General features: G+C 43.3%; 59 protein-coding genes (2 of these 59 cut by a window edge). 17 read left to right on the forward strand and 42 right to left on the reverse strand.

From position 1 onward, the window contains the following. The 3 genes in view from PHEP_RS20925 to nadD are tightly spaced (at most 9 nt apart) and all read left to right on the forward strand, a layout consistent with a single transcriptional unit that may run on beyond the window. Window positions 1–450, forward strand: partial view of a YicC/YloC family endoribonuclease gene (locus PHEP_RS20925; protein WP_015809994.1) — the 3' portion only. It extends 414 nt beyond the left edge of the window; only the last 450 of its 864 coding nucleotides appear in the window; its start codon lies beyond the left edge, outside the window; the stop codon is at window positions 448–450. Between the two features lie 6 nt (window positions 451–456). Further along, a complete protein-coding gene (gmk, locus tag PHEP_RS20930; protein ID WP_015809995.1) occupies window positions 457–1,026 on the forward strand; it encodes a guanylate kinase in 570 nt (189 codons plus the stop codon). A gap of 9 nt (window positions 1,027–1,035) precedes the next feature. Next, on the forward strand, window positions 1,036–1,608 hold the full coding sequence (nadD, locus tag PHEP_RS20935; RefSeq protein WP_015809996.1) for a nicotinate (nicotinamide) nucleotide adenylyltransferase: 573 nt from the start codon (window positions 1,036–1,038) through the stop codon (window positions 1,606–1,608). On the opposite strand, the gene PHEP_RS20940 is transcribed toward nadD, so the two are convergent. Next, window positions 1,605–2,318 (reverse strand): SAM-dependent methyltransferase, encoded by a 714-nt coding sequence (locus tag PHEP_RS20940; RefSeq protein ID WP_015809997.1) that lies wholly within the window; start codon window positions 2,316–2,318, stop codon window positions 1,605–1,607. The genes nadD and PHEP_RS20940 overlap by 4 nt on opposite strands. 318 nt (window positions 2,319–2,636) lie before the next feature. On the opposite strand from PHEP_RS20940, the gene PHEP_RS20945 reads away from it, so the two are divergent. After that, a complete protein-coding gene (locus PHEP_RS20945) occupies window positions 2,637–3,953 on the forward strand; it encodes a DUF6600 domain-containing protein (protein WP_015809998.1) in 1,317 nt (438 codons plus the stop codon). Window positions 3,954–4,035: 82 nt separating this feature from the next. Next, window positions 4,036–5,616 carry a peptide chain release factor 3 gene (locus tag PHEP_RS20950; protein ID WP_015809999.1) on the forward strand — a complete coding sequence of 527 codons (1,581 nt, stop codon included), beginning with the start codon at window positions 4,036–4,038 and terminating at the stop codon, window positions 5,614–5,616. 2 nt (window positions 5,617–5,618) lie between these two features. On the opposite strand, the gene argH is transcribed toward PHEP_RS20950, so the two are convergent. The 10 genes from argH to PHEP_RS21000 form a co-directional block, all read right to left on the reverse strand. Beyond that, a complete protein-coding gene (argH, locus tag PHEP_RS20955) occupies window positions 5,619–6,950 on the reverse strand; it encodes an argininosuccinate lyase (protein WP_015810000.1) in 1,332 nt (443 codons plus the stop codon). Window positions 6,951–6,971: 21 nt separating this feature from the next. Next, window positions 6,972–8,054, reverse strand: a complete 1,083-nt coding sequence (locus tag PHEP_RS20960) for a M20 family metallo-hydrolase (protein WP_015810001.1) — start codon at window positions 8,052–8,054, stop codon at window positions 6,972–6,974. 16 nt (window positions 8,055–8,070) lie between these two features. After that, window positions 8,071–8,889: a pyrroline-5-carboxylate reductase gene (gene proC / locus PHEP_RS20965; RefSeq protein WP_015810002.1), complete on the reverse strand. Its 819-nt coding sequence runs from the start codon at window positions 8,887–8,889 to the stop codon at window positions 8,071–8,073. Between the two features lie 2 nt (window positions 8,890–8,891). Next, on the reverse strand, window positions 8,892–9,683 hold the full coding sequence (gene argB / locus PHEP_RS20970; protein ID WP_015810003.1) for an acetylglutamate kinase: 792 nt from the start codon (window positions 9,681–9,683) through the stop codon (window positions 8,892–8,894). Window positions 9,684–9,687: 4 nt separating this feature from the next. Beyond that, window positions 9,688–10,650: a Rossmann-fold NAD(P)-binding domain-containing protein gene (locus PHEP_RS20975; RefSeq protein WP_015810004.1), complete on the reverse strand. Its 963-nt coding sequence runs from the start codon at window positions 10,648–10,650 to the stop codon at window positions 9,688–9,690. Continuing rightward, window positions 10,647–11,780, reverse strand: a complete 1,134-nt coding sequence (locus PHEP_RS20980; RefSeq protein WP_015810005.1) for an aspartate aminotransferase family protein — start codon at window positions 11,778–11,780, stop codon at window positions 10,647–10,649. The genes PHEP_RS20975 and PHEP_RS20980 overlap by 4 nt, the downstream gene beginning before the upstream one ends. Before the next feature lie 78 nt (window positions 11,781–11,858). After that, window positions 11,859–12,830 carry an N-acetyl-gamma-glutamyl-phosphate reductase gene (gene argC, locus PHEP_RS20985; protein WP_015810006.1) on the reverse strand — a complete coding sequence of 324 codons (972 nt, stop codon included), beginning with the start codon at window positions 12,828–12,830 and terminating at the stop codon, window positions 11,859–11,861. Next, the gene (gene argG / locus PHEP_RS20990; protein ID WP_015810007.1) at window positions 12,820–14,013 is read right to left on the reverse strand and encodes an argininosuccinate synthase; all 1,194 of its coding nucleotides are present in this window, start codon (window positions 14,011–14,013) and stop codon (window positions 12,820–12,822) included. Before argG ends, argC begins: the two co-directional genes overlap by 11 nt. 13 nt (window positions 14,014–14,026) lie before the next feature. Beyond that, complete coding sequence (locus PHEP_RS20995) at window positions 14,027–14,728, reverse strand: N-acetyltransferase (RefSeq protein ID WP_015810008.1); 702 nt, start codon at window positions 14,726–14,728, stop codon at window positions 14,027–14,029. A 340-nt stretch (window positions 14,729–15,068) separates the two neighbouring features. Beyond that, the gene (locus PHEP_RS21000) at window positions 15,069–16,274 is read right to left on the reverse strand and encodes an NAD(P)/FAD-dependent oxidoreductase (RefSeq protein ID WP_015810009.1); all 1,206 of its coding nucleotides are present in this window, start codon (window positions 16,272–16,274) and stop codon (window positions 15,069–15,071) included. Between the two features lie 150 nt (window positions 16,275–16,424). On the opposite strand from PHEP_RS21000, the gene PHEP_RS21005 reads away from it, so the two are divergent. Continuing rightward, window positions 16,425–16,730: a YbaB/EbfC family nucleoid-associated protein gene (locus tag PHEP_RS21005; protein WP_015810010.1), complete on the forward strand. Its 306-nt coding sequence runs from the start codon at window positions 16,425–16,427 to the stop codon at window positions 16,728–16,730. Window positions 16,731–16,759: 29 nt separating this feature from the next. Further along, window positions 16,760–17,437 carry a metal-dependent hydrolase gene (locus tag PHEP_RS21010; RefSeq protein ID WP_015810011.1) on the forward strand — a complete coding sequence of 226 codons (678 nt, stop codon included), beginning with the start codon at window positions 16,760–16,762 and terminating at the stop codon, window positions 17,435–17,437. On the opposite strand, the gene polA is transcribed toward PHEP_RS21010, so the two are convergent. Further along, complete coding sequence (gene polA / locus PHEP_RS21015; protein WP_015810012.1) at window positions 17,434–20,253, reverse strand: DNA polymerase I; 2,820 nt, start codon at window positions 20,251–20,253, stop codon at window positions 17,434–17,436. The genes PHEP_RS21010 and polA overlap by 4 nt on opposite strands. Before the next feature lie 64 nt (window positions 20,254–20,317). Here polA and PHEP_RS21020 point away from each other — a divergent pair, with 64 nt between their 5' ends. Next, window positions 20,318–21,013, forward strand: coding sequence for a hypothetical protein (locus PHEP_RS21020; RefSeq protein ID WP_015810013.1), 696 nt, complete (start codon window positions 20,318–20,320; stop codon window positions 21,011–21,013). Window position 21,014: 1 nt separating this feature from the next. On the opposite strand, the gene PHEP_RS21025 is transcribed toward PHEP_RS21020, so the two are convergent. From PHEP_RS21025 to trmB, 3 genes are read right to left on the reverse strand one after another with little or no spacing between them, the layout of a single operon-like run. Next, a complete protein-coding gene (locus tag PHEP_RS21025) occupies window positions 21,015–21,575 on the reverse strand; it encodes a DNA-3-methyladenine glycosylase I (RefSeq protein ID WP_015810014.1) in 561 nt (186 codons plus the stop codon). Between the two features lie 10 nt (window positions 21,576–21,585). Continuing rightward, window positions 21,586–21,912: an MGMT family protein gene (locus PHEP_RS21030; RefSeq protein WP_015810015.1), complete on the reverse strand. Its 327-nt coding sequence runs from the start codon at window positions 21,910–21,912 to the stop codon at window positions 21,586–21,588. After that, entirely contained in the window at window positions 21,912–22,562 is a 651-nt protein-coding gene (trmB, locus tag PHEP_RS21035) for a tRNA (guanosine(46)-N7)-methyltransferase TrmB (RefSeq protein ID WP_015810016.1), read from the reverse strand. Before trmB ends, PHEP_RS21030 begins: the two co-directional genes overlap by 1 nt. A 120-nt stretch (window positions 22,563–22,682) precedes the next feature. On the opposite strand from trmB, the gene fcl reads away from it, so the two are divergent. Further along, complete coding sequence (gene fcl / locus PHEP_RS21040) at window positions 22,683–23,612, forward strand: GDP-L-fucose synthase (RefSeq protein ID WP_015810017.1); 930 nt, start codon at window positions 22,683–22,685, stop codon at window positions 23,610–23,612. Between the two features lie 38 nt (window positions 23,613–23,650). Further along, window positions 23,651–24,583: a hydrogen peroxide-inducible genes activator gene (locus tag PHEP_RS21045; RefSeq protein ID WP_015810018.1), complete on the forward strand. Its 933-nt coding sequence runs from the start codon at window positions 23,651–23,653 to the stop codon at window positions 24,581–24,583. Between the two features lie 72 nt (window positions 24,584–24,655). On the opposite strand, the gene PHEP_RS21050 is transcribed toward PHEP_RS21045, so the two are convergent. The 3 genes from PHEP_RS21050 to PHEP_RS21060 all read right to left on the reverse strand — a co-directional run bounded on the left by PHEP_RS21050 (window position 24,656) and on the right by PHEP_RS21060 (window position 26,187). Beyond that, entirely contained in the window at window positions 24,656–25,261 is a 606-nt protein-coding gene (locus PHEP_RS21050; protein WP_015810019.1) for a superoxide dismutase, read from the reverse strand. Between the two features lie 117 nt (window positions 25,262–25,378). Continuing rightward, the gene (locus PHEP_RS21055; RefSeq protein WP_015810020.1) at window positions 25,379–25,852 is read right to left on the reverse strand and encodes a nucleoside deaminase; all 474 of its coding nucleotides are present in this window, start codon (window positions 25,850–25,852) and stop codon (window positions 25,379–25,381) included. Beyond that, on the reverse strand, window positions 25,852–26,187 hold the full coding sequence (locus tag PHEP_RS21060) for a tRNA-binding protein (protein ID WP_015810021.1): 336 nt from the start codon (window positions 26,185–26,187) through the stop codon (window positions 25,852–25,854). The genes PHEP_RS21055 and PHEP_RS21060 overlap by 1 nt, the downstream gene beginning before the upstream one ends. A gap of 100 nt (window positions 26,188–26,287) precedes the next feature. On the opposite strand from PHEP_RS21060, the gene PHEP_RS21065 reads away from it, so the two are divergent. After that, complete coding sequence (locus tag PHEP_RS21065) at window positions 26,288–26,923, forward strand: LysE family translocator (RefSeq protein WP_015810022.1); 636 nt, start codon at window positions 26,288–26,290, stop codon at window positions 26,921–26,923. 136 nt (window positions 26,924–27,059) lie between these two features. Beyond that, the gene (locus tag PHEP_RS21070; RefSeq protein WP_015810023.1) at window positions 27,060–28,244 is read left to right on the forward strand and encodes a class I SAM-dependent rRNA methyltransferase; all 1,185 of its coding nucleotides are present in this window, start codon (window positions 27,060–27,062) and stop codon (window positions 28,242–28,244) included. A gap of 2 nt (window positions 28,245–28,246) precedes the next feature. Here the strand turns inward: PHEP_RS21070 and PHEP_RS21075 are convergent, their stop codons facing one another. The 7 genes from PHEP_RS21075 to PHEP_RS21105 all read right to left on the reverse strand — a co-directional run bounded on the left by PHEP_RS21075 (window position 28,247) and on the right by PHEP_RS21105 (window position 34,380). Then, window positions 28,247–28,495, reverse strand: a complete 249-nt coding sequence (locus PHEP_RS21075; RefSeq protein WP_015810024.1) for a DUF6814 family protein — start codon at window positions 28,493–28,495, stop codon at window positions 28,247–28,249. An 11-nt stretch (window positions 28,496–28,506) separates the two neighbouring features. Continuing rightward, window positions 28,507–30,051: an MFS transporter gene (locus tag PHEP_RS21080; protein WP_015810025.1), complete on the reverse strand. Its 1,545-nt coding sequence runs from the start codon at window positions 30,049–30,051 to the stop codon at window positions 28,507–28,509. Window positions 30,052–30,182: 131 nt separating this feature from the next. After that, window positions 30,183–31,238, reverse strand: coding sequence for a nucleoid-associated protein (locus PHEP_RS21085; protein ID WP_015810026.1), 1,056 nt, complete (start codon window positions 31,236–31,238; stop codon window positions 30,183–30,185). A 3-nt stretch (window positions 31,239–31,241) separates the two neighbouring features. Next, window positions 31,242–32,036 carry a TerC family protein gene (locus PHEP_RS21090; RefSeq protein WP_015810027.1) on the reverse strand — a complete coding sequence of 265 codons (795 nt, stop codon included), beginning with the start codon at window positions 32,034–32,036 and terminating at the stop codon, window positions 31,242–31,244. An 85-nt stretch (window positions 32,037–32,121) separates the two neighbouring features. After that, entirely contained in the window at window positions 32,122–33,282 is a 1,161-nt protein-coding gene (locus PHEP_RS21095; protein WP_143715788.1) for a hypothetical protein, read from the reverse strand. A gap of 26 nt (window positions 33,283–33,308) precedes the next feature. Beyond that, entirely contained in the window at window positions 33,309–33,836 is a 528-nt protein-coding gene (locus PHEP_RS21100; protein ID WP_015810029.1) for a hypothetical protein, read from the reverse strand. Window position 33,837: 1 nt separating this feature from the next. Next, window positions 33,838–34,380, reverse strand: a complete 543-nt coding sequence (locus tag PHEP_RS21105; protein WP_015810030.1) for an RNA polymerase sigma factor — start codon at window positions 34,378–34,380, stop codon at window positions 33,838–33,840. A gap of 147 nt (window positions 34,381–34,527) precedes the next feature. Between PHEP_RS21105 and aspS the strand changes: the two genes are divergently transcribed. After that, window positions 34,528–36,273, forward strand: coding sequence for an aspartate--tRNA ligase (gene aspS / locus PHEP_RS21110; protein ID WP_015810031.1), 1,746 nt, complete (start codon window positions 34,528–34,530; stop codon window positions 36,271–36,273). Between the two features lie 52 nt (window positions 36,274–36,325). On the opposite strand, the gene PHEP_RS21115 is transcribed toward aspS, so the two are convergent. From PHEP_RS21115 to PHEP_RS21145, 7 genes are all read right to left on the reverse strand, one after another. Further along, window positions 36,326–36,778 carry a hypothetical protein gene (locus PHEP_RS21115; protein WP_238326521.1) on the reverse strand — a complete coding sequence of 151 codons (453 nt, stop codon included), beginning with the start codon at window positions 36,776–36,778 and terminating at the stop codon, window positions 36,326–36,328. Continuing rightward, a complete protein-coding gene (locus PHEP_RS21120; protein ID WP_015810033.1) occupies window positions 36,753–37,139 on the reverse strand; it encodes a phage holin family protein in 387 nt (128 codons plus the stop codon). The genes PHEP_RS21115 and PHEP_RS21120 overlap by 26 nt, the downstream gene beginning before the upstream one ends. A 22-nt stretch (window positions 37,140–37,161) precedes the next feature. After that, window positions 37,162–37,431 (reverse strand): YtxH domain-containing protein, encoded by a 270-nt coding sequence (locus tag PHEP_RS21125; protein ID WP_015810034.1) that lies wholly within the window; start codon window positions 37,429–37,431, stop codon window positions 37,162–37,164. A gap of 52 nt (window positions 37,432–37,483) precedes the next feature. Further along, window positions 37,484–38,536, reverse strand: coding sequence for an AI-2E family transporter (locus PHEP_RS21130; RefSeq protein WP_015810035.1), 1,053 nt, complete (start codon window positions 38,534–38,536; stop codon window positions 37,484–37,486). 13 nt (window positions 38,537–38,549) lie between these two features. Beyond that, on the reverse strand, window positions 38,550–39,953 hold the full coding sequence (locus PHEP_RS21135) for a sigma-54-dependent transcriptional regulator (RefSeq protein WP_015810036.1): 1,404 nt from the start codon (window positions 39,951–39,953) through the stop codon (window positions 38,550–38,552). 161 nt (window positions 39,954–40,114) lie between these two features. Next, window positions 40,115–40,897, reverse strand: a complete 783-nt coding sequence (locus PHEP_RS21140) for an enoyl-CoA hydratase/isomerase family protein (RefSeq protein WP_015810037.1) — start codon at window positions 40,895–40,897, stop codon at window positions 40,115–40,117. Between the two features lie 3 nt (window positions 40,898–40,900). After that, window positions 40,901–41,320 carry a cobalamin B12-binding domain-containing protein gene (locus PHEP_RS21145; RefSeq protein WP_015810038.1) on the reverse strand — a complete coding sequence of 140 codons (420 nt, stop codon included), beginning with the start codon at window positions 41,318–41,320 and terminating at the stop codon, window positions 40,901–40,903. Window positions 41,321–41,401: 81 nt separating this feature from the next. Here PHEP_RS21145 and PHEP_RS21150 point away from each other — a divergent pair, with 81 nt between their 5' ends. Beyond that, entirely contained in the window at window positions 41,402–43,063 is a 1,662-nt protein-coding gene (locus PHEP_RS21150; protein WP_036675009.1) for a glutamine--tRNA ligase/YqeY domain fusion protein, read from the forward strand. Between the two features lie 29 nt (window positions 43,064–43,092). Here the strand turns inward: PHEP_RS21150 and PHEP_RS21155 are convergent, their stop codons facing one another. After that, complete coding sequence (locus tag PHEP_RS21155) at window positions 43,093–43,923, reverse strand: N-acetylmuramoyl-L-alanine amidase (protein WP_015810040.1); 831 nt, start codon at window positions 43,921–43,923, stop codon at window positions 43,093–43,095. A gap of 88 nt (window positions 43,924–44,011) precedes the next feature. On the opposite strand from PHEP_RS21155, the gene PHEP_RS21160 reads away from it, so the two are divergent. Beyond that, the gene (locus PHEP_RS21160; RefSeq protein WP_036675341.1) at window positions 44,012–45,691 is read left to right on the forward strand and encodes a dipeptidyl-peptidase 3 family protein; all 1,680 of its coding nucleotides are present in this window, start codon (window positions 44,012–44,014) and stop codon (window positions 45,689–45,691) included. A 1-nt stretch (window position 45,692) separates the two neighbouring features. Here PHEP_RS21160 and PHEP_RS21165 read toward each other — a convergent pair whose 3' ends face one another. The 8 genes from PHEP_RS21165 to gltX form a co-directional block, all read right to left on the reverse strand. Next, complete coding sequence (locus PHEP_RS21165) at window positions 45,693–46,055, reverse strand: response regulator (RefSeq protein WP_015810042.1); 363 nt, start codon at window positions 46,053–46,055, stop codon at window positions 45,693–45,695. A gap of 20 nt (window positions 46,056–46,075) precedes the next feature. Next, the gene (locus tag PHEP_RS21170; protein ID WP_015810043.1) at window positions 46,076–46,657 is read right to left on the reverse strand and encodes a chemotaxis protein CheB; all 582 of its coding nucleotides are present in this window, start codon (window positions 46,655–46,657) and stop codon (window positions 46,076–46,078) included. Further along, on the reverse strand, window positions 46,639–47,463 hold the full coding sequence (locus tag PHEP_RS21175; protein WP_015810044.1) for a CheR family methyltransferase: 825 nt from the start codon (window positions 47,461–47,463) through the stop codon (window positions 46,639–46,641). Before PHEP_RS21175 ends, PHEP_RS21170 begins: the two co-directional genes overlap by 19 nt. An 8-nt stretch (window positions 47,464–47,471) precedes the next feature. Next, window positions 47,472–47,840, reverse strand: a complete 369-nt coding sequence (locus tag PHEP_RS21180; protein ID WP_015810045.1) for a response regulator — start codon at window positions 47,838–47,840, stop codon at window positions 47,472–47,474. 24 nt (window positions 47,841–47,864) lie between these two features. Next, a complete protein-coding gene (locus tag PHEP_RS21185) occupies window positions 47,865–51,455 on the reverse strand; it encodes a response regulator (protein ID WP_015810046.1) in 3,591 nt (1,196 codons plus the stop codon). Window positions 51,456–51,466: 11 nt separating this feature from the next. After that, a complete protein-coding gene (locus tag PHEP_RS21190) occupies window positions 51,467–52,591 on the reverse strand; it encodes a hybrid sensor histidine kinase/response regulator (RefSeq protein ID WP_015810047.1) in 1,125 nt (374 codons plus the stop codon). A gap of 105 nt (window positions 52,592–52,696) precedes the next feature. Further along, window positions 52,697–53,536, reverse strand: a complete 840-nt coding sequence (ypfJ, locus tag PHEP_RS21195; protein ID WP_015810048.1) for a KPN_02809 family neutral zinc metallopeptidase — start codon at window positions 53,534–53,536, stop codon at window positions 52,697–52,699. Window positions 53,537–53,605: 69 nt separating this feature from the next. Further along, window positions 53,606–55,114: a glutamate--tRNA ligase gene (gene gltX / locus PHEP_RS21200; protein WP_015810049.1), complete on the reverse strand. Its 1,509-nt coding sequence runs from the start codon at window positions 55,112–55,114 to the stop codon at window positions 53,606–53,608. A 310-nt stretch (window positions 55,115–55,424) separates the two neighbouring features. Between gltX and PHEP_RS21205 the strand changes: the two genes are divergently transcribed. Together PHEP_RS21205 and PHEP_RS21210 are read left to right on the forward strand one after the other, a co-directional pair. Then, window positions 55,425–56,642 (forward strand): sensor histidine kinase, encoded by a 1,218-nt coding sequence (locus PHEP_RS21205; protein ID WP_015810050.1) that lies wholly within the window; start codon window positions 55,425–55,427, stop codon window positions 56,640–56,642. After that, entirely contained in the window at window positions 56,620–57,123 is a 504-nt protein-coding gene (locus PHEP_RS21210; RefSeq protein ID WP_015810051.1) for a DinB family protein, read from the forward strand. Before PHEP_RS21205 ends, PHEP_RS21210 begins: the two co-directional genes overlap by 23 nt. A gap of 31 nt (window positions 57,124–57,154) precedes the next feature. Here the strand turns inward: PHEP_RS21210 and PHEP_RS21215 are convergent, their stop codons facing one another. After that, window positions 57,155–57,671, reverse strand: the 3' portion of a protein-coding gene (locus tag PHEP_RS21215) for a Crp/Fnr family transcriptional regulator (protein WP_015810052.1). It continues 53 nt past the right edge of the window; 517 of the gene's 570 nt are visible here — the last part of the coding sequence; its start codon lies beyond the right edge, outside the window; its stop codon occupies window positions 57,155–57,157.

A 57,671-nucleotide genomic window follows, 5' to 3' on the forward strand; every position in this document is an offset into this window, starting at 1 on the left:
TTTAACCAGTTCAGGGAAACAGAAGGTAACGTCCTGAAAACAGACCTGGAGCTGCGGATCAAAAATATCCTGGAGTTCTTTGGCCAGATTGAAGTGCTGGAACCACTCAGGATCCCGCAGATCAGGAGCCGCCTGAACCAGTTTTTAGAGGACAATGTAGGTAAGCTGAACGTAGATCAGAACCGTTTAGAGCAGGAGCTGATCTATTATATCGACAAATTAGACATCACTGAAGAAAAGATCAGGTTAAAAAGTCATTGCGATTATTTTATCGAAACCCTGAAAAGCAAAGATGCCAATGGTAAAAAGCTGGGTTTTATCTCTCAGGAGATCGGCCGTGAAATCAATACCATGGGCGCTAAAGCCAACGATGCACAGATCCAACAGCTGGTTGTTGGCATGAAAGAAGAACTGGAAAAAATTAAAGAACAATTATTAAACGTTTTGTAAGCCCTGATGAAACAAGGTAAACTGATTATATTTTCTGCTCCCTCGGGTGCAGGCAAAACCACCATCGTTAAACATTTGCTTACGAAATTCCCTTCATTGAGCTTTTCTATATCAGCAACTACCCGGGAGTTGCGCGGGGATGAGAAAAATGAAAAAGACTATTATTTTATTACCAAAGAAGATTTTCTGCACAAAGTTGCGCGCCAGGAATTTGTAGAGTTTGAAGAAGTTTACAGCGGAACTTTTTACGGCACCCTGAGGTCTGAAATCCAGCGCATCTGGGATGAAGACAAACATGTCATTTTTGATATTGATGTAGAAGGTGGCTTGCGCTTAAAACGTAAATATGAAAATGATGCGCTAGCTATATTTGTACAACCCCCATCCTTAGCCGTACTTAAAGAACGTTTAAGGGGCAGGGGTACCGATAGCCCCGAAAAGCTGCAGGAGCGCTTTGTTAAAGCAGAGAAAGAACTGGCTTATGCCGATAAATTTGACGTTATCCTTAACAACTTTGACCTGCATACAGCCTGTCTGGAAGCAGAAAAACTGGTAGGGGATTTTATAAAAAAATAATACTTGCTGATGAAAACCGGTCTTTTTTTTGGCTCCTTTAACCCCATTCATACCGGCCACCTGGTTATCGCCGGGTATATGGCCGGCTTTACGGAACTTAAAGAAATTTGGCTGGTCGTTTCTCCGCACAACCCATTAAAAAATAAAAATGGCCTGTCTAACATGTACGACAGGCTTGAAATGGCAAAACTGGCTACTGAAAATGCAGACCATATAAAAGTAAGCGATATAGAGTTCAACTTGCCACAACCTTCTTATACCATTGATACCCTTACGCATTTGCAGGAAAAGTATCCTGGAAAAGAATTTGCCTTAATTATGGGTGCAGACAACCTTTCCTCTTTCAAAAAATGGAAGAATTATGAGGTCATTTTGCAGCATTATGAAATCTATGTGTACCCGCGGCCGGGTGCTGACATCAGTGAGTGGGCAGAACATCCGGCTATTAAAATTACCGATACCCCGCAAATGGATATCTCCTCTACCTTTATCCGCAAGGGAATTGCTGCGGGTAAAAACCTCCAGTACTTTGTTCCGGATAAGGTACTGTCCTTTATAGACAGCAAAAATATGTACCGTTAGCTGGCTTTATACAACAGAAATATAGTTGGTTTTTTATGCAGGTCTATACGTTCTTTACGCCACAGCCCTACCGGCAAAGTCTTCACAAACTCATCTTCAGCGGTTAAGTTACAGGCTACACACAATTGTGTTTGTCCGGAAGCATTCTTCAGGATATCTTCAAACAAGTGATTGTTACGAAAGGGTGTTTCAATAAAAAGTTGTGTTTGCCTGTTCTTTTGCGACAATTGCTCCAGTTCTTTGATCTTTTTTGCCCTTTCAGCCTTATCAATTGGCAAATAGCCATGAAAGGTAAAGCTTTGCCCGTTAAAACCTGAAGCCATCAGGGCCAATAGAATTGAACTTGGCCCAACCAGGGGCACTACCTTAATTCCCCTTTTGTGTGCTTCAGCTACTACATCTGCACCCGGATCGGCAATCCCCGGACATCCGGCCTCGCTCATCAGACCGACATCCATACCGGTCATCAGCTCTTTAAAATAAGGCACCATAGAATTTCCACGCTTGTGTTTGCCATAATCGTGAATAACCAGCTCACTCTGCTGTATTTTTAATCCCGCCTCTTTTAAAAATTTACGCGCCGTTTTCTCATTCTCAACAATATAAGTCGAAATGGCATTTATGGTATCTCCAAGATATGGGGTAAAAGTTTTCTGGGCAGCATTTTCCGCCAGGGGAACTGGGATAAGAAATAAGGTTCCTTTTGTCATTCGTTATTCTGATTTTACCTGCAAAAGAAGAAAAATATTACCGTAAAGCCCAGCTTTCCCGTCACAATACTGTAGTCTGCAGGTAATCTTAGGTTATAAATCAGCGTTATCAGGAAGAAAAAACGTAAATTGTTTTATGCCTAATTATAAATTAAAATCTGCCACATCTGGTATCAGACCAATATAATTAGGCATAAAACAAACATGACAATGTAATATTTTAATAGATAGATTAAACTTATGGGAATCTTTGGAACTCAAATTGATATAATAAAAAACGTTAGGTAAATTAAACACACACAAATTAAACACACACAAATGAAAAACATGATCAAATTACCGGCAATTGTACTTGGGCTGCTGCTCATGTTCACCGGTGCAGCACAAAAGGTTATGGCGCAGGGAGATGATGTTTCGCTCCAATCGTTTTATGATGAACTGTCGCCTTATGGTACCTGGATACAGGATCCGCAATACGGGTACGTTTGGAGACCTGATGTAGAACAAGGCGATTTCAGGCCTTATTATACCAATGGCCGCTGGGCAATGACCGAGTACGGTAACACCTGGGTTTCCAATTACGACTGGGGCTGGGCGCCTTTTCACTATGGAAGATGGGTTTACAACCGTTACGGTCAATGGATATGGATTCCTGATACCACATGGGGACCTGCATGGGTAAGCTGGAGAAGTGGTGGTGGCTATTATGGCTGGGCGCCGATGGGCCCTGGAATGAACATCAATATCAACCTTAACATCCCCGATCTGTGGTGGGTATTTATCCCCCAAAGGAATATCTATTACGATAGCTTTCCACGATATTATTCCCGCAGAAATGTGACCATCATCCATAACACGACCATCATTAACAATACTTACGTAAATAACCGCCGTACTTATTACACTGGCCCAAGGGCCGATGACATCAGACGTGCAACCGGAAGAGATGTAAGAGTATATAATGTAAATACCACAGGCAGGCCAAGCCGCAGTAACATAAATGGCAACAGTGTTGACATCTATACGCCAAGGCCAAGCAGGGGTAGTTCCAATGTAAATGCCAAACCACGGGAAGCCATCAGAGGAGAAGGGTATACCACACCAAGAGGAGACCGCGGAACGGCAAGCAACGGATCATCGTCCGGGCGCCCTTCCAGAATTGACAACCAGGGTAACAGACCTGATAACCGTGAAAACGGCGTAACTACACCTCAAAACAGGGGCGAAAGACCTATTTATGAAAATAATGGCAGGCCATCAAGAACAGGAAGCCCGGAAAACAACGGCTCAACAAGACCACAGCGAATAGAAAGACAAAATCCTTCAGGAGAAACTCCTGCACAAAGGCCACAGGAAGTTCAGCCTGCCCCACAACAACGTCAGGAGCGTCAGGAGCGTCCTCAACCACAGGCACGACCTCAGCGTCAGGAAAACAGGCCGGAAGCCCCGCGTCAGCAGGAAAGACAGCAACAACCACAACGTCAGGAAAGCAGACCGCAGCAGCCACAGGCCCAGCCTCAGTACCAAAGACCGGAACGGACCCAACAAAGTGCACCTCCGGCCAGAAGTTCTGAAAGCCGCGGCGAACAAGGTGGCAGAGGAGCTGAACGACCAAGCCGCGGAGGCAGGAGTTAACCGAACCAATTCATTACTGAAAAACCGGCTATTACAATAGCCGGTTTTTCTTTTATATATTATAGTTATCTTTGCCGCCGCTATGATTCACCCTGAAATAGAAAAAAGAAAAACATTCGCCATCATCAGTCACCCCGATGCCGGTAAAACAACCTTAACAGAGAAATTCCTGCTTTTTGGCGGGGCCATTAATACCGCCGGTGCTGTAAAACGCAACAAGGCCAACCAAAGCAATACTTCCGATTTTATGGAAATTGAGAAACAGCGTGGCATTTCTGTAGCTACTTCTGTAATGGGGTTTGAATACGCGAATAAGCGCATCAATATTTTAGATACACCCGGGCACAAGGATTTTGCGGAAGATACTTACCGCACCCTTTCTGCCGTAGATAGTGTAATCCTGGTGGTCGACTGTGTGAAGGGTGTAGAGGAACAAACAGAAAAACTGATGTCGGTATGCCGGATGCGCAATACACCGGTCATCATTTTTATCAATAAAATGGACCGTGAAGGTAAAGATGCTTTTGACCTGCTGGACGAAATAGAGCACAAATTAAACATCAGCCTTTGCCCTTTATCCTGGCCAATTGGTCAGGGCCACACGTTTAAGGGGGTATACAGCATTTACAACAAACATTTAAACCTCTTTGAACCCGATAAAACAAAGATCAGTGAACCCGTAATAGAGGTAAACGACCTGAACGATGATAACCTGACCAAATTTTTAAAGCCAAAAGAACTCGAAGGCCTTAAAGGAGACCTGGAACTGGTACACGGGGTTTATGGCGACCTGGATAAGAGCATGTACATTGAGGGTTTGCTGGCCCCGGTATTTTTTGGCAGTGCCATTAACAATTTCGGGATAAAAGAGCTGCTGGATACCTTCATCAACATCGCCCCAAGTCCAAAAGGCCGTGAGGCCGAGCAACGTGAAGTAGCCGCAGAAGAAAAGAACTTCTCTGGTTTCGTATTTAAGATCCATGCCAACCTGGATCCAAAACACCGCGACCGCATTGCTTTTTTAAGGATCTGCTCCGGAAAATTTGAACGCAATAAATTCTATTACCATACCCGTCAGGACAAAAAGCTGAAGTTTTCTAACCCAATGGATTTCATGGCCAATGAAAAAAGTATTGTAGAAGAAGCCTGGCCAGGTGATGTGGTGGGTTTATACGATAGTGGAAACTTCAAAATCGGGGACACGCTTACAGAAGGGGAAAAACTTCAATTTAAAGGCATTCCCAGCTTCTCTCCCGAGATATTTAAGGAACTGGAGAACAGAGACCCCCTAAAAACAAAACAGCTGGAAAAAGGCATACAACAGCTCACGGAAGAAGGTGTTGCCCAATTGTTTACCATGCAGCCCGGAAACCGTAAAGTAGTGGGTGCGGTAGGGGAACTTCAGTTTGAGGTTATCGCTTTCCGCCTGGAACATGAATATGGCGCCAAAGCCGCTTTCAGGATGTTGAGCTATACCCGTTCCAACTGGGTAACCTCAAAAGACAAAACCAAGCTGGCCGAGTTTCTGAAAAGAAAACAGCAGCATATTGGCGAAGATAAAGATGGCAACCCGGTTTACCTGGCCGACAATGAGTTCATGATCAACATGACCATGCGGGATTACCCGGATATTGAGTTCCATAAGACATCTGAGTTTAAATAAAATCAAGCCAGCAATTTCTCTATCGCCTGATGTGTTTGTTCAAACTTAAACTGCGACAATACCTCATCCATCATCGCGGTGATCTCTGCATTGCATAAATTGCCAATGCTGCCTTCATGGGTATGGTTAATCTGTGTTTCAGGCTTAAACGAGCCATTTTCAATGCTCTCACCAACAATTTTATATGCCTCCCTAAAAGGCACACCTTTTAAAGCCAGTTCATTCACCACCTCAACGCTAAACAGGTAAGCATACTTTTTATCATCCAGTATCCCATCTTTAACCCTAATGTTTTGCAACATATAAGTAGTCATCTGCAGGCATTCGTTTAAAGAAACCATAGCCGGGAAAAGATTTTCCTTTAGCAATTGCAGATCGCGGTGATAGCCGGAAGGCAGGTTAGTGATCATCATTGCAATTTCGTTAGGCAAGGCCTGGATCTTGTTACAACGTGAGCGGATCAGCTCAAACACATCCGGGTTCTTTTTATGCGGCATAATACTCGATCCGGTAGTCAGTTCATCAGGGAAACTGATAAAGCCAAAATTCTGATTGATGAACAGACAAACATCCATGGCCATTTTTGCCAGCGATGCGGCAAGGGCCGACATGGCCTGGGCCAGGATTCTTTCCGTTTTGCCCCTGCCCATCTGTGCGTAAACCACATTGTAATTTAAGCGTTCAAAACCCAGCAGTTCAGTAGTCATCGTCCTGTTTAAAGGAAAAGAAGAACCGTAACCCGCAGCCGAACCCAATGGATTTTTATTGCATACCTTCCAGGCTGCCAGCATCAGCTCCATATCGTCAACCAAACTTTCTGCATAGGCACCAAACCACAGACCAAAGGACGAAGGCATTGCAATCTGCAAATGGGTATACCCCGGCAACAATTTAGCTGCATGGGTATTGCTCAGCTCAATCAGCTGTGCAAATAACACAGCAGTATTGCCCACCATCTCTTCAATACAGCTTCTGAAATACAATTTCAGGTCAACCAGCACCTGGTCGTTACGCGAACGTCCGCTATGGATTTTTTTACCGGCATCACCTATACGCTGGGTCAACAGCCACTCTACCTGCGAATGCACATCCTCTACTGTATCTTCAATAACAAATTTACCCGCCTCTATTTCTGCATATATATTTTTAAGCGCTTTCTGTATTTCAGCAAGTTCTGCTGCAGTAAGTAAGCCAATACTTTCCAGCATTTCTACATGCGCCAGTGAGCCCAGAACATCATAAGCCGCCATCTGTAAATCCAGTTCCCTGTCTTTGCCTACTGTAAAAGCTTCAATATCCTTGTTTACATCAATGTTTTTTTGCCAGATCTTCATGTATCTCTTTTTAATTCAATTTTATTTCCCGTTAACAACCGGCTTCAGCATTTCTATATAAAGTCCGATCCCCTTTTCAATTTCGCTCAGGTGAACATACTCATCCGCCATGTGCGACCGCGCAGAATCACCAGGACCAACCTTTAAGGAAGGAATGCTCAATAAGGCCTGGTCCGATGTGGTAGGTGAACCATAAGTTGTCCTTCCAAGGGCAATACCCGACTGTACGATGGGATGTTCCTTATCAATTGACGAAGGTTTTAGCCGGATAGAGCGGGGTACAACCTCGCAGTCCACATTGGTCCGGATAATCTTTAACACTTCCTCATTGGTATAGGCATCAGTTACCCTCACATCAACTGTAAAAATACAGGAAGCGGGCACTACGTTGTGCTGCGAGCCTGCATTAATAATGGTAACCGACATTTTTAAAGGGCCAAACATTTCGGACACCTTCGAAAAACGATAATTGCGGAACCATTCTATATCCTTTAGCGCCTTATAAATGGCATTGTCACCTTCTTCACGTGCAGCATGCCCGGCCTTTCCATAGCTGGTACAGTCCAGCACCAGCAAACCCCGTTCTGCAATGGCCAGGTTCATCAGGGTAGGCTCTCCTACAATGGCAAATTCCAGCTCCCCAAGGTCGGGCAGTATGCATTCCAGGCCATTGTTGCCTGAAATCTCTTCTTCAGCTGTAGCAGCCAGACAGATGTTATAATTTAAACCTTCCTGATCATAATAATAAAGAAAGGTTGCTATAAGCGATACCAGGCAGCCTCCGGCATCATTACTACCCAGCCCATACAATTTGTCATCTTCCACTGTAGCCGCGTAAGGATCGCGCGTATAGCCCGAGTTTGGCTTCACGGTATCATGATGTGAATTTAAGAGCAGGGTTGGCTTAGCCGCATCAAAATATTTGTTGTATGCCCAGATGTTGTTCAGCTTACGGTGTGTTTTTATATTCCGCTGCTGCAGGAAAGCCTCAATTGCATCTGCGGTCTTATCTTCTTCTTTACTGAAAGATGGGATGCTGATCAATTGTTTCAATAATTCTACCGCATCCCTCTTAATACTTTCCTTAAATAAATCGCTTTCCATATCCGTAAATCCCCGCTTATTCTTTTGTATATAAAGCACCGGCTTTAATTGCCGAGAGCTTAATCCCCTTAATTAAGGAAGAACTAAATCCATTGTGTTCCATTTCGTTCAATCCAGCAATGGTACAGCCCTTAGGTGAAGTTACCTTATCTATTTCCTGCTCGGGGTGTGATTGCATCAGCAAAAGCAGATCTGCCGCACCTTTCGCTGTTTGCACAGCCATTTTCAGCGCCTCATCTGCATGAAAACCAATTTCTACTCCTCCTTGTGAGGCCGCCCTGATGGCCCGTAAAAAGAAGGCAATACCACAGGCACACAATGCCGTAGCAGAAGTCATCAGGTCTTCATTAATTTTAACTACAGACCCTACTGTTTCAAACATACGGGTTACCTCTTCCACATTTTGCTGACTTGCATTATCCGTTGCCACACAGGTCATAGATTGTCCAATGGCAATGGCCGTATTTGGCATGGCCCTTACCACCTGTACATCCTCGCCTATTTTACTCCTGATATCTGCACAGCTTACCCCCGAGGCAACTGAAATAAACACGTGTTTCTGCACATCAACCACCGCTCCTATCTGTGCCAGCAAATTGTTCAATTGTTGTGGCAGTACAGCTAAAACAACAATATCTGCATTGGCAACTACCGCGGCATTGTCTGTACTTACCGCAAAGCCCTGTTCTGCCAGATCGGTTAAACCAGCAGCACTTCTTCTTGTTAAACTGATCTGTCCGGCTTCGGCATAACCCGATTTAACCAGGCCTTTTGCTAAAGAAACACCAATATTTCCACTTCCCAAAATGGCAACCCTGCCTTTAAACTTGTTCATAATTATTGAATTAATCTGGTTCCGAAATTGCCTCCGTTAATTTGTGGTAATTCATCAGCCTTACCAATATACACAGCGGCAACCCCACTTTTTATTGCTTCAAAAGCATTGTGCAATTTAGGGATCATTCCTCCAGAAACCACACCTTCATTTTTTAAAGTATCAAACTCATGCATCCTGATCTCTGCAACCAAAGAATCTTCATCTTCAACATCACGCATTACCCCTCTTTTTTCAAAGCAATAGATCAGCGCGGTTTCATATTGTGAAGACATGGCCACCGCCACAGCCGAAGCAATGGTATCCGCATTGGTATTCAGCAGCTGGGCATCCCCGTCATGGGTAATCGCACACAGTACCGGCACTAATCCTGCATTTAACAAACTACCCAATGTTTCCGTTGAAACTGAGTCCTGATCCAGGTCGCCCACAAAACCCCAGTCAATATCCTTTACAGGTCGTTTTACAGCTTTGATCACATTTCCATCGGCACCACTTAAACCGATTGCATTGCAGCCCCTTGCCTGCAGTTGGGCCACCATATTTTTATTGATCAGACCGGCATACACCATCGTAACCACCCTAAGTGTCTCTATATCAGTAATACGCCTGCCCTCAACCATTTTAGCTTCAACACCCAAAGACACGCCCAGTTCGGTAGCCACCTTTCCACCGCCATGAATTAAAATCTTATCGCCCGGAAGCGCAGTAAAATCCAGCAAAAACTGATGCAGCTTTTCTGAACTGTCAATTACATTTCCACCTATCTTAATTACATTGAGTGTTTTCTTCATCGCTTTACAGTTTCTCCAACATTTGCTTCAATACCGCCTGCGCTGCCCATAAACGGTTTCCTGCCTCGTGTATCACCAATGAGTTAGGCCCATCCAGTATTTCTGATGAGAGTTCCAAATCCCTTCTTACGGGCAAACAGTGCATCACTTTAGCATCATTGGTCTCTTTTAATTTGTCATTGTTCAGCATCCAGCCTTCAGGATAGGTAAGCACTTTACCATACTCTTTATAACTCGACCAGTTTTTGACATAAATATAATCGGCCCCGGCCAAAGCCTCGTCCAGATTATAAGTAATGTTCGCACCCGGTGTAAAATCTTCACTCAGTTCATAGCCTTTAGGCTGTGCTATGGTAAAATCGAGCATTCCTTCCTCCTGTGCCTTGCACATCCATTCGGCAAATGAATTAGGTACCGCCTGCGGTAAGGCCTTAATGTGCGGTGCCCAGGCCAGTACAACCTTAGGTTTGCCCCCGGCTTTCCAGGTTTCCTTAATTGTTACCAGGTCTGCCAGGCTTTGCAAAGGATGCCGTGTAGCGCTTTCTAAACTTACCACCGGCACCTTACAATATTTTATGAACTTATTGAAGAAATCTTCATTATAATCCTCATCTCTGTTTAGCAGCTTAGGAAAAGACCGTAAGCCTAAAACATCACAATACTGCCCCATTACCGCAGCAGCCTCACGGATATGTTCTACTGTAGTGCCGTTCATCACCACGCCATCCTGCGTTTCCAATGCCCAGCCTTCTTTGTCCATGTTCATCACCATCACGTTCATACCCAAATTAAGGGCCGCCTTTTGGGCACTTAAACGGGTACGTAAGCTCGGGTTCAGAAAAACAAGGCCAAGCGTCTTGTTTTTACCCAAATGCTGGTGCGCATAAGGGTTTTCCTTTAGTGCAAGTGCGTCCTTAACCAACTGGCCTATGTCCTGCACATCATTTACTGAAGTAAATTGATTCATCCTTTTAAAGCGATTTTAAAGTCATTTAAAAATTGATCTGCCTGATCCTTAGTTAAATTTAAAGCTGGCAATAGCCTGATTACATTAGGCTTTGCCTCTCCGGTAAAGATTTTATGCTTAAACAAGAGGTCCTTCTTTACATTTGCTGAGCTTTCAGGAAGGTCTATCCCAATCATCAGGCCACGTCCACGCACTTCATTTATGCCCTCTATTTTTTTCAGTTCTTCAATCAGGTAACTTCCTACCTCTGCTGCATTTTTCAGCAAATTGTCCTGTTCAATAATTTCCAGCACCGCCAAACCCGCTGCACAGGCCAGGTGATTACCTCCAAAGGTGGTACCCAGCATACCATGCCATGGTTTAAACTTAGGGGCAATAGCAATCCCCGCAACAGGGAAACCATTCCCCATGCCTTTTGCCATGGTGTATACATCGGCATCAACGCCTGCATAGTCGTGCGAATAAAATTTGCCGGTCCTGCCATAACCACATTGCACACTATCGGCAATGTAAACGGCGTTGTATGCATCGCAAAGTGAACGGATCTTCTGTAAAAAGCTTACCGAAGCTTCTTTTATTCCGCCAACGCCCTGTATGCCTTCAATAATTACTGCAGCAATTTCATTTCCATAAGCTGCAAAAGCCGCTGCTAATGCATCCTCATCGTTATGGGGCAAAAAAACGACATTGTCTGTTTCATTTACCGGGGCAATGATCTTTGGATTGTCTGTAGCCGCAACCGCTAAAGATGTTCTGCCATGGAAAGCGCCTTTAAAAGCAATTATTTTTTTTCTGCCATTATAAAATGAGGCCAGTTTTAAAGCATTTTCATTGGCCTCGGCACCTGAGTTACACAGGAACAACTGGTAGTCTGTTTTACCCGATACCTTACCCAGTTTCTCCGCAAGCTCAGCCTGCAATGGGATTAAAACGGAATTGGAGTAAAACCCAACCTTATTCAGCTGTTCGGTTAAACGCTTTACATAATGTGGATGGGTATGACCGATAGAAATTACAGCATGACCGCCATAAAGGTCAAGATATTCCTGACCTGCGGCATCCCACACTTTACTGCCTGATGCTTTTACTATTTCTATATTGTTTAGTGGATATACGTCGAATAAGTTCATTTTATTAAAAGTTGTTGCCCTTTAACAGGGCAGGGTTATACAAATTGTTTTTTGAATCGGGTAGGGAAAGGGCCCGGCTTAGAATGCCTGGGCCTTAAGCCGCAGTCCTTCAGCTTCCGGCAATCCAAAAATTAAATTCATATTCTGCACCGCCTGTCCGCTGGCACCTTTTAACAAATTATCGGTTATACTTACAATAAACAGCTTGTTACCATGTTTTTCCACATGTACCAGTGCTTTATTGGTGTTCACCACCTGTTTTAAATCAATATTTTTCCTGCTTACATGCGTAAAAGGATGTGCAGCATAATAATCTTCATAAATGCGCTGGGCCTCTTCAGCGGTTAAATCGCTTTCCAGATATATCGCAGCAAGTATGCCTCTGGTAAAATCTCCCCGCTGCGGTATAAAATTTATGACCTGATCAAATACAGGGTCCAGTTGTTTTAAACTCTCCCCAATTTCATTCAGGTGTTGATGTTCAAAAGCTTTATATACCGACAGGTTATTGTTACGCCAGCTGAAATGTGAGGTTGCCGACAAGCTTTGTCCCGCTCCTGTTGATCCTGTTGTGGCATTCAGGTGTACCTCGTTTTTCAATAATCCCTTAGCTGCCAATGGTAGCAGCCCCAGTTGAATACAGGTTGCAAAACAGCCCGGGTTGGCAATATAACTTGCCTTTTTGATCAGCTCACGATTTAATTCTGGCAAACCATACACCCATTTGCCACCAGCATTGGCCTTTAACCTGAAATCCTGGCTCAGGTCTATGATCTTAATCCCTGTGGCAATATCATTTGCCTCAAGAAATTTCCTGGCATCGCCATGGCCAACGCAGAGAAACAGCACATCAATATCCTGTGAAAGCGCATCCGTGAACCTTAAGTCCGTATCCCCGAGCAAGTCAGTATGCACATCAGCAATCCTATTGCCGGCATTGCTCTTGCTTTGCACAAACTTAATCTCAACCGAAGGATGGTTTACCAGTATACGGAGCATTTCACCCCCGGTATATCCGGCACCGCCAACTATACCTGCTCTAACCTTCATGACTGTTCACTTTATGCCAGATCATGACCTGGTTACCAAAAATTTTAGAGAACCCTTTCACATCCTCACCACTCCAGGTATTGTTCATCTCGCCATAGCTGCCAAATTTATTGCTCATCAGGTCATGCTCCGATTCGATACCGATGATGTTAAAACGATAAGGCAACAGTTCAACAAACACCTTTCCACTAACCACTTTCTGTGTATCCGTTAAAAAAGCCTCTATATTGCGCATTATCGGATCATGAAACTGCCCCTCATGGAGCCAGTTACCATAGAAAGAAGACAATTGCTCTTTCCAGGAAAGCTGCCATTTGGTTAATGTATGTTTTTCCAGGGTATGGTGCGCTTTAATGATCAGTACCGGGGCCGCAGCTTCAAAACCTACACGTCCCTTTATACCAATAATCGTATCGCCCACATGAATGTCACGGCCAATCCCATAAGGTTGTGCAATAGCCTGTAATTTCTGGATGGCCCTTACCGGTTCAAACCTCTCCCCGTCAATAGCTACCAGTTCCCCTTTTTCAAAACTCAGCTCCAGTTTACGGGCCTTGCTTTCCGAAACCTGGGTAGGCCAGGCCTCTTCAGGTAAAGTTTCATTCGAGGTCAGCGTTTCTTTACCGCCTACAGAAGTACCCCAAAGCCCCTTGTTTATAGAATATCTTGCTTTCTCGGCACTATATTCAACACCATGTGCATTCAGGTACTCTATTTCCGCTTCGCGGGATAATTTTAAATCCCTTATCGGTGTAATGATCTCTACTTCAGGAATAATGATGTTAAAGATCATGTCAAAACGAACCTGGTCGTTACCAGCGCCCGTACTACCATGGGCTACATAGTCGGCCCCAATCTTTTTTACATAATTGGCAATGGCCGTAGCCTGGCTTACACGCTCTGCACTCACAGAAAGCGGGTAGGTTGCATTTTTAAGGACATTCCCGAATACCAGGTACCTGATACAGCTGTTATAATAGTTTTCGGTTTCATCCACCACTGCATGAGAAGCTACACCAAGGGCATAAGCACGTTTTTCTATTTCCTTTAGCTCTTCGTCAGAAAAACCACCTGTATTTACAATCACAGAATGAACTTCCAGTCCACGGTCCTGAGCAAGATAAATACAACAAAACGAGGTATCCAGACCTCCGCTAAATGCTAAAACAACTTTCTTCTTCATCTTAATATAACAGCTATTTAAATAATACAGTAAATAAAAAAAACAGAGATTTTAATCCCTTCTTATTGGGTTTGGACTTAAGCACCAATCGTTGCTTAATGCTCATAAAACGCTCATATAATGTAGGATTCTTATGCAGTTCTTCGGCAAACTTCTTTGCTGCATCATGCTTTTGCTCAACCGGATCGTACAGCATCGCCGTACACATACAGTTTTTACGTTCCTTCATTTTTAATATTTCGAAGTTCACACAGCTCTGACAGCCTTTCCAGAACTCTTCATCCTGGGTAAGCTCTGAATAGGTAACCGGTTCATAACCCAGATCTGAATTGATCTTCATTACAGCCAGTCCTGTTGTCAGGCCAAATATTTTCGCTTTAGGATATTTTTGCCTCGAAAGTTCAAAGATCTTTTCTTTAATGGCATGCGCCAATCCTGCCTTGCGGTACTTAGGGCTTACGATCAGGCCCGAATTGGCCACGAACTGTCCATGTGTCCAGGTTTCGATATAACAGAACCCGGCCCATGAGCCATCCTTATGAAAGGCAATAACGGCTTTCCCGTCAGCCATTTTAGCCGCTACATACTCCGGAGAGCGTTTGGCGATACCTGTACCTCGTGCTTTCGCCGATTCAGCCATCTCTTCACAGATCTCTTCTGCAAAGACACGATGTTCAGGAAGTGCAACCTGCACTATAAAATCGTTTATATTCATTAATATGATAACGAAAAAATATAAATGTTCTGATTAATTGTTTTTTGAGAGGCAATCCTCTTCGTAAATGAGTTTTGTAAAAGATTTACTCAGATCCGCGGCGTGTAGTTTTGCCGGTTTGTTGTCACAAAAAATATGGGTCGCAAGCGCTCAATAAACAAACTTCTCGAAGCAATATTTTTTGCTTCAACAATAGAAAGTTTATGTGTTATGTGCTTAATCATTTTCTGTGTATAATAATTTTTTGAATGAGTTGAGGCGCAAAGGTTTAAATAAATATTGAGTTGTGCAATACGTTTTTCATTTTTTTACATTTTTATAATGAAACCATGCAATTAATTTAACGTTGAAACCTGAAATAGTGCGATAATAAGTCGGGCCTGCCTTCCATCATTTCCGTGATCATGTCCGCACCTGTTACCGAAAAGGTAATTCCGTTCCCTCCAAAGCCCAAAAGAAAATAACTATCCGGGAATTTAGGGTGTGCCCCGATATAGGGTAACCCGTCTTTTGTTTCACCAAAAGTTCCACACCAGCAAAAGTCTTCAATAAATTTGGTTTCGGGCAGATATTTTTTTAATGTCTTCATCAGCTTATCTCTCTTTTTATTCAGCAGCAGGTCCCGGCGTATTGCATTTTTGAAGTTTTCATCCTCCCCACCAACCAGCATGCGGCCCTCATCGGTTGTACGCATGTACAAGTAAGGCTTATCCGTATTCCAGAATAAAGTATGCTCACAAATTTTTTCGTGTACATCTCCCCGCTCACTGATCATGGCATATGTACTTTTTAAATCCACCACTTTATCGGGCAGCATGTTTTGTGTTTCGTAACCCGTACAGTAAATAATCTTTCCGGCCTTTATCTCTGCTCCGGTATCCAGCAGCACAGTAACACCATTTTTTTCATATTTTACCTTTTTCAGTGCTGTTTTATCAAAAACCTTCAGGCCTTTCTCCACATTGTAATGGATGAGGTCATGCGCCAGGCAAAATGCATCCACACTTCCTCCCTCAGCAGATAAGATCGCTCCTTCAGCCAGCAATCCATAAATAGCTTTTATCTCTTTTTTTTCCAGCCACTTTACTTCAAATCCGGCTAATTTACGGGCCTCATATTCTTTTTTCAGCCAGGCTACATCTTTACTTTTCCCCGCAAAATAAACCGACTCCTTTTTTTCAAAACTACATTCCGATCCGACCTCCTGCACCAGGTTTTCCAGTTTGTAAATCGCATCCCTGCAAGCTTTATAGCTGGCAATTGCCCCTTGCTCTCCAATCAGTTCTTTCAATTGGTACAAAGGAACATCTATTTCATACTGCAGCATAGAAGTAGTGGCAGATGTACTGCCATAAGCAATTTCTCTTTTGTCTATCAAAATAGTGTTATAGCCTTTTTTGATCAAAGCATGGGCCATTAATGCTCCGGTAATGCCAGCACCAACAACCAGCACTTCACAAGTTGCGCTTTCCCGCAAAGAAGGATAAGCATGTTTTATTCCATTTTTTACCAGCCAGAAGGGTTCATTAGACCGTATATCCATCATTTCAAATTAGTTCTTTTTATAACACCAACTTGCCCAATCTGTTTTAATCCCTCTTATTATTATATATTTTTACCCAACAACAGAAAGAAACAACATACTTTAAACCAATTTCTCTTAATTTCGTTGTTTAATAAAAAAGACAAACACATTATGTTCGATAAACTGATGGCCGCGCAGCAAAAGGCCGATGAAATAAAAAAAAGGCTCGACACCATTTCGGTTTTCGCCGAAGTTGAAGGTGGTGCAATTCGCATAACGGCTACTGCAAACAAAGCCATTACTGCTGTAGAAATTAAAGAAGACTTTTATAAAGAGGCCGATAAAGAAGAATTGGAAGAGCTGTTGCTTACGGCCATAAACAAAGCCCTGACACAGGCAGAACAGGTAAGTGCTGCCGAAATGCAGGCCGCAACCAAAGACATGCTTGGAGGCCTGGGCGGCATGTTCGGTGGCTAACCATAAATAACCTTAAAAAATATACTCCAATGAAATATACCTATTACGGACAATCGTGTTTCTTATTGGAAGCCGATGGAAAAAAGTTTCTTTTCGATCCTTTTATTACCCATAATGTGCTTGCAAAAAACATAGACCTCAAAACCATAAAGGCCGATTATATCCTGGTAAGCCATGGTCATGGCGACCATATTGCAGACCTCGTCCAGGTTGCCAGCCAGAACAATGCACAGGTAATAGCCCTGGTTGAAGTGGCCGACTGGATAAGAAAACAGGGGGTAAAAAATGTAACCGATATTAACTTTGGCAAATCTAAATTCGACTTTGGCACCCTGCGTACTGTCTGGGCCGTACATTCCAGCAGCAATCCCGACGGCAGTTATGGGGGTAATCCAGCCGGTTTTGTATTGGAGCTAGGCGGAAAAACGGTTTACTTTGCCGGCGATACGGCGCTTACCCTTGAAATGAAGCTCCTTGCCGACCTCTATAACCTGGATTATGCTATCCTTCCCATAGGCGGACATTATACCATGGATGTTGATGATGCCTTAATCGCTACCAAATACCTGGAATGTGAAAAAGTAATAGGCGTGCATTACAATACCTTTCCACCTATACAAATTGATACGGCAGAAGCTGTTGCCAAGTTCAAAAGAGAAAATAAAACACTCTTATTACCAGCAATAGGCGAAACTATAGAGCTTTAATGTGCAGCGAGCCAGTTTTCGCCTTCACCAATCTCTACTTCAATGGGTACTGTCGTTTTGATCGCTGTTTTCATCCGATGGGCAATGATCTTCTTCATGGCCTCAACTTCTGATTTCAGCACATCAAACACCAACTCATCATGCACCTGCATCGTCATTTTAGATTGCAGGCCCTGATCCTGAATGTCCTTGTGGATATTGATCATCGCCACTTTGATCATATCTGCAGCTGATCCCTGGATCGGGGCATTTATCGCGTTTCGCTCGGCAAAACCACGTACAGTCTGGTTGGCAGAATTGATGTCGCGCAAATACCTTCTCCTGCCCAGAATGGTTTCTACAAAACCATTCTCACGGGCAAAGTTCATGGTGTCCGACATGTACCTTTTAATTCCAGGGTACTGCGTAAAATACTGTTCTATGATTTCTGCAGCTTCCTTACGTGGAATACCCAGATTTTGCGACAAGCCAAAAGCCGACTGACCATAAATGATCCCAAAATTTACCGCTTTGGCATTCCGGCGCTGTGTAGGTGTTACCTCCTCAATAGCAATCCCGTAAACCCTGGCTGCAGTAGCCGTATGAATATCAATTCCATTCTTAAAAGCATCCAGCATATTTTCTTCCTTGCTGATGTCGGCTATAATCCGCAGCTCTATCTGCGAATAATCCGCAGAAAGCAAAATATGGTTTTCATCTCTGGGAATAAATGCCTTACGTACTTCCCTGCCCCGTTCTGTACGGATCGGGATATTTTGCAGGTTTGGATTGTTGGAGCTCAACCTTCCTGTTGCAGCTACCGCCTGGTTAAAACTGGTATGTACACGCCCCGTTTTAGGGTTAACCAGCAATGGCAGTGCATCTACGTAAGTAGATTTTAACTTTTGCAGCTGACGGAAATCTAAAATATCCTGGACAATATCACTTTTATGTGCCAGGGCCAGCAACACATCTTCACCGGTCTGGTATTGCCCTGTTTTAGTCTTTTTTGCTTTAGGGTCAAGCTGTAACTTATCAAAAAGCACTTCCCCCAATTGTTTTGGCGAGGCCAGGTTAAACTTGATGCCACATTTATCATATACACTTTGTTCAAACTTCCTGATATCCAGCTCCAGCTCTTTTGAATAATTGATCAGGGTATCCATATCAATCCTCACCCCTTCCTTTTCAATATCTGCCAATACATAAATCAAGGGGTTTTCTACTTCTGTAGCCAGCTTTTCAGCATTTAACTGCTTCAACAGGGGCTCAAAAACATTGGCCAGCTGTAAGGTAATATCCGCATCTTCTGCTGCATAATCCACTACCTTTTCAACAGGCACATCACGCATAGTACCCTGCGATTTACCTTTAGGGCCAATCAGTGTGGTGATGGAGATGGGCGAATAATTTAAATAATTCTCCGACAGCACATCCATGTTGTGACGGGTATCCGGATCAATCAGGTAATGGGCCAGCATGGTATCAAACAACCGCCCCTTTACCGATATGCCATACCATTTCAGGATCAGCATATCATATTTAATGTTCTGTCCTATTTTAACAATATTTTCATTCTCCAGTACCGGTCTGAATTCCTCTACAATCTGTTGCGCAGCTTCCATTTCGGCAGGTACAGGGATATAATAACCCTCACCGGGCTTAATGCTGAAAGACAGCCCTACCAGTTCTGCCAGGTTTGCATCCGTACCCGTTGTTTCGGTGTCAAAAGAAATGCTTTCCTGCTTCAGCAGCAAATCAACCAGTTCCCTGCGCAGTTCCGGGGTATTGGCAAGCTGGTAATTGTGGCTTGTATTTTCTATGGTATTCAGTGGCTTTGTTTCCTCCAGCTCTGTAGTCTCGGGTACAGTTTGTACAACCGTTTCTACATAGCTGATGGTTTCACTAACCACATTTCCAAAAAGATCGGTTTGCTGCGAAACCACCATTGTTGCCCCTCTGTTAAAGCCCTCTCCAAATACCCTTTTACCTATGGTCCTGAATTCCAGCTCAGCAAATAAAGGTTCCAGCAATTCCCGGCTTGGCTCTTCCAATTCAAGGGCCTTCTCATCAAATTCTACCGGAACATTGAGTATAATGGTGGCCAGTTTTTTAGAGATCAGGCCCTGTTCAGCATAAGTTTCCACATTCTCACGCTGTTTGCCTTTTAATTCATGCGAATTGGCAATGATATTTTCTACCGAACCATATTGTTTAATGAGTGCTTTTGCCGTTTTTTCTCCTATGCCAGGTATGCCCGGAATATTATCTACCGCATCACCCCATAGTCCGAGGATATCAATGACTTGTTCAACACGTTCAATTTCCCATTTGGCCAGCACTTCTTTCACCCCCATTATTTCCATTTCATTGCCCATACGTGCGGGCTTATAAATAAAAATATTGTCCGATACCAATTGTGCAAAATCCTTATCCGGGGTCATGCAAAATACCTGGAAACCTTTTTTTTCTGCTTCTTTGGCCAAAGTTCCAATAATATCATCTGCCTCAAAACCGTCTTTTGTGATCACCGGGATCCTGAATCCTTCGATCAGTTTAAAAATATAGGGAAGCGCTGCAGAAAGGTCTTCCGGCATGGCCTCACGATGGGCTTTATACGCCTCAAAATCGGTATGCCTTTCAGTTGGGGCATCCGTATCAAAAACTACAGCTATATGTGTGGGGTTTTCTTTTTTTAACACTTCCATCAAAGTATTGGCAAAGCCCATTACTGCCGAAGTATTGATACCTGTTGAAGTAAATCTTGGGTTTTTACTCAGTGCAAAATGCGCCCTGTAAATCAGCGCCATACCGTCAAGAAGAAAAAGTTTTTTCATATACTCTATAATGTTACTCCGATAAAGGTACTAATAACCTAATAATTTCCGTTATTTGATCGCTATGAGATCAATAAAGGTATATGTGATGCTGTTGCTGCTTTTAACCACATCTATCGTGTTAAAAGCACAGGATGCGATAGTAATTTCCGAGGGAAATTTTGTTCGCGGCACCATTCAGGGCACAGATTTTTCGACTGTTGTGCTCAAAAATGAAGATGAGTCCCTCTCCCAGTTTAAGGCAAAGGACATCCGGGAATTTCTATGGAATGGTGAAACCTATGTAAGCAAGCCCATCGTGATCAAAAAAAAGATGGAACACCGCTTCTTTAAGCTGATAGAAAACGGTGCCGTAAACCTTTACAGCATTGGGGGCAGCACCGGCGGTGTTGAAGAAGTACAACCCAAAAGGGCACGCATAAGGCCAAGCGTAGGTATTGGTGGTGGTACAGGTGGTTTTGGCGGACTGGGTGGCGGTGTAGGAATTACCATTGGCGGGGGCAGGAACCGGCAGGAAGAACCGCAATCCAGGGTAACAGGGCCTACGGCCTACTTTATAGAAAAATTTGGCACCGGCCCAATGCTGGAAATTCCCGAAGGGGGAAATTCTGACAGCAAAAATCAACAGATTAAAAATATACTGCTGCTAAAGCTAACCAATGATGAAGACCTGGCCGAACGCATAAAAGCAACCGAAAGCTTCGATGCAAAACTGATCAGATCATTTGTAGCGGCTTATAACTCCATGCACAAACAATAAGTTAGCGGCAAATACAGTCTGCAACATGATCGTTCACCATTCCAGTAGCCTGCATGTGTGCATAACAAATGGTCGTACCAAAAAACTTAAAGCCTCTTTTTTTCATGTCCTTGCTAATGGCATCTGATATTTCTGTCCGTGCAGGAACATCTTTTAAGCTGCGGATGGGGTTCTGGATGGGCTTTTTATCCGGAAGGAAGCCCCACATATAATCAGCAAAAGAGCCAAACTCTTTTTGTATGGCTATAAAAAGTTTAGCATTGTTAATGGCAGCCTTTACTTTTAACCTGTTTCTGATGATCCCCGTATCGTTCATCAACCGCTCTTCATCTTTTTCATTAAATGCCGCTACCTTTTCAACATCAAACCCGGCAAAAGCTTTTCTGTAGCCTTCGCGCCGCTTCAATATTGTAATCCAGCTCAAGCCAGCCTGCGCCCCTTCTAAAATCAGGAACTCAAAAAGCGTTTGATCATCGTAAACAGGTTTACCCCATTCCTCATCATGATATTTTACATACAAAGGATCGGTACCACACCATCCGCATCTAACTACATCTGCCATAATATATTTGTTATAACTCTTGCAAGGGGTCCCAAAAGTACTTTTTAAAGTGCTGGATTTTATCGTCTTTTACAACAATGCCTTCCTTCTCGAGCAGTTCCTGCATTAAGTCGGGTGTTTTAAAATGAAACTTCCCCGTAAGCAGGCCACTGCTGTTTACTACCCTGTGTGCCGGAACCGGCGGATCGGCAAGGCCGGCATTGCTCATGGCATAACCTACCATGCGGGCCGAGCCCCCGGCCCCTAAGCTTTTGGCAATGGCCCCATAAGAGGTTACCCTTCCTTTAGGGATCAGTCTCACCAATTCAAACACCTGGTCGTAAAACGATTGTTCCATTACTCAAAAGAGAATTGTATATAATTGATATTTTTATCATGCTTTAAATAAATCCGCTCGTAATGCGTTTTAATAGAAAGCACATCATCGTACAGCTCCGATTTATACAGCTGGTCTGTCTTTTTATGACATTTCAATCCCAGTTCTTCAACTTTCTCTACCGTATAAAGATACAGCCCGTCGTTGTCGGTTTTTAAATTAATTTTGCCCCCCGGTTTTAAGAACATTCTGTACCTGTCCAAAAATCCAGGAAAAGTAAGGCGTTTTTTTTCACGGCTGTCCTGTGGCTGGGGGTCAGGAAAGGTGATCCAGATCTCATCCACTTCATTTTCCCCAAAAAAATCTACAATATCCTCTATCTGTATCCTTAAAAAGGCAAGATTGGTAATCCCTTCATCTACCCCGGTACGGGCCCCTCTCCATATCCTGTTGCCTTTAAGGTCTACTCCAATAAAGTTCTTTTTAGGAAACATTTTTGCTAAACTAACGGCATATTCGCCTTTACCACAAGCCAGTTCAAGTACAACAGGATGGTCATTTTTAAAATGCTGTGCTGCCCATTTGCCCTTCAATTCTTTACCTTCATCCAGCTGGTATACATTTGGAAAAGTATCTATTTCAGCAAATTTTCTTAATTTATCTTTACCCACTATTTTTGTATTGTAATTTTAAAACAGCCTTTTTTTATTTCATACAAACTTAAATAAAACTTAGGTAAATATGTATTTTCAATTGCTTACCGTACTTTTGCAACAAATATTAAGGCATACGTGGAAAAAAACGCAAAAATATATGTTGCAGGACACCGGGGAATGGTTGGATCTGCTATTTACCGCAAATTACAAAAAGAGGGCTACCAAAACCTGATCGTCAGAACATCTGCAGAACTTGACCTGCGGGACCAGCTGGCCGTTACCGGTTTTTTCCAAAAAGAACAGCCCGAATATGTATTTCTGGCCGCAGCAAAAGTGGGCGGTATTGTTGCCAACAACACCTACAGGGCCGATTTTTTATATGAAAACCTTTGTATCCAGAACAATGTGATCCATCAGGCTTATAAAAATGAGGTTAAAAAACTCATGTTCCTGGGTTCCAGCTGTATTTATCCAAAACTTGCCCCACAACCCTTAAAGGAAGAATACCTGCTGACCGGCCTGCTCGAAGAAACCAATGAGCCCTATGCCATTGCAAAAATTGCAGGCATTAAAATGGCCGATGCCTACCGTGCCCAATATCACTGCGATTTCATTTCTGTGATGCCCACCAACCTTTACGGGTATAACGACAATTATCACCCCCAAAATTCCCATGTTTTGCCTGCCCTGATCCGCAAGTTCCACGAAGCCAAAATTAATGGCAGCGAAGAAGTCAACATCTGGGGTTCTGGTACACCAATGCGGGAATTCCTTTTTGCCGACGACCTGGCGGATGCCTGCTACTTCCTGATGCAAAACTTTAACGAACCTGGGTTTATCAATATTGGAACAGGCAAAGACCTGACCATTAAAGACCTTGCCCTGCTGATTAAAAACGTTATCGGCTTTGAAGGAAAACTGACCTTCGACAGCAGTAAACCAGATGGTACCCCACGCAAATTAATGGATGTATCCAAACTGCACAGCCTAGGCTGGAAACATAAAACAGAACTGGAAGAAGGGATAAAATTGGCTTACGCAGATTTTTTAGCCAAACATAGCTAAAACCGATATCTTTGCTAAAGAAAATAAACTTTAGCTATATGACATTGGTACAACTGGAATACATTGTAGCTGTAGATACTTACAGAAGTTTTGTGGGCGCCGCAGAAAAATGCTTTGTTACCCAACCTACTTTGAGCATGCAGGTGCAAAAACTGGAAGAAATGCTCAATGTAAAAATCTTTGACCGCAGCAAACAGCCCGTTATACCTACTGAAATTGGTACCCAGATTATTGAGCAGGCGCGCCTGGTTTTACAGGAAAGCCTGAAAATTAAAGAGATCATCAGCAACCAGCAGCAGGAGGTAAGTGGCGAGCTTAAGGTAGGCATCATCCCTACTGTAGCCCCTTATTTATTGCCTAAAGTGATTGCCGCAATGATGGAGAAATTTCCGGATCTGAAGTTATTGATCTGGGAGTATACCACTGAAGATATTATCCACCACCTTAAAACAGGGGTGCTCGACTGCGGGATCCTGGCAACCCCTTTGGTTGATGCGGTTATAGAAGAAGTGCCTCTTTATTACGAAAATTTTGTCACTTACATCAGTAAAAACAGTAAACTTTATAAAAAGAGGACCATCGACGCCAACGACCTGGAAGATGAGAATATCTGGCTGTTAAATGAAGGCCATTGCATGCGCTCACAGGTATTAAATATCTGTCGGTCAACCAAACACAACCGGCTTCAGGGCCTTACCTATAATACAGGAAGCGTAGAAACACTGATCCGTATGGTAGACAGGAACAATGGCGCGACATTGTTACCCGAACTGGCGCTGGAAGAGCTGAGCAGCAGACAGCTGAGCAAGGTAAGGCATTTCAAATCACCCGAACCGGTAAGGGAAATCAGCCTGGTCACGCATAAAAACTTCATTAAGAAACGGATGTTAAATGCCTTGAAAGAAGAAATCCTTGCCGTAGTCCCGAAAGCCATGAGGCAGAAAAAGAAAAGGGATGTTGTAGGGATATAAAGAGGCCCCGGCGTTCTCACACCAGGGCCTCTTTATATATCATTGATCCTGTTCTTACACAGGAGAAATAAACTACGCTTTTTTGAAACGTTCTGCTACAGCATCCCAGTTTACTACACTCCAGAAAGCAGCAATATAATCAGGACGTCTGTTTTGATATTTCAGGTAATAAGCATGCTCCCATACATCCATACCTAAAATCGGGGTTCCCTTTACTTCAGCGATATCCATTAAAGGATTGTCCTGATTAGGTGTAGAGGAAACCACTAATTTCTTGTCAGCACCCACGCTTAACCAGGCCCAGCCCGAACCAAAGCGGGTTGCTCCTGCTTCCGCAAATTTAGTTTTGAAATCCGCAAACGAACCAAATGCAGCATTGATCGCATCAGCCAGTTCACCTGTTGGCTCTCCACCTTTATTTGGGCCTATCACTTCCCAGAACAAGGAGTGGTTAAAATGACCGCCACCGTTGTTTCTTACTGCTGCAGGGAACTTAGAGATATTTTTAACAATTTCTTCGATGCTTTGGCTTGCCTCTGGCTTGCCTTCTAAAGCTTTATTTAGGTTGGTAACGTAAGCCTGATGGTGTTTACCATGGTGGATTTCCATAGTTTGTTTGTCGATATGCGGTTCTAGTGCATCTGTTGCGTAAGGTAACGCAGGTAATTCAAAAGCCATATTAGTATGATTTAAGTTTAAAAAATTTATTATTTCGGGCCCATTTGTTTATGCCAACGGGCTTCACCAGCAAATATAACAATCGGGGGTTAAGTTTTGTTCAATACTTTGTCAAGTTTAGCCCCTTTTATCTGCAAAGAATTTTGTCATCAATGCCCCGCACTCCTGTGCCAAAACCCCGCTCTTCAAAACCGTTTTTGGGTGCAGCAATTGATTGCTTTTTGTGGTAAAACCTCTTTTGGGTTCAGGGGCGCCATACACCAGCTTGCCGATCTGTGTCCAGTAACTTGCCCCGGCACACATTACACAAGGCTCAATGGTTACGTACAGGGTGCAATCTTTTAAATATTTGCCCCCTAAGGTCTGTGATGCCGCTGTAAAAGCCTGCATTTCTGCATGTGCCGTCACATCGTTCAGCTGCTCAGTTAAATTATGCCCCCGGCCTACTATTTTGCCTTTACAAACCACAATGGCCCCAATCGGGATTTCCTTTAAATCATAAGCTTTTTGTGCTTCCTGCAAGGCCAGGCGCATAAAATGTTCATCCTCTGCCGCAGAGTTCTCTTCTGCTGAAAAATTATAATAACTCATTATATCATTTTACTCCCATCCGGCACTTTGCCGTTTAAGGTGGTCAACACTATATTCCCGTTTTCATCAGCAAAACCCGTTACCAGGAATTCTGACATGAACTTGCCGATCTGTTTTTTAGGGAAATTGACTACACCAACGATCTGTTGGCCGATCAGCTCTTCCTTAGTATACAGTGCTGTAATCTGCGCACTGCTCATTTTAATGCCAAACTCACCAAAATCTACTTTCACTTTATAGGCCGGCTTTCTGGCTTCAGGATAATCGATGACTTCCAGGATTGTCCCTGCACGCAGTTCCACTTTTTCAAAATCGTTCCAGGTTATTTCTTCCATGCGATAAAATTACAACTTATCAGCAATACTGTCTACCATATCTCTGCTGTTCTCTATATATTTGTAAAGTCAGGGCCATAACCCCCTGATTCCTATACAAATGATACCACTCCAGGAAATTTCCTATTTTGCCCTGGCCGCCCTGCTCCTGGTGATCAGCCCCGGTCCTAACATGATCTATTTAATCTCCCGTTCCATTACCCAGGGACAGCGATCCGGGTTAATTTCACTGGCCGGCATCATTTCCGGTTTCCTTTTTCACATCATCATGGTCTCTGCCGGACTCACAGCAGTACTTTTTGCCGTTCCTTTTGTATACTCCACCATTAAAACCCTGGGGGTGTTGTACCTCCTGTACCTGGCCTACCAGGCCATTAAGCCCAACGGAAAAAGTCTTTTCGAAGTCAGACAAGACCTGCCAAACGACAAACCGGCTAAATTGTTCAAAATAGGGGTCCTTACTACCATCCTGAACCCTAAAGTTGCCGTATTCTATTTGTCATTCTTCCCCTATTTTATCAAACCGGAATATGGCTCGGTCTTCATACAAAGCCTTCAACTGGGCATTACCCAGGTAAGCATCAGCTTTACAGTTAACTTTATCATCGTTTTAACTGCATCAAAAGTTGCCCTGTTTTTTTCAAAAAGTCCCGGCTGGGTAAAAATCCAGAAATGGTTTATGGCAAGTATCCTGGCATCCCTTGCGATAAAAATGGCCTTAAGCAAGGAAAAATAAAACAGTTATACCGCTTCAAAGACGCTATGCCTTTCCAAAAAAATTGGATCTCCGAAAAGGCATAGCGTCTTTCGCCTTTTCGGCGAATTATGCAGCCTTAGAGGAGATACCAATTTTTTACCTTTATATTTGCGAAATGATCGATGTAATCCTAAAAAAAGGCAAAGAAAAAGCCGCTATGCTCCGTCACCCCTGGATCTTTTCTGGTGCAATTGATAAAATAAAGGGAAATCCTGAAAATGGAGAAGTGGTAACCCTAAGGTCAGCAGCAAAAGAATTTCTGGCCTATGCCTATTACAACGATCAATCCCGGGTAGCCCTTCGTTTGCTCGAATGGGATGAAAATACCACGATAAACAAGTCCTGGTACCGGGAAAAACTCAAAGCCGCCATCGCCTCAAGGGACCATGTATTAAACGAAAATACCAATACCTGCAGACTGGTATTCAGTGAAGCAGATTTTTTACCTGGCCTGATCGTAGATAAATATGCCGGCTTTCTTTCCCTGCAAATATTAAGTGCAGGCATGGAAAGCATAAAAGCAACACTTATCGAGCTCCTCAGGGAATTGCTAAACCCAACAGGGATATTCGATAAAAGTGATGCCGGCGCACGTAAACATGAAAACCTCGAAGCTACACAAGGTCTTTTATGGGGAGAAACCCCTCCTGAATTTATTGAAGTAAAAGAAAACGGCATTCTTTACCACATCAACATTGCCGATGGCCAGAAGTCAGGCTTCTATTGCGACCAGCGCGACAACCGGAAAATCCTGGCTGATTACACCAGGGGCAAATCCGTTCTGGATTGTTTCTGCTACAGCGGAGGATTTACCTTAAACAGCCTGAAATCCGGTGCCGCATCCGTTACCAGCGTAGACAGTTCTGCACTGGCCATTGAAACCCTGCAGCACAATCTGGAACTGAACGGTTTTAAAGGATCCAATCAGCATAGCATACAATCTGATGTCAACAAGCAACTGCGCATTTTTAAAGACGAAGGAAAAACCTTTGATGTATTGGTGTTAGACCCGCCAAAATACGCGCCTTCAAGATCCGCACTGGACCGGGCAGCAAGGGCTTACAAAGACCTGAACAGGCTTGGCATGCTCCTGCTTAAAAAAGGGGGCATCCTGGCTACATTTTCCTGCTCCGGAGCAGTAGACATGGAAACCTTTAAACAGATCATTGCATGGGCCGCATTGGATGCAGGCCGCGAAGTACAGATCATCAGACAGTTCTGTCAGCCTGAAGACCACCCGGTAAGTCTTTCTTTCCCTGAAGGAGAATATCTAAAAGGATTATTGCTAAGGATACTTTAAATTTATAAACTATCGTCGTCGGGTAGCTTGTCGTATTCACCTTTAAGTGCGTACCAGCCAAAAATAACCAGCCCCGCGCTGATGGGAATAAAGATAAACAAGATAATCCCCCACTGCAATGCAGTATTTGTTTTGTGTACACCTTCTTCAGCCAGGCCAACCTTTTCGAAAGCCTGCATAAACATAAATATAATGGATACCGGGCCAAGTATGATCCAAAGTAATCCTAATGCTTTTTTTAATCCGTTCATGATTGAAATTCTTAAATGTTTTCAGATTCAGCCTCTTTGTGGTCCGGCTTCTTATTAGATAAATAAACTGTGCCTATAATTAAACTCAATGCCGCTATGCCGATCGGGTACCATAACCCCGATAAGGGGGTAGAACCCGAAAAGCTGGCAATAAGTGTAGCAATAAAAGGTACCAGTCCGCCAAAAACCCCATTGCCCACATGATAAGGTAAGGACATGGAAGTATACCTGATCTTGGTAGGGAACAATTCTACCAGGAATGCCGCTATTGGCCCGTAAACCATGGTTACCAGCAAAATCTGGAAAAAGATCAGGAATACAAATTTCCAGAAAACAGGTGTGGAAAGCTTTTTATCCTTATAGGCATCCGGTAACTCCACTATAGGCTTGCCCGCATCTGCAAATTTGGTGTGCGACTGTATCTTTTGGAAAGACGCGCCGTTCAGTAAGGTTACCGTTGAACTCGTGCTGATCAGACTGTCGGCAGTTCCGGTAATCACAGTACGTGTAACCACAGGGTCAGATACGGAGGCAATATCCTTTTGTTCTATTTTGGTAACATCGGTATCATCTAAAAAGATCTGGTAAATGGGCCTGTAAAATATAACGCCCAACAACATCCCGGCCAGCATGATCCATTTTCGGCCAACCTTATCGCTCCAGGAGCCAAAGATCACAAAGAAAGGGGTAGCAAAGGCTATGCCCCACAAAAGAATATACCTGGAATCGTTAAAATCAACATGGCAGGTATTTTCAATAAAGGACTGCGCATAAAACTGCCCCGTGTACCAGATCACCCCCTGCCCCATCGTAGCGCCAAAAAGTGCGAGCAAAACCATTTTAAAATTGGCCTTATTGTTAAAACTCTCTTTTAAAGGGTTTTTCGAGACTTTACCTTCCGATTTCAGCTTGCTGAACATCGGCGATTCGTGCATTTTCATCCTGATATAGATGGAAACACCAACCAGCAGGATAGACAGCAAAAATGGGATTCTCCAGCCCCAGTCGGCAAAGCTTTCAGCGCCCACCAGGTTTTTGGTCAATACTATAATACCGAGAGAAAGAAATAAACCCCCGGTTGCTGTAGTCTGTATCCAGCTGGTAAAAAAACCTCTTTTATTAGCCGGTGCATGTTCTGCAACATAAGTGGCCGCACCACCATATTCACCGCCAAGGGCCAGGCCCTGGATTAGCCTCAAAATCAGCACCAGGATCGGCGCTGCATAACCTATACTTGAATAGGATGGTATTAAACCGATCAGAAAAGTAGAACCACCCATCAACACCAATGTGAGTAAAAAAGTATACTTCCGGCCTATCAAATCGCCTAACCGGCCAAACACCAGTGCACCAAAAGGCCGAACAATAAAGCCTGCGGCAAATATGGCCAGTGTGTTAATCAATGCAGAAGCACCGGCATCTGCGGGAAATAACTGTGATCCGATAATAGTGGCCAGACTTCCAAAAATATAGAAATCATACCATTCGATCAGCGTCCCCAGTGATGAGGCGCCTATAACTTTAAAAATACTGCTCTGTTGTGGTTCCTGGCTCATATTTGGTTTAAAAGGTTTGCTTAAAGAACTAAATCTACAATTTATTCTCAATTATAAGCAAGATTTTAAAACTATAAAAGCAAAAAAATTAACATCGTTACCGTACCCATGTTAATTATAGAGAGAAAAACCTATTGCTCTTCCCTAAAAAACACCTTATAATAATTCATAGATTTATCGTCATCAAAGCCTTTTTCGATCAGCTCTTTATCGCCATGAATATAGATGTGAAAGTTCTTGTCCAGCTTTAATACGCTTTTATAAACCCTGGCCTGTTTTTTTACCGCAGCCCCGGAAATGTCAAAGCTATCCGGAATAGGCTGGTCAAATTCTTCTTCAAAGCTTTTCTTATAGTTTTTAAAAGAGGCTATCCCTTCTGCATTGCCAATCACTTCATTCGAGAACTCTTCCAGGTCAAAGCTCTCCTTTTCCTTAAAGTACTTCATGGATTTGTTCAGCAGATCTATTTTATCTGCCTTCGAGATTTCAAATTCCTCATCCAGCTTTTCAGTGACAAAGTTTTTATATACCCCCAGCACACTGCTGGTCTGGTTAAAATTATCATTCCTGATCTTCAGCTTCAAAAACTCATCCTTCCAGTATACCGCTTCTGCACTTCTGTTGGTCTGGTCAATCACTGCTACCCGAAAACCTTCTGCTTTATCTGTATTGAAAATCAGGCAGCCTTTATCCAGCTTATTGATGTTAATGGCTTCCTGCTCATAACTTAAGCCAAAGCCATCCTGCTCCGGAAAAACTTTTAAATAACTCTCCTTGGTCTCTGATTTAAAGATCCCGATAGCATCATGCAGCTCTCCTTCTATCTGCACATTTTCAAAATAGGCCACATACAGTTCACCGGGTTTAATCTTCGGATGACCCGAAACATCATACAGGTATTTAGCCAGTTGTTTGCTGTTCTCATGAAAGGTTTCTCCCTTTTCAAAAATGGCTGCGGCAAAATGATACGCTTCATTAAGGTTCAGGTCACCATTTGGATGAATAAAACGATATACTTCGTTCACCTTTTCGTAAGGGCCTAAAAAATATTGCTGCAATAGGTTACTCAGCATGGGGTCTTTAATCATTAAAGATTTTTCAGACAATACGTAAAACTCCTCTTCAGACTTGTTCCCGATTCGGTGTATAGATAATTCGGCCAGTGAGGCCTCAAAAAAAGAAATCATTAATTATTTTTCCTTGGGTTGTTTTTCATTAGGTGTATTGCGCAGCTCGACGGGCTTCTGCGCATTTTTTTTCATTTTAAGGTTCAGCATCTCTACCAGGATAGAGAAGGCCATGGCAAAATAAATATAGCCTTTTGGTATGTGCTGGTCCAGACCTTCTGCCAGCAGCGAAACCCCGATCAGCAACAGGAAGGAAAGGGCAAGCATTTTTACTGTAGGGTGGTTATTTACAAAATTACTGATGGCACTTGCCGACACCATCATCACAATTACCGCAATAACGACTGCGGCAATCATAATTTCAACATGCTCTGCCATGCCTACCGCTGTAATTACAGAGTCCAGGGAGAATACGATATCCAGCAGCAGGATTTGAACAATAACTCCACTAAAAGAATATACTTTCCCCTTAATCTCCTTCTCTTCCTCACTTTCCAGTTTATCATGGATCTCATGGGTACTTTTATAGATCAGGAACAAGCCCCCGATAATCAGGATCAGGTCGCGGCCCGATATGGCCAGCTTTTCCAGCCATTCCGTACTGCTGATATTGAACCATGAACCAATGTTAAACAATGGAGTAGTAAGGGTCATTACCCAGGTTAAGGACAGCAACAGCAAGACCCTGGTGATCATCGCGAGTGCCAGGCCAAGCTGCCTCCCTTTTTTCTGCTGATGCGCCGGTAGCTTACCAGACAAAATGGAAATAAAGATGATGTTGTCTATGCCTAAAACGATCTCCAACACGGTCAGCGTTAATAAAGAGATCCAGGCTTCCGGGCTACTTAAAAATTCCATAGGTAAAAATTAGGTATGCGAAGATATAAAAAAAGCTTGCTGATTTTATCAACAAGCTTTGTTCCATTTATGTTTTTAAGCAAACCTAGTTTAAATTCAACGAACCATAATCGGCCTTGAGCATAATTTGGGCTCCGCCACCGTTTCCTATGGTACCTGCATAATTTTTAATGTTCCCTTTTTCGGCTACCAGTTTCGAGCTTACTCCTGCACCTGCTTTGAATGGCGAATAGCTGGTCCTTAATTCAAAGTTCCCCTGGTAATTGTCGCTGAACTTTAAGGAAGTATGTGAATAACTGCTCAACAGGTTTAAATTTTTACACCCTGAGCCTATTTGCTCGACAGTCAGTTTGCCATAGGCAACACCAAAATTACCCGGGCCATTTAAATTCCCAATGGCAACTGTTGTGTACTGGCTCTTTAGGTTTAATGTGTTTACAGACCCGATCGAGAGTTTGTTGTATTGCTGTTTGATATTCGCATCCCCGATAACCGTTCCCAGTTTTACATTGGCATATTGTACATTCAGGTCCAGGTTACTTACCCTGCCAATGTCCAGTCCCGGTCCGTATTGCTGTTTAACCACAGCATCCCATTTAATGGTGCCAATGGTTACGCCCGCATACTGTGCCTCCAGATTCAAGCTGCCAATGGTACCAATGTTAAGCCCCGCCCCGTATTGCTGTTTAATCGTAGCTGCATTTATTTCCTGAATTTTAGTAAAGCCATATTGAATTTCCAGGATATTGCTGGCGTTTTTCAGATTTCCCACCGTTAAACTCCCATATTGAACCTTAGCGATCAATGCGCCGGAAAAACTGCCTATATTTACATTTCCATATTGATTACTTAAGGTTAAAGCGTTGGTCGCAGGCATATATACGACGTAATTTACCCTGATTTCCCTTCTGGATATCGTTTTTCCGTTCCTGAAACTGGCACCTGATTTACCACCCTCTGTTGCAAAATTGGTTTTAAATGAAACCTGGTCGCCGCTTTTATCTGCAGTTATAACTGTTCCATCTACCAAACGCTGCGCATCAGCCTCGTCCTTGCTGTAAGCTTTAATGTCAATGTCTACCCGTATTTCTTTTTTATCCCAGGTTTTGATCAGCATCTCCCCGTACCTGTTGTTCAGGTTTACCTTATCATTCCCATCTAATGGAAAACTTTTTGAAAAGGTTTTCGAACGAACAGGATCATTCGGATCTTTGGTGCCCGCAATGGCAAAATTTATTGCCATCATCAGCCCAATAGCTAAAATATAAGATTTCATAACTGGTTCTCCTCTTTGTACTGGTTCACATCATTAATAATTGACAGTTGCTGGTTGATCACCTGGAGCTGCAGCTCCAGGTTTTTTACCATAGCCCTTACTACTACCCTTTGGTTCGGACTTTGAGGCAATTCCCTTTTAAGGGCCTCATAATCGTTCCCCAACTCATTCAGGTCTGCATTAAAACGGGCATACAACTTGGGGTTCTTGCTGGCATATATCTGTAAACTGTCTTTTTTCTCTTCAATCAGGCTGGCAAACCGCAGTTCCTTCCTTGCATATACCCGACTGATATCGGCCAGCTCCGGCTGATGAGCTGCCTTACGATGATTAAACATTAAAACTCCCAGCACCAGCAGCAAGGACGCTGCAACACCTACCCAAACCGGCCATTTAACCGTTTTTTTTTCCTTTTCTCTATCCAAAGCAGCATCTATCCTGCTCCATACCTCATCAGATGGCATTTTTACGTCAAACTCCTTTCGATGTGCCTTAATGAATTCTTCCATTCCCTTATCTTTCATCTTATGCTCCTCTCTTTGCTAATAAGTCATTTAATTTCATCTTTGCCCGCATATACTGGGTGCGTGAAGTCCCTTCGGTAATTTTTAAAATATAAGCGATCTCTTCATGGTCATAGCCCTCAAACAGATACAGCGTCAACACCACCCGATACCTGTCAGGAAGCATTGCTACCGCTGTCCTGATTTCCTCTACCTTCCATTGCAGGTCTTCGGCCGGTTCATTTTCTTCCGCTACATCCACCTCCTCTATATTTACGAACTCCACCTTACGCTTCCGCAGCTGGTTGATCGATTTATTGATCACGATCTGCTTCAGCCACAAGCCAAAAGTAGCCTCTCCTTTAAAATTGTCTATCCTTGTAAACGCATCTAAAAAAGAATCCTGTAAAACATCTTCTGCCTCTTCTTCAAAATTTACGATCCGTAGGGCCACATTATACATAGCTTTAGCATACAATTTGTAAATTTCAAATTGTGCCTTACGGTCGCCCCGCCTGCAGCCGTTGATCAGTGCCGCATTTTTATCGATGTATACCGGTTCCAATGTTCTTCTTTCAAATAAATAGACACTTCATTTTTTAAAACGTTGCAGCTTTAACAAAAATATTTTCAATATACCAAGCTAAATTCATCGAAGGCTTAAATATCCCGTTCAAAATCAATATTTTTGCCGCTTAATACTTTAATAATAATGTTAAGAACAACTACTTGCGGAGCTTTAACCATTAAGAACTTAGGAGAAAATGTAATCCTATGCGGTTGGGTACAAAAATCAAGAGATTTAGGGGGAATGACTTTTATAGACATTCGCGACAGATATGGTATTACCCAGTTGGTTTTCAATATGGATGACAACCGCGAACTGTGTGAGGCAGCCCGCAACCTTGGCCGTGAATTTGTAATCAAAGCAAGCGGCCTGGTAGTAGAGCGTTCCAATAAGAACCTGAAAATGCCAACCGGCGAGGTGGAAATAAAGATCACTGCCCTGGAAGTGTTAAACGCAGCTAAACTGCCCCCCTTTTTAATAGATGACGAAACGGACGGTGGTGACGACCTGCGCATGAAGTACCGTTACCTGGATTTACGCCGTAACCCGGTACGCAACAACATGATCATCCGTCATAAAATTGCTCAGGCGGTGAGACGTTATCTTGACGGACTCGACTTTATAGAAGTGGAAACGCCTGTCCTCATCAAATCAACGCCCGAAGGGGCAAGGGATTTTGTTGTGCCAAGCCGCATGAATGCAGGTGAGTTCTATGCTTTACCTCAGTCTCCGCAAACTTTTAAACAATTGTTAATGGTTTCGGGTTTCGACAGGTATTTCCAGATTGTGAAATGCTTTAGAGATGAGGACCTGCGTGCCGACAGGCAGCCCGAGTTTACACAGATCGACTGCGAAATGTCTTTCATCGAACAGGAAGATATATTGAATACATTTGAAGGCCTGATCCGAACTTTGTTTAAAGAAATTAAAGGAATAGACCTGCCCGAAGTACCAAGGATGCAATATGCAGATGCCATGCGCCTGTATGGATCTGACAAGCCTGATACCCGTTTTGACATGCAGTTTGTAGAATTAAACCACCTGGTTAAAGGCAAAGATTTTCCGGTATTTGACCATGCAGAGCTGGTGATCGGGATCAATGCCAAAGGTTGCGCAAGCTATACCCGCAAACAGGTGGATGAGCTCACAGACTTCATTAAAAGACCACAGGTCGGGGCAACTGGTTTAATCTACCTCAGACACAACGAAGATGGCTCCCTGAAATCATCTGTAGATAAATTCTATAACGAAGAAGATTTAAAGGGCTGGTCGGCCGCCCTGAATACCCAACCTGGGGATTTGGTACTGGTCATGGCCGGAACTACAGATAAAGTGCGCAAACAACTGAGTGAACTACGCCTGGAAATGGGTAACCGCTTAGGCTTACGCGATAAAAATGTTTTCAGTGCATTGTGGGTGCTCGACTTTCCTTTACTGGAATGGGATGAAGAAACGGAACGTTATCATGCCATGCACCACCCTTTTACCTCTCCTAAACCGGAAGATATTGTGCTGCTGGACACTAAACCTGCTGAGGTTAGGGCCAATGCTTATGATATGGTTATTAATGGCACCGAAGTAGGTGGGGGTTCGATCAGGATCCACGACAGGGCCCTGCAGGCTTTAATGTTCAAACACCTGGGCTTCTCAACAGAAGAGGCACAAAAGCAGTTTGGGTTTTTAATGGATGCCTTTGAATTTGGGGCACCTCCGCATGGTGGCATCGCTTTTGGATTTGACCGGTTATGCTCCATCTTTGCCGGACTGGACAGTATCCGCGATGTGATTGCTTTCCCTAAAAACAATTCAGGAAGAGATGTAATGATCGACAGCCCGTCAACAATTGACGAAAAACAACTGAACGAATTAAAAATAAAGTCTACTGTTTAATTTGCAGGCTTAAAATAAAAGGCCCTCATTTTAAAATGAGGGCCTTTTTTATTCAATAGGTTTCGCTATCGGGCGGAATCCCATAATCCACATATTGCTGTGATTTTTCTTTTTTATTTTTTGAACCGCTAAACCATGATTTTACAGAATTAAAGATGGCCGACAGGTGTTCGGCATCAAGGGTCTTACCCACCTTATTTGAAGCCAGCCCAACAAGGGTCTTCGTTAAAAAACCCGAGCCTTTAAATAAAGTACTGTTCATTACAAAAGGTAACACCAGCGACATTAAACTGCTGCTGATGTTCAGTTTATCATCAATTTTAAGAAAAGAAGAAGGTGTGGCGTACTTTTTAATCAGTCCGCCCAAAGTAAACTGCTTTAAATACGCTCTGCTGTCTTTTAGGAGCAGTTCGCTTTTGCGCTGGTGTTCAGCCTTTAAACTGCACACCATCGCATGAAGCTCCTCTAAATTGTTGATGTTATATCTTCTGTTCATCTTCTTCATCCTTATCTGCCAGTTTGTTAAAGTAGTTTCTGATCGTAAAATTAATAATGGCCTTCTCTATGTACTTCTCCTTGGTATAATACACAATAAGTGCCAGCAGTATATAAATAACAGCCACACAGCCAAAGCCCCTGGCATAACTGCCCAGCACATCCGATAAAAATAAGGCAAGCGTAAACGTACCGAACAGGAAGGCCAGAATAAAACAGATGACCACAGCTGCATTGGTCACAATGTCAGCAAATATCTTCGATACCTTTTCTACCAGATACAACCTGGTATACTCTACCCGGGTATCAATATAGCTTTTAGCATCTTCGTATAGCTCTTCAATATTCTTTTCTTTATTTTCCTGCATCATTCAATCGGTTTAGCAAATAGTTTTAAGCGTGTTCCAAATCGTCGTCAATAAATTCTTCTTCAGATTGACGGAGTTTACTTTTAACAGAGCTAACAACTTTGTCTTTTAAATTACTCAGGTTATTGATCTCATCTGCAGCCTTATCTTTTATAGAATCGCCCAGATCCTTTAACGACTGGCTCAATCTATCTCTTGTTTCACTACCCTTTTCCGGAGCAAACAATAAACCCAATGCGGCACCGGCAGCCAAACCTACCAACAATCCAACCAATACTTTTGAATTATCATTCATAACATTTAAATTTTTATGGTTAACGATATATTAATTCTCCGGAACACCTTTATTATAACTCATCGTGCTCAGAAATTGTTTTAATTCTTTCCAATCTTTCAGAAGCCATAGCGCTTGTTTCGTATATTTTAATCAATAATATGAAATACGATAACAATAGCGGACCGAATACCAGTCCTAATATTCCGAATAAAGGCACACCAATAACTACGCCAATTACCGTAATGATGGGATGAATGTTGCCAACTTTTTTTGCAATCATAAACCTCAGCACATTGTCAATGTTTATAATTACCACAAAACCAAATATGAGCATGGCCCAGCCTGCAAAATTATTGCCATTTGCTATTTGTATTAAAGCGGCAGGGACAAAAATTACAGGTGGTCCCAATAACGGGACAAAAGAGATAAAAGTAGTGATTACACCCCAGAATACAGGATCGGTATACCCGAGCACAAAAAAGCACAAGCTCAGCAACGAGCCCTGCACCATGGCAATAAACCCTTGCCCCAAAACATTTGCATAAGTTGTATTGCGCATTTCTTCAGCAAAACGTTGGGCATTCTGTGCCCTGAACGGCGCGTATTTGATCAATGCATTTTCAAAGCGCTCCCGGTCAACCAGCATAAAGTATAGCAAAAAGTACATGAGCAACAGGCCCAGCACGATGTTAAACGCTCCCGATATCAGTGAAGGAAACAGTTCAGTAGCCCAGGTACCTGCCTTTTTTAAACCCTCTTCAATCAGCCGCTGAACGTCATCGCCCACCGGGATCAGATGTTTCAACTTGAAAAGAAGGTTCTTAAAATAGATGGGGTCATTTTGCAGCTCAGCAATCTTATTGATCACCATCGCACTTAAGGTATAGAACGGGAGGATGATCACCACAACAGAAACAACAAGCAGCAAAAGGGCAGAAAAATTTTTATTGTAGCCCTTAACATCAACCATATAGATAAATGCAGGCCTTAAAATGGTAAACAAAACCAATGTACTCAGGATTGAACCAAAAATTCCCTGCAGGGAGTACGCAATCAAACAGCCCAATGCTATAATAATAACAAGGTTGATATTATTGCGCTGTTTATACGTAAATATCGACATAATTAATGACCAGCTATTTTTCCAGGTTTATGGCCCTCATTTTATTGTATAGTGTTTTACGGTCTATATTCAGGATTTTTGCAGCCTTGGTCTTATTAAAATTCACTTCCCTCAAAACCTTTAAAATGGCATCGTACTCCGCTTCTAAAGCTGCGTTTTTTAAATCCCTTGGCCGTTCATTGCGCGACATGGTATTTTCTATGGCATTTGCCCTGGCATAAGTAGAAATTTCAAGTGGAAGGGCCTTTAGCTGAATTTCCTGATTTTCAGTAAGCAAGGTAGCCCTTCTGATCACATTTTTCAGTTCCCTTACATTACCTGGCCAGTTATAGGTCAGAAAACAATCTTCAACTTCCTGCGAAAAACCCTGTACACTCCTGCCCAGTTCCTGATTGGCCACTTCCAGAAAGGTATTGGCAAAAATCAGGATATCCCTTCCACGCTGGCTCAGCGGAGGAAGGTCGATAGAGAATTCATTAAAGCGATGGTACAGATCCTCCCTGAACTTCCCTTTTTGAATGGCATTGGCAAGGTTCTCGTTGGTCGCCACAATGATGCGAACATCCAGGTCAATTTCTTTAGTACTGCCAATACGTTTTATTTTGCGTTCCTGTACAGTCCTCAGTAAAGCTGCCTGTATGTCGTAAGAAAGGTTTCCAACCTCATCCAGAAACAGCGTACCGCCATTCGCCATTTCAAAATGGCCGATCTTGGTATATAAGGCTCCTGTAAAAGAACCTTTTTCATGTCCGAAAAACTCGCTTCCGGCAAGCTCCTTGGTCAGGGATCCGCAATCCATCGCCACAAATGGATTGTCTTTTCTCGGACTGTTCAAATGGATGGCCTTTGCCACAGATTCCTTACCTGTACCACTTTCTCCAGTCAAAATTACACTGTAAGAAGTTGGTGCCACCAATTGGATCTGTTTTAGCAAATGCCTCGAAGCATTGCTCTGGCCAGCAACAAAGTTATCCGTCTGGTTGTACAGCTGTTGTTTCTGGGCACGCTGTTTAGGCGCTTCAGAAACCTCTGGCAAGGCTGCATCATTCAGCGCCATCTGCGTTTCAATAGATTTATTGATCGTATTCAGGATCTCGTCCGGATAAAGGGGCTTGGTAATGTAATCGTAAGCGCCCAGCTTGATCAGTTCTACCGCAAGCTTAATATCAGAGTAGCCTGTGATGATGATCACTCCTGTTCTTGGATATTTCTCTTTTATTTTGATCAGCATTTCCTTGCCATCTGTATCTTCCAGACGATAATCGCATAAAACCAGATCATAATACTCTTTAGCCAGATATTCCATCGCCGAAACACCACTTGTAGCCGTCGACACACTAAAAGAATTTCGCGTTAAAAATTTAGATAATAGTATCCCAATATTTATTTCATCATCAACAATTAATATTTTTCTCATAGATATTTATTGAATAATACTGAGATAAATATAAGAGAGTTTTTTTGTTATGGGAAATATTCTCTACACTTTTTGCAAAGCGATTCCCCTCAAAAGCAAAAAGATGCGTTCAAAAAAATGTCAGGAGGACAAAAAAACGGGGCTAAACAGCTGTTAAACGCCTATTTCCCGATAAACAGGGGTTTTCTCTTTTCTAAAAAAGCACCTGTCCCTTCCTTGAAATCCTGGGTGTTAAAACACTTTCCAAATTCTTCAATCTCCGTTTCAAAGCCGTTTACATCAAAAGTATGTGCGGCGTTGACAGCTTTTATTGCAGCAGCTATGGCCAGGGGAGCACGCAATTTAATTTTAGCAAAAATAGATGCTGCTTTGGCAATCAGTTCTGCCTGTGGAACTACATAATTTACCAGGCCAATTCTTTCTGCCTGTTCTGCAGAGATCATATCGGCAGTGGCAATCATTTCCAGGGCCCGCCCTTTCCCTACCAATTGGGTTAACCGCTGCGTTCCCCCATAACCCGGAATCAGGCCCAAAGAGGTCTCTGGTAAGCCCAATCTGGCATTTTCCGAAGCCACACGGATGTGACAGGCCATGGCCAGCTCCAGCCCCCCGCCCAGGGCAAAACCATTAATAGCAGCAACAACCGGCTTAGGGCATTTTTCTATCGCATCAAAAACATGCTCCTGCCCATTTCTGGCCAGCGCTTCTCCCTGCGCAGCATTGTAATCAGAAAACTCCGAAATATCAGCTCCGGCTACAAATGCCTTTTCTCCGGCACCTGTCAGCAAAACCCCTCTTATTTCATCATTTCCGGCTGCATATTCAATCACATGGGCCAGTTCGGCCAATGTTTCTTTATTTAAGGCATTTAACTTTTGCTCCCTGTTAATGGTGACATACAATACCTGTTCTTTTAATACGGATAAAATGTGCTGATAAGTCATGGTCTAAAAATTTCTGTTTTCGGTTACCCAGTTCCTGATATAGTTAACGATACTTTCCATAGTTGTTCCTGGGGCAAACAACTCCCCTACGCCAATCTCTTTAAGCTTTTTCATATCTCCCTCCGGAATAATTCCACCACCGGTAAGCAATACGTCTGTTACCTTTTTCTGCTTCATGAGCTCAACGATCTTTGGAAATACCGTCATGTGGGCGCCCGATAAAATCGAAATTCCTATGGCGTCAACATCTTCCTGTAATGCAGTGTTTACCACCATCTCTGGCGTTTGGCGCAAGCCGGTATAGATCACCTCCATGCCTGCATCCCTTAAGGAAGTTGCAATAACTTTTGCCCCCCTGTCATGACCGTCCAATCCAACCTTGGCCACTAAAACCCGGATAGGCCTGTTTAATGCATTGCTCATAATTTATGCTAATAAGTAGGTTGTAAATGTAAGTAAATTAGCGGTTTTATGTTAACTTTGACCACTAAAATTACAGTTTATATGAGTGAGGAAAGATCATTGAACTTTATTGAAGAGATCATTGAGAACGATTTAAATACCGGAAAATACGAAAAACTGATTACCCGTTTTCCACCGGAGCCTAATGGGTATTTACACATTGGCCACGCCAAAGCAATCTGCTTAAACTTTGGTTTAACCAAAAAATATGGCGGCTATACCAACCTTCGGTTCGACGATACGAACCCTGTTACCGAGAAAACAGAATATGTAAACAGTCAGCAGGCCGACATCCAGTGGCTGGGCTTCGAATGGAAAAACATTCATTATACTTCTGATTATTTTGATACCCTTTATGAATACGCAGTTAAACTGATCCATAAAGGCCTTGCTTATGTAGATGACAGTACAGCAGACGAAATTGCCCTGCTAAAAGGCACGCCCACAGAACCCGGCAAAGATAGTCCCTATCGCAGCCGCAGCATTGAAGAAAACCTGGAGCTGTTTACCCGCATGAAGAATGGCGAATTTCAGGATGGCGCCTGCACCTTAAGGGCTAAAATTGATATGGCCAGTCCGAATATGATCATGCGCGACCCGATCATTTACCGCATTAAACATGCTGCACATCACCGTACGGGAGACAAGTGGTGCATTTACCCGATGTACGATTTTGCACACGGACAAAGCGACAGCATCGAGCACATCACCCATTCTCTATGCTCCCTTGAGTACGTTTCGCACCGGGAACTGTACGATTGGTGCATAGAAAAACTGGAAATCTATCCTTCCAAACAATATGAATTTGCCCGCTTAAACCTTTCTTATACCGTAATGAGCAAGCGTAAACTGCTGCAGCTGGTTAATGAAGGCGTGGTGAGCGGCTGGGATGACCCCCGCATGCCAACCATAAGTGGCTTAAAGCGCAGGGGTTATACCCCGGAAAGTATCCGTGAATTTTGCGAACGCATTGGTGTAGCCAAAAGGGAAAACCTGATTGAACTTGGCCTGCTGGAGTTTTGTATCAGGGAACACCTGAATAAAACGGCCACACGTGTTATGGCTGTTATGGATCCGATCAAACTGGTCATTACCAATTATCCGGAAGGTAAAAATGAAATCCTGATCGGCGAAAATAATCCTGAAGCTGAAGATAAAGGTGGCAACAGGGAAATCCCTTTCAGCAATGAACTTTGGATTGAACGGGAAGACTTCATGGAAGAACCCGCTAAAAAATGGTTCAGGCTAGCCCCAGGGGCAATGGTAAGACTGAAACACGCTTATATTGTAAAATGCGAAGATTTTGTAAAAGACGAAACCGGCAAGGTAACCGAAATACACTGTACCTATTTCCCTGAATCTAAAAGCGGGGAAGATACCAGTGGCATCAATGTAAAGGGAACCATCCACTGGGTAAGCACCAAACATGCAAAAAGCGCAGAGATCAGGATGTACGACCGCCTGTTCAGTGTGGAATCTCCTGACACTGAAGAAGGCGATTTTAAAGACTACCTGAACCCGAACAGCATTGAGGTAATCAAACGGGCCTATATAGAGCCCTACCTGAGCACCGCCAGTCAGGATGCCCGCTATCAGTTTATCAGAAAAGGTTATTACTGCCTCGATAAGGATTCTACAACAGCACACCTGGTGTTCAACCGTACGGTATCCTTAAAAGATGCCTGGGCAAAAGGAAACAAATAAAAAAAGCGCCTTAAAGGCGCTTTTTTTATTTACATGTATTTTTTATATACGTTAAACAGGATCAGCTTATCTGCCGGCGTAAGCACCTGGCTAATGTCTGTCTGCACAAAGTGGATCTTAAACGCTTCAATTGCAGCATTCAGGTTTTTTACATTATAACCTATAATCCTCAATGCAGCTACCGCATCAAAATCGTCAGGCGGCATCACCAGCACATCATCATACCAAAAGCCAAAACCTTCTGCCGCCATTCTTTTCCATGGAAAATTCCTCGGGTCGTTTTTACGTCCCGGCGCAATATCCGCATGGCCTATAAAATTTGCCGTAGGGATGCCGTATCTCTTTTTTAATGCCCGAAGTACCGTGATCAAACTTTTTATCTGTACTTCCGAATAAGGTTCTTTTCCATTATTGTCTATCTCTATCCCAATAGACGAAGAATTGAGGTCCATTTCATTTCCCCACCTGGACACACCCGCATGGTTTGCCCTCAAGTAATCGTTTACCATCTGAAATACTTTTCCATCACGGCCAATTACATAATGAGAGCTTACCTGTGTCCGTGTAATGGTAAAGGTCTTTAAAGTTTGGGCCGAAGAATCCTGTGCGGTATGGTGCAGCACTACAAAATTTGGTTTACGGATGCCAAAATTAACGGAGCCTACCCAGGACAAAGGATTGGCCGGTAACGAATCTATGCCCTGGTTTAACGGCGGTGCCGCTTTTATGGTCTCGGCAAAGCCCGCAGCCTGTTTTTTGTACACCTTATTGGTAGCAGCATACTTGTTTGTTGAGCATGCCGTAAGTAAAAACAGCGGGATAAAGTAAAGGTAGTGACGTTTAAAATGCAGTTGTATCATAATGGAAGTATATAGGATGTGAAATTACTATTTTTTACTAATTTCGTTGCCATCTATTAATGTATTAACAGCACAAGGAAATCAGCCCATGAAGATAAGTAAAATAACAATGATCATTGCCGCATGTACCATGCTTACCGGCATTGCCGCTTGTACCAATTCGCAGAAAAAAAGCAATAACGAAACTAAAAACAACAGTTCAGGCAACGATAGCCTTCAGCGCTATGTAAATGAGCGCCTGGGCATTTATGAAACGGTTAAACTGACCACCAACCTGAACGATTTAACGGTTAATGAACGCAAAATACTGCCCCTGCTCATCCAGGCAGCTAAAATTATGGACGAATTGTTCTGGAAACAGGCATACCCTCAGCGCGACAGTTTGTTAAGCACCATTAAAGACGAGAAAACAAAGGCCTTTGTTGAAATAAATTATGGCCCCTGGGACAGGCTGAACGGCGACAAACCTTTTATAGCTGGCATAGGCCCCAAGCCGGCCGCAGCTAATTTTTATCCTGCAGGGATGACCAAAGAAGAACTGGAAAAATCTGATGTAAAAGACAAATTCGGACTATATTCAGTTATTCAAAGAGACACAGCCGGAAAACTGACCGCCGTTCCCTATCACATCCTTTATGCGGCTGAACTGCAAAAAGCATCCAACCTGCTTAAACAGGCCGCACTGCTTGCCGAAGATGCGGGCTTTAAAAAATACCTGAACCTTCGTGCCGATGCATTGGTTACTGATGTTTACGGCCCAAGTGATTATGCCTGGCTGGACATGAAAACCAATACGCTTGACATCATTATTGGCCCTATAGAGAACTATGAGGACAAGCTTTTCAATGCAAGGGCCGCTTATGAATCGTATGTGCTGGTTAAAGATAAGGTATGGAGCAAACGGCTTGCGAAATACGTTAGCATGCTGCCGGATCTGCAAAAAGGCCTTCCGGTTGAAGCTAAGTATAAAACTGAAAAGCCAGGTACAGATTCTGAACTGAATGCTTATGATGTACTTTATTATGCCGGAGATTGTAATGCAGGATCCAAAACCATAGCAGTTAACCTGCCCAACGATGAAGTCATACAGCAAAAGAAAGGAACCAGGCGTTCGCAGCTAAAAAATGCGATGAAAGCCAAATTTGACAAGATCCTCGTTCCAATTGCAAAAGAGCTTATTGACAAAGAACAACAACAGTATGTCAATTTTGATGCTTTTTTTGCCAATGTGATGTTCCATGAGGTGGCACACGGACTGGGTATCAAGAAAACGGTTACCGGAAAAGGCTTTGTGAAAGAAGCACTTCAGGAACAATATTCATGGCTGGAAGAAGGAAAAGCAGATGTACTGGGTCTGTATATGGTTACCGGATTACTTAAAAAAGCTGAACTGCAGGGCGACATTAAAGCATTTTATACCACCTACATGGCAGGAATTTTACGTTCTGTAAGGTTTGGGGCTGCCAGCGCACATGGCAAGGCCAATATGCAGTGTTTCAACTTCTTTAAGGAAAACGGAGCCTTTATCAGGAACAGTGATGGCACCTATAAAGTCGATTTCAGCAAATTTGAAGGTGCAATGAACAAGCTGAGCCGGATGATCATTATGCTGCAGGGTAATGGAGATAAGGCCGCCGTAGAAAGCACCCAGAAAAAGATGGCTGTAATTTCACCTGAACTACAGGGAGATCTGGATAAATTAACCAAAAGAGGAATTCCTGTTGATATTATTTTTGAACAGGGGGTCGACGTTTTAGGCGTTAAATAACCTACATGGCTAAATGCTTGCTGATGATATCTTCCAGCTCTTCTATATCGAAGGGCTTGGACAGGTAACCGTCGGCACCAGCCTGATCTGCGAGCGACTTGACATCATTGTTGGCCGAAAAATAGATCACAGGGATGTTTTTTAACAAGTCATGCGATTTTAATTCCCGTGTCGCATCAATGCCTCCCACATCAGGAAGCCAGTTGTCCATAAAAATGATATCAGGTGTATAGGCCATAACCTGGTCTATGATATGATTAGAGGTAGAGGAAGTTTTAATGTCATACCCGGCATCCTGTAAAATAATGGTACACAGCTCTAAAATGTCTGTATTGTCGTCAAACACGAATACTTTTTTATTCATTGCTATTTATCATCTTAAGATTAGGGTAACAAATTTATGAAATCTCCTATAGCTTCAATACTTAATTCATAATCTATTTGCACATTTAGCTTTGCCTGTGCCGGCATATAGGCCACCTGCGCGGTCTCCGGATCCTGTATTATAGCTGTTCCACCCCAGGCTTTCACGCTTTTCAGCCCGCTTACCCCGTCGGCATTAGAGCCCGAAAGCAACAGGCAAACCAACTGCGACCGGTACACCTCTGCCGCCGTCTGGAAGGTCGCATCAATTGCAGGGCGCGAATAATTTATTTTCTCAGAATAATCCAGGGAAAAGGTCTGGTCCTGCTCAATCAGCAAATGGTAGTCCGAAGGTGCAACGTAAATGGTACCCGCCAATATGGCCTCTTTTTCATCCACTTCCTTAACCCTCATTTCAGTCCGTGTCGACAATAAAACAGGCAGTAAAGAATCTGTTCCATGTTTTCTGTGCACCACAATAATGATCGGGAAGCTGATGTCCGGCCTTACTACCGGCAATACCTTTAGCAATACATCTAAGCTACCGGCAGAACCGCCTATGATAAGTGCCTTGCATTTTTCCATCAGCCTATCTTTCTCCATATCTTTTCTCCCGGCAACCGTTTATACCGCTTGGCAATCCTCGAAAAATCAACCGTTTCCTTACTGCCCAGGGCCAGGTAACCCAGGCCTTCCAAACTATTGTCAAAAAGATCAAGCACATTGTGCTGCAGGTCACGGTCAAAATAGATCAGCACATTTCTGCATAAAATCAGCTGGAACTCATTAAAAGAATGGTCGGATACCAGGTTATGGGTCGAAAATATAATCTTGCTTTTCAGGTCCTCATTAAACTTTGCCAGCGAATAACTGGCCGTATAATAGCTCGAAAAATCTTTTAGCCCTCCCGAAAGGATATAATTTTCTGAATACTGCTTCATCTGGCTCATGGCAAACATGCTTTGGGCCGCCTTTTCCAGCACAGCGGGGTTCAGATCAGTTGCATAGATCAAAGATTTATGCAACAAATTCAATTCTTTTAAAAGGATAGAAATAGAATAGGCTTCTTCTCCGGTTGAACAGCCTGCCAGCCAGATACGAATAAAGGGATAGGTGCCCAGCTTGGGCAGCACTTCCTCCCTTAATGTCCTAAAAAAAGAGGGGTCCCTGAACATTTCGGTCACATTTACGGTAATCTGCTCTACAAACCGCTTAAAATAAGCCTGATCATCCGAAATCCTGTACCTGAACTCGGCAAAGCTCAAGGCTTTATCCAAAGTGTACAACCTGGAAATCCTTCTTTTTAGCGAAGCCCGTGAATAACCCGTGAAATCATAGCCATATTGTTCCAGCAGATCGGAAAGCAGGATCTCTACATGTTCATCTTGAATTACGGGGACCTCCAGCATTTGTTCCGTTAAATATAATCGTTTAGCAAGCGGGTTAATTCATCAACATTTATCGGCTTGGAAATATAACCCACAGCTCCTGCATTTAAGCACCTTTCCCTATCGCCCATCATTGCCTGGGCCGTAACCGCAATCACGGGGATATCTTTTAATGAAGGGTCCTTACTCATCCTGTGCATCGCTTCATAACCATCCATTCCCGGCATCATCATGTCCATCAGTACTACCGTAATGTCTTTATCCTGTTCCAGGATGTCAAGTCCTTCCTGCCCGCCTATAGCAGACATACATTTATAACCTTTAGCTTTCAATACTGCCGTTAAGGCAAAGATATTCCTGCTGTCATCATCTACTATCAATATTTTATTAACTGCCATATATTTTAAAACATGGTTACTAAATTACACCCTATCGTAAAGCCACACCCTTAGCAATGAGATCAGCTGATCAATGTCAACCGGTTTGGAAATATAATCTGAAGCTCCGGCAGCAATACATTTCTCCCTGTCGCCCATCATTGCTTTTGCTGTAACAGCCAAAACAGGCAATTGTTTGTATGCTGCAATCTTTCTGATTTCCTTTGTAGTCTCATATCCGTCCATTTCAGGCATCATCATATCCATCAGCACAATATCCACCAAAGGGTTGTCTTTAAGCGTTTGCAGTGCCTCTTTACCATCTGTCGCAGCCAGTACTTTCATTTTATGCTGTTCCAGCGCTTTGGTAAGGGAAAAGATATTGCGCACATCGTCATCGGCAATCAACACGGTTTTATGGTGCAGTACTTCATATAAACCGCCCAGCTTCTCAGATGGGTTTTTTTTCTGTTTCCCATCACCTTCTTTCTCTTCTACCAGGTGAAGAAACAAGGCCGCCTCATCCAGGATACGCTGATAAGAATGTGCTGTTTTTACAACAATAGAATCTGCATACTGCTTAATGCGGCTTTCCTCTCCTTTCGAAAGGTTTTTACCGGTAAAAATAATAATGGGCAGGTTTTCCAGCCCCTTGCTTTTCTTTATGGTATCCAGGGTTTCATAAGCACTCTTGTCAGGAATACCCATATCCAGGATCACACAGTCTACTTCCTGTTTGTTTAATGCGCCAATGCTTTGTGTTACATTGTCTGCTACCTCTGTCTGAATGTTGTAATTGCTCAGGAAATAACTCAAAGCCTCTGCATGCTGCTTATTTTCCTCAACGATCAGCACCTTTTTAGGATGGCGACTCAAGGCCAGCTCCAGCTTTTGAAAAATCTGCTGCATCTGTTCCAGAGCAACAGGTTTATTGATAAAATCGACAGCCCCCTTCAACAAACTCTCTTTTTTTACTTCCAGGGAAGACATGATGTGAACAGGTATTGGCCTTGTCAAAGGGTTAGATTTCAATTCCTCCATCACCTGCCAGCCATCCTTTACAGGAAGCTGTATATCCAGCAGTATAGCCAATGGCCGGTAATGATTGGCCAGCTCTATTCCTGCATCTCCCCGGACCGCAACGATACCTTTATAATTCCGCTTACGCGTAAAGCGCAGCAGTGTTTTTGCAAAATTAGTGTCGTCTTCAATAATCAGGATTACCCTGTCATCCGGCTTAATGTCGTTCCGGTCATCCTCAATCTCCTGCGGAATATGATCTACAGTAAACCGCTCTGCTGCAACAAGTTCTCCTCGGTCTATATAAAGGGGCGAGGCTATAACATCCTGCCCTGTCTCAACCTGCACAATCGTCTTCCGGTCTACCGGTAAAGCAAGGGTAAACTCACTGCCTACATTTTCCTTGCTTGTCAGCTCTATCTCGCCCCCCAAAAGCTTGGATAGCTCCCTGCTGATGGACAGGCCCAGACCAGTTCCGCCAAATTTACGGCGCGTTGATCCATCCGCCTGCTGAAAAGCCTCAAAGATCAGTCCCTGTTTATCCAGCGGAATACCAATACCGGTATCTGTCACTTTAAATAAAATGGCCTTACCAGCATCGTCCTGCTTCACTGTTAAAGCAACTTTTCCTGTTGAGGTGAACTTAATCGCATTGGAAAGCAGGTTTTTTAAAATCTGCTCCAGCCTCATCCTGTCCGTATTGATCCCTGAAATGTCACTTTCAACATCAATCACCAGATCCAGGTTTTTATTTTTTGCAAGCGGACTAAACAGCGAACGCATATCTGTTGCCACCTCTGTAATATTGACATCAGTAAATTCCAGCTTCATTTTACCCGCCTCAATTTTAGACAGGTCAAGGATTTCATCAATCAGGCCCAGAAGTCCCTGTCCGGAGCTTTGTATCACCTCCGCATATTCAATATATTCCTTATCCAGTTCCTTGTTTTCAGACATCAGCTTCGACAGCAACAGGATGGAATTTAATGGCGTGCGGAGCTCGTGTGACATATTGGCCAGGAATTCCGACTTGTACTTGGTACTCTGTTCCAGCTGTTCGGCCTTGTGCTGTATATCCAGGTTCCGCTCCTGTATCAGCTGGTTCTTTTCTTCCAGTAAACTTGTTCGCTCTTCCAGTTCCTGGTTGCTTTGTAAAAGTTCCTCCTGCTGTACCCTTAATTCTTCTTCCGAAGTCTGGATCCTTTGGGTTTGTGCTTCCAGTTCCGCATTCAGGCCTTCCAGCTCTCTATGCTGCGCCTGTAATTCTTCGGCCTGTGCCTGTGTTTCCTCCAAAAACTCCTGCAACTTCTTACGGTTCTGGGAAACATGGATGGCAATACCAATATTGGTTGAAATGCTGTTTAAAAAGTCGAGCTGCAAAGGGGTATAACTTTGTAAAGCGCCAAACTCCATTGCCCCAACAACCACCCCATCTCTAAAAACCGGAACAGCAACCACATTGCGTGGCTTGGTATGGCCGGTCGCATAGCTGATCGTCAGCCCATCTTCAGCAATATCGTTGATTAAGATTTGCCTGCCCGATTGTGCAACCTGTCCGATTAAACCCTCACCCAGGCTCAGACTTTTCTTTTTCTGGTCTTCCATCAGTGCATATCCCCCGGTAAGATATAGCCTTTCATCCTCTTCAAGCAGATAAAATGCCCCTACCTGACTATGGGTAAGCCCCGCAATACTTTCCAGAATATCGTGAGTAAGCTCTTTTACGCTTTTTTCTCCCACCATTTTATCATTCAGGGTAGCGATCCCCGATTGTAACCACTCTTTATCTGCCAGCAAAGAAAAAGAGTACTGCAAAGACTCAGCCATGGCATTTAATGATCCGGCCAGACTGCCCAGCCCATCTTTTTCCTCCTCATCAAGCCTGATCCGGTAATCACCGCTCGAGATCTGAGCCGCAATGCCTTGTATCACCTCTATCCTGTTGTCTATTTCATCATTTTTATCCTGTAGCTCCTGCTGCAACCTTGTCCGGGTATTAAAATCAGCCGAAACTTTCCGGTAAAAAAAGAAAGTAATCAGAATAGCTAAAAAAGCGGCCAGCACAATCAATGAAGGCGTATAACCTGCCAGCTTGTTCAAATCGGCAGTCCTGAGCTCCAGCAATCTTTTCTCTTCGGCCTGCATTACCCTGATGAGATCGCGGGCCGAATCCATATAGGTCTTACCATTGATCAGCTCACCAACACTTACATTTCCACCCCTGCTTTTTATCGCCACTGTTTTTTTTAATATCTGCAACCTGCCTGTAATCACCTCCCGCAATTTTTTTACGTTCCTTTGCTGAACCGGATTGTCTTTGGTTTCAGCAGCTACCTCATCCAGCAAAGCAATTGCTTGCTGTTCGGCTCCGTTATAGGGCTCCAGAAAGTCTTTATCTCCTGTAAGCAGGTAGCCCCGCTGCCCGGTTTCCGCATCTTTCAATACCGAGATCACCCCATCCAGATTGGTCATCACATCATTGCTGTGCTGCACAAGGTCGGCACTGCCGATCAGGTTCTTTATACTTAAATAAGAAGCCAGGGAAGTGATAAACAGGATCAGCAGGGATAGCCCCAAACCGATCCTCAGATTATTTTTAATCGTTCTTTTACTCATAAAATTCCTTTTTAATCTGCTTCAGGAACAGCATTTAACGGCAGGGTAAAATAAAACTCCGATCCCTCTCCGGGCTTGCTCTTCACCCCTACCTCTCCTCCATGCCTGTTAATAATTTCGGCCGAAATATATAAGCCTATACCCAGCCCCTGAAAATGAATTGCTGTTTCTTCTACCCTATAAAATTTCTCAAATACATTTTTTTGTAGTTCAGGTGCTATACCTATCCCAAAATCACGGACACCAAGGTACAATTGGCCTTCTCCCACCTTCACATTAACTTCTATCTCATTTGTTCCCGGCGAATATTTTATGGCATTGGTTAAAAAATTAACAATTACCTGTTCAATGCGCATTTCATCTGCATAAATTTCTTGTGGGGCATTCCCCTTTCTGATGATGTTGAAGGTCGGGTTCGCCTGATGAATCACTTCCAATACCCCGTCAAGCAAGGCATCAAGTACAAAATACTTTTTGTTGAACTTTAATTTTCCGCTTTCTATTTTTGAAATGTCCAGCAAATCTGCAATCAGCTCATTTAACTTTTCCAGCTGTACCTGCGCCTTGGCCAGGTGTTTTTTTACCGTAGGGATATCTCCCTTATCTACGCTCCTGCCCAGCAACTGCACATAACCTTTAACACTGGTAAGCGGGGTTTTTAATTCGTGGCTCGCAATGCTGATAAATTCATCCTTTTTCCTTTCTGCCATTTTTCTGAACTCAATTTCATCCAGCAAGGCTTTTTGTATTTCTATCAGTTTCCGGCTCTGTTCATAAATCCGGTAAAATGTTTTCACTTTTAACAGTAAAACCCCCATATCTACAGGCTTGGTAATGTAATCCAGTCCACCTGATGAATAGCCCTTGGTAATAAATTTAAGCTCTGTATTTGCTGCAGATAAAAAGATGATCGCTGTTTCTTTCGCCTTGCTATAGCCAGAAATTGCTTCTGCTACTTCAAAGCCATCCATTCCGGGCATCTGAACATCCAGAATGATCAGTACATATTCATTTTTAAGTACTTTTTTTAAGGCTTCTTCGCCTGATGATGCAGTATCAACTTCAAAGTTATGTCTCTCCAGAACCTTCTTTAATGAAATCAGGTTCTCGGGGGTATCATCTACTATTAATATCATTATTAAAAATAAATAAGGCTTTTAGCATCTTGTGTAATTGTTAAACATTAATTTATACAAGTTTATAAGTTTAAACTTATATATAACCATTTTGTTGCAGAAACATCACAGACTACTGGAATTAAAGGTATCACCCTGCCTTATGTCTCCGGTATCAAAGCCTTTTTTAAACCAGTACATCCGTTGTGCCGATGTACCATGGGTAAATGCATCTGGCACCACCTCTCCCTGTGCCTGTTTCTGAAGCTTATCGTCGCCAATGGCATTGGCAGCCGTCAAAGCCTCTTCAATATCGCCTTCTTCCAGTTTAAAATCTTTTAAATTCTGTGCCTGATGGGCCCAAAGCCCTGCAAAAAAATCTGCCTGTAATTCCAGTTTAACAGACAGGCGGTTGTACTCCTTTTCACTTACACGGCCCCTGGCCTGCTGAAGTTTGTCAGAAATCCCCAGCAGGTTCTGTACATGATGCCCAACCTCATGTGCAATCACATAGGCCTGAGCAAAATCTCCTGCGGCACCAAAACGGTCCTTTAAATCCTGATAAAATGTTAGATCTATGTATACTTTATGGTCTGCGGGACAGTAAAAAGGGCCTACAGCCGAACTCGCATTTCCACAGGCGGATTGTACCATATTGGAAAACAGCACCATCCTGGGTTTTTCATATTGCTGACCCATGGTTTCAAACTGCTTTTCCCAAACCTGGTTGGTCGACTCCAGCACGCCGTCAACAAATTTACCCTCTGCGTCCGTAGGATCGCCGGTCTTGCCCTCTGTTTGTGTTACCTCTCCAACAGGCAACTGACTAACTACTCCTGTAAGGTCTTTACCAAAAAGTAAACCTAAAACAATAATGATAATACCAACACCACCCCCGAGTTTTGCGCCTCCGCTCATCCCTCTTCTGTCGTCAATATTACCACTTCCTTTACCGAACCACTGCATATCAATTTTTTTAGTTTTGTTTATAAAAATTGCGACAATTGTTATACCAAAAATAAAAGAAAATGCAGATTAATTAAACGCGGCTATCGCTTTATGGATTCTTTTGATGGTTTCTGCTGCGCCAAGGTTTACTGCAATATCAAAAACCCCAGGTCCAAATTTTCCGCCTACCAGCATAATCCTTAAAGGGAGCATCAGTTCTCCCGGTTTAAAATTATGCGCTCCGGCAAGTTCTTTAAACTTTTCTTCCAGTTCCGCTGCAGCCGGTCCATCTTTTACGTCCAGGGTATAAGCTTCAAAAAAAGCCGCCTTTTCCGGTGTCCATTTTGGCTTCACCGAAGCCAGGTCATAAACTTCGGGTGCAATAAAAAAATAGCTGCTTTGTGGTACAAAATCAGTTAGCAGATTACAGCGATCTTTAATTAGGTCAATGACCTGTTCCAATCTTACATCATCATTCAGCACCATGCCCTCGGCAGTAAAGGAATCTTTCACAAAAGGGAGCAGCTTTTTTGCTGTCGCATTTTTGATCCATTCGTGGTTATACCATTTTGCTTTCTCAAAATCAAATTTAGCCCCGGCCTTGCTGATCCGCTCCACAGAAAATTTATCAATCAATTCCGCTAAAGTGAACAACTCCTGGTCTGTTCCATCATTCCAGCCCAGCATGGCCAGCAGGTTAACAAATGCTTCCGGCATAAAGCCAAGTTCCTTAAAGCCTCTAGTCAGATCGCCTGTTTTGGGGTCTGTCCAGTTTTGTGCATATACCGGAAAGCCCAGCCTGTCGCCATCCCTTTTGCTTAATTTACCATTACCATCCGGCTTTAAGATCAAGGGCAGGTGCACCCATTGCGGCATTTCAGTCTCCCAGCCTAAATACCGCCACAATAAAATATGGATGGGTGCCGATGGGAGCCATTCTTCACCCCTGAAAACATGGCTGATCTCCATTGCCCTGTCGTCTGCCACAACCGCCAGATGATAGGTCGGCATACCATCTGCCTTCAGTAAAACTTTGTCGTCAACTAAATTGGTATCAAAACTAACATATCCTCTTATCAGGTCTGTAAAAGAAACCAGTTCATCTGCAGGCATTTTAATCCGTACAACATAAGGGGTATGATTTGCAAGCAGCACATTTACCTCTTCTGCTGTCAGGCTCAGGGAATTCCTCATTTCCAACCTGTTGGCCAGGCCATAGGTAAAATTCGGCACCGCTTTGCGCTTTGCCTCCAGTTCTTCAGGAGTATCAAAAGCATAATAAGCAAAGCCATCTGCAATCAGCTGATCTGCGTATTGTTTATAAGTAGATTTTCTTTCGCTTTGGCGATAAGGCCCGAACGCCCCACCTTGTTCCGGACTTTCGTCGGGTGTTAAGCCACACCAATCCAGGCAGGAAGTAATGTATTCTTCCGCACCGGCTACAAAACGGGTCTGGTCTGTATCCTCAACCCGTAAAATAAACGTGCCATTGTGTTTTTTGGCAAACAGATAATTGAATAAAGCAGTGCGTACACCACCCAAATGCAATCCCCCTGTTGGGCTGGGGGCAAATCTTACTCTTACTTTCTTTTCCATAATTACTTCTGCAAAGATATATTTTTTACGCGTTTGCCAGCCCATTGATCTGATGTGTTCCAACATTAAAAAAGCAGGCTGTTTAGTATCAGTACGGTTGTATATTTGTCTTGCTTTTCTCCTGCTTTCCTCTTGCTATTCTCTTGCTATCCTCTTGCTCAAGCAGGTTAAAAACCAGTAATTATCAAAATAAAGTAAATAGCATGTCAGCCTTTTTCTGCTTTGCAGGTGCTTTACACCTATTGCCCGATTATTTAATTGCTTAATCCTGCATTTTTAAATGCTATTTTGTAATTTGCCCTTATAATCTATGAACCCGTACGAGAAAAAGCGCCGCTGGAAATTCTTCTTACTGATCTTTGCCATTGTTATAGGCACAGCTTCTGTCTTTTACAGCGATTTCTTTGTTAAAAAAATGGAAAGGGAAGAGCAGCTGCAGTTCCAGCTGTATGTAAAGGTAACTGAACAAACCCTGGCCATGTACGACGACGACCGTTATACCGGTCTGATCGACCTGATCAGAACAAATACCAAACTGCCCGTCATCATGACGGATTCGAAAGGGGACATCATCAGTTACCAGGGGCTTGATTCTACCAAGACCAATTACGATCTGGAAAAAAAGGCCAACGTCAATTACGACCCTGCTTATTTTGCCAGGGAACTCAGGAAAATGAAGAAGCAACACCCCGCAACACCCATTTTAGGGGGCGATGATACGCGTTGGTATATTTATCATAAAGACTCCGCAACCTTAACCCAGCTCCGGTATTTCCCTTACATCCAGCTTGCCGTAATCGGCCTGTTTTTACTTACAGCATATATTGCTTTCAGTTCGGCCCGCAAAGCAGAACAGGACCAGGTATGGGTAGGGATGGCCAAAGAAACCGCACATCAGCTGGGCACGCCCATCTCATCACTCATGGCCTGGGTTGAACTGATCAAGTCGCGCTTCGATGCAGAAGATGACCCCTTAATTGCCGAAATGGAAAACGACATCAAACGGCTCGAAGTGATTACCGACCGTTTTTCCAAAATCGGCTCCAAACCTATTGTGGAAGACCATGTGGTATATACTGTCATTTATAACTTCATGGAGTATTTTAAACTCCGCACCTCAGACAAGATCGTGTTCAGCATTATTGGCGACGAGCAGGTACGCGCTTTGCTCAATGTTCCGCTTTTCGACTGGGTTATAGAAAACCTGCTTAAAAATGCCGCCAATGCCATCGAGAACGAAGGCAACATTACCATTAACATCATAGAAAACTTAACCAAGGAGGAAGTATTCATAGACGTGACCGATACCGGCAAAGGCATTGCACGCTCAAAGTTTGATGCTGTATTTCAGCCTGGTTATACCACACGAAAACGTGGCTGGGGACTGGGCCTCTCGCTTACCAAACGGATCATTGAAAATTACCACAACGGACAGATCTTTGTCAAAGATTCCGAACTGGGCAAAGGCACAACCTTTCGTATCATTTTAAAAAGTAGCATTACCTATGAACCGACCTCAAATACATGAGTATCCCGCATGGGGTGAAAAATACATCAGCCTGGTAGAAGGGGATGCATTGGAAGTCCTTAAAAAACAGGCTTCAGATTTCCCGGATTTTATAAACAGTCTGGTCGAAAAAGCAGATTACGCCTATGCCCCTGGAAAATGGACCATTAAGGAGCTCATTGGCCATATTATTGATACGGAGCGGATCCTTACTTACCGTCTGACTTGTTTTGCACGTGCCGAAAACCATGCGCTTCCCGGATTTGAAGAAGATGATTATGTAGCCAATGCGCATTTTAAGGACAGGAGCCTGCTGAGTTTTTCGGAAGAATTCGCTTTGTTAAGGAAATCGGGTCTGTACCTCTTTGGTTCTTTGACGGAGCCTGAACTGAACAGGAGCGGAACAGCCGCTGAAAGACAGATTACGGTAAGGGCCTTACTTTTCGTCATTGCAGGTCATATCATCCACCATACCCAAATCATTAAAAGCCGCTACCTCTAAGCCGGATTGCCGGTTTCACATCGGAAAATGCTTAAGCCCTGAGCTCTGCCCTGATCCTGCTTAAAGTTACCTGGGTTACTCCAAGGTAAGAAGCAATATATCCCAGCTGGATCCTTTGGATCAGTGCCGGGTTGTCGCGCAAAAGTTCAGCATAACGTTCGGATGCCGTTTTAAAGAGCCGCCCTATAAAACAAGCTTCCGATTTGATCAGTTCCAGCTCGGCAAGCTTCCTTCCCCAGTTCGCAAATGCAGCATCCTGTTGAAAAAGAACTTCCAGTTCTGCTGTCTTGATTTCATACAATGTACTGTTTTCCAGCAACTCTATACTCTCATAGCCCGGCAACCCATTGATGTAGCTGTTGTAAGAAAACAACAGGTCTCCCTCCATCCCAAACCAAAAGGTGATCTGACTTTCAGGGCCCTCACAAAAAGCTCTGGCAATTCCCTTTTCAATAAAAAAAACCGACTTTTCGACACGACCTGTATGAATAACCAGCCGGCCTTTGGGCAATTCTATCTTTTCCATCAGCTCCAGCAATTGATTTAGT

Source organism: Pedobacter heparinus DSM 2366, from assembly GCF_000023825.1.
GTDB classification, from domain to species: domain Bacteria; phylum Bacteroidota; class Bacteroidia; order Sphingobacteriales; family Sphingobacteriaceae; genus Pedobacter; species Pedobacter heparinus.

Coding starts and splice junctions, on each gene's coding strand:
- PHEP_RS20975 (WP_015810004.1), bottom strand. CDS start 10,650: ATGAATCAATTTACTTCAGTAAATGATGTGCAGGACATAGGCCAGTTG.
- PHEP_RS20950 (WP_015809999.1), top strand. CDS start 4,036: ATGATTCACCCTGAAATAGAAAAAAGAAAAACATTCGCCATCATCAGT.
- PHEP_RS20980 (WP_015810005.1), bottom strand. CDS start 11,780: ATGAACTTATTCGACGTATATCCACTAAACAATATAGAAATAGTAAAA.
- PHEP_RS21160 (WP_036675341.1), top strand. CDS start 44,012: ATGAAGATAAGTAAAATAACAATGATCATTGCCGCATGTACCATGCTT.
- PHEP_RS21005 (WP_015810010.1), top strand. CDS start 16,425: ATGTTCGATAAACTGATGGCCGCGCAGCAAAAGGCCGATGAAATAAAA.
- PHEP_RS21120 (WP_015810033.1), bottom strand. CDS start 37,139: ATGATGCAGGAAAATAAAGAAAAGAATATTGAAGAGCTATACGAAGAT.
- PHEP_RS21100 (WP_015810029.1), bottom strand. CDS start 33,836: ATGAAAGATAAGGGAATGGAAGAATTCATTAAGGCACATCGAAAGGAG.
- PHEP_RS21155 (WP_015810040.1), bottom strand. CDS start 43,923: ATGATACAACTGCATTTTAAACGTCACTACCTTTACTTTATCCCGCTG.
- nadD (WP_015809996.1), top strand. CDS start 1,036: ATGAAAACCGGTCTTTTTTTTGGCTCCTTTAACCCCATTCATACCGGC.
- PHEP_RS21145 (WP_015810038.1), bottom strand. CDS start 41,320: ATGAGCAATGCATTAAACAGGCCTATCCGGGTTTTAGTGGCCAAGGTT.
- argG (WP_015810007.1), bottom strand. CDS start 14,013: ATGAAGAAGAAAGTTGTTTTAGCATTTAGCGGAGGTCTGGATACCTCG.
- PHEP_RS21070 (WP_015810023.1), top strand. CDS start 27,060: ATGATCGATGTAATCCTAAAAAAAGGCAAAGAAAAAGCCGCTATGCTC.
- PHEP_RS21150 (WP_036675009.1), top strand. CDS start 41,402: ATGAGTGAGGAAAGATCATTGAACTTTATTGAAGAGATCATTGAGAAC.
- argC (WP_015810006.1), bottom strand. CDS start 12,830: ATGAAGGTTAGAGCAGGTATAGTTGGCGGTGCCGGATATACCGGGGGT.
- PHEP_RS21170 (WP_015810043.1), bottom strand. CDS start 46,657: ATGGAGAAAGATAGGCTGATGGAAAAATGCAAGGCACTTATCATAGGC.
- PHEP_RS21010 (WP_015810011.1), top strand. CDS start 16,760: ATGAAATATACCTATTACGGACAATCGTGTTTCTTATTGGAAGCCGAT.
- PHEP_RS21000 (WP_015810009.1), bottom strand. CDS start 16,274: ATGATGGATATACGGTCTAATGAACCCTTCTGGCTGGTAAAAAATGGA.
- PHEP_RS21175 (WP_015810044.1), bottom strand. CDS start 47,463: ATGCTGGAGGTCCCCGTAATTCAAGATGAACATGTAGAGATCCTGCTT.
- PHEP_RS21060 (WP_015810021.1), bottom strand. CDS start 26,187: ATGGAAGAAATAACCTGGAACGATTTTGAAAAAGTGGAACTGCGTGCA.
- PHEP_RS21140 (WP_015810037.1), bottom strand. CDS start 40,897: ATGACTTATCAGCACATTTTATCCGTATTAAAAGAACAGGTATTGTAT.
- argH (WP_015810000.1), bottom strand. CDS start 6,950: ATGAAGATCTGGCAAAAAAACATTGATGTAAACAAGGATATTGAAGCT.
- gmk (WP_015809995.1), top strand. CDS start 457: ATGAAACAAGGTAAACTGATTATATTTTCTGCTCCCTCGGGTGCAGGC.
- ypfJ (WP_015810048.1), bottom strand. CDS start 53,536: ATGCAGTGGTTCGGTAAAGGAAGTGGTAATATTGACGACAGAAGAGGG.
- PHEP_RS21095 (WP_143715788.1), bottom strand. CDS start 33,282: ATGATGGCAATAAATTTTGCCATTGCGGGCACCAAAGATCCGAATGAT.
- PHEP_RS21115 (WP_238326521.1), bottom strand. CDS start 36,778: ATGAAGAAGATGAACAGAAGATATAACATCAACAATTTAGAGGAGCTT.
- gltX (WP_015810049.1), bottom strand. CDS start 55,114: ATGGAAAAGAAAGTAAGAGTAAGATTTGCCCCCAGCCCAACAGGGGGA.
- PHEP_RS21205 (WP_015810050.1), top strand. CDS start 55,425: ATGAACCCGTACGAGAAAAAGCGCCGCTGGAAATTCTTCTTACTGATC.
- PHEP_RS21025 (WP_015810014.1), bottom strand. CDS start 21,575: ATGGCAGATGTAGTTAGATGCGGATGGTGTGGTACCGATCCTTTGTAT.
- PHEP_RS21185 (WP_015810046.1), bottom strand. CDS start 51,455: ATGAGTAAAAGAACGATTAAAAATAATCTGAGGATCGGTTTGGGGCTA.
- PHEP_RS21065 (WP_015810022.1), top strand. CDS start 26,288: ATGATACCACTCCAGGAAATTTCCTATTTTGCCCTGGCCGCCCTGCTC.
- PHEP_RS21135 (WP_015810036.1), bottom strand. CDS start 39,953: ATGAGAAAAATATTAATTGTTGATGATGAAATAAATATTGGGATACTA.
- PHEP_RS21090 (WP_015810027.1), bottom strand. CDS start 32,036: ATGGAATTTTTAAGTAGCCCGGAAGCCTGGATCTCTTTATTAACGCTG.
- PHEP_RS21045 (WP_015810018.1), top strand. CDS start 23,651: ATGACATTGGTACAACTGGAATACATTGTAGCTGTAGATACTTACAGA.
- PHEP_RS21165 (WP_015810042.1), bottom strand. CDS start 46,055: ATGAATAAAAAAGTATTCGTGTTTGACGACAATACAGACATTTTAGAG.
- PHEP_RS21050 (WP_015810019.1), bottom strand. CDS start 25,261: ATGGCTTTTGAATTACCTGCGTTACCTTACGCAACAGATGCACTAGAA.
- proC (WP_015810002.1), bottom strand. CDS start 8,889: ATGAACAAGTTTAAAGGCAGGGTTGCCATTTTGGGAAGTGGAAATATT.
- argB (WP_015810003.1), bottom strand. CDS start 9,683: ATGAAGAAAACACTCAATGTAATTAAGATAGGTGGAAATGTAATTGAC.
- polA (WP_015810012.1), bottom strand. CDS start 20,253: ATGAAAAAACTTTTTCTTCTTGACGGTATGGCGCTGATTTACAGGGCG.
- PHEP_RS20960 (WP_015810001.1), bottom strand. CDS start 8,054: ATGGAAAGCGATTTATTTAAGGAAAGTATTAAGAGGGATGCGGTAGAA.
- aspS (WP_015810031.1), top strand. CDS start 34,528: ATGTTAAGAACAACTACTTGCGGAGCTTTAACCATTAAGAACTTAGGA.
- PHEP_RS21190 (WP_015810047.1), bottom strand. CDS start 52,591: ATGATATTAATAGTAGATGATACCCCCGAGAACCTGATTTCATTAAAG.
- PHEP_RS21080 (WP_015810025.1), bottom strand. CDS start 30,051: ATGAGCCAGGAACCACAACAGAGCAGTATTTTTAAAGTTATAGGCGCC.
- PHEP_RS21125 (WP_015810034.1), bottom strand. CDS start 37,431: ATGAATGATAATTCAAAAGTATTGGTTGGATTGTTGGTAGGTTTGGCT.
- PHEP_RS21130 (WP_015810035.1), bottom strand. CDS start 38,536: ATGTCGATATTTACGTATAAACAGCGCAATAATATCAACCTTGTTATT.
- PHEP_RS21210 (WP_015810051.1), top strand. CDS start 56,620: ATGAACCGACCTCAAATACATGAGTATCCCGCATGGGGTGAAAAATAC.
- PHEP_RS21020 (WP_015810013.1), top strand. CDS start 20,318: ATGAGATCAATAAAGGTATATGTGATGCTGTTGCTGCTTTTAACCACA.
- PHEP_RS21180 (WP_015810045.1), bottom strand. CDS start 47,840: ATGGCAGTTAATAAAATATTGATAGTAGATGATGACAGCAGGAATATC.
- PHEP_RS20940 (WP_015809997.1), bottom strand. CDS start 2,318: ATGACAAAAGGAACCTTATTTCTTATCCCAGTTCCCCTGGCGGAAAAT.
- PHEP_RS20995 (WP_015810008.1), bottom strand. CDS start 14,728: ATGAATATAAACGATTTTATAGTGCAGGTTGCACTTCCTGAACATCGT.
- PHEP_RS21085 (WP_015810026.1), bottom strand. CDS start 31,238: ATGATTTCTTTTTTTGAGGCCTCACTGGCCGAATTATCTATACACCGA.
- PHEP_RS20945 (WP_015809998.1), top strand. CDS start 2,637: ATGAAAAACATGATCAAATTACCGGCAATTGTACTTGGGCTGCTGCTC.
- PHEP_RS21055 (WP_015810020.1), bottom strand. CDS start 25,852: ATGAGTTATTATAATTTTTCAGCAGAAGAGAACTCTGCGGCAGAGGAT.
- PHEP_RS21030 (WP_015810015.1), bottom strand. CDS start 21,912: ATGGAACAATCGTTTTACGACCAGGTGTTTGAATTGGTGAGACTGATC.
- PHEP_RS21075 (WP_015810024.1), bottom strand. CDS start 28,495: ATGAACGGATTAAAAAAAGCATTAGGATTACTTTGGATCATACTTGGC.